Raw genomic sequence first — 57,671 nt, 5'->3', positions numbered from 1 at the left:
ATTTCAGCCATTTTGGTCAGGTTTGCAGGTTCTCCAACAGGTGTGAAATCAAATTTAAAATCTCCGGTGTGAACAATGTTCCCAGGAGGGGTTTTGACTACAATACCGTAAGAATCCGGAATGCTGTGGGTTGTTCTAAAGAAAGATACAGATGTTTTTCTGAATTTAATAATGTCATCTTCCTGAATTTCATGTAAAGTCGTTTGGCGAAGAAGGCCGTGTTCTTCCAGTTTATTTTTAATAAGTCCAAGAGCGAGTTTACCCCCGTAAATAGGGATATTTACCTGACGGAGTAAGTAAGGAATACCGCCTATATGGTCTTCATGTCCGTGGGTAATGAAAAGCCCTTTAATTTTATCTTCATTTTTAACTAAATAAGTATAATCAGGAATAACATAATCAATCCCTAATAGCTCGTCTTCCGGGAATTTTATACCGGCATCAATTAAAACGATTTCATCTTGAAATTGAACACCGTAAGTGTTTTTTCCGATTTCGCCAAGACCGCCCAAGGCAAAAACGGCTGTTTGATCATTTTTCACAAATTTCATAGATTATTTAATCTCCATTAATTTGAAATTTTCTTGTTGCATTTCATACTCCAGATATGGCCCTTGCAGCAGTTGAACAAATTCAATGTTAATTTCGCGGTCTTTTAAAGCAAGGCGCACATCCTTCTCTGAATTGGATTCCATGAAAATAGTTTGTGTTTTTTCACGGACTGGTACTTCTGTTTTACCTAATTGGTAATAAACTTTATAAATCATCTTTTTCTCTCCTTACTCCGTTGTCAAATGTAACTTTTTCTATTATATAAAAAGTTAACAACTTTTTCATGTTTTTTCAAAATAAGATTTAGGAATTAAAATAATATTATAGGGGAAGTTTATCGTATACTATAAAAAGTGAATCAATAGCATGTTTTCCCAATAAAGCTTATTTTAATCATTTCTCTGTTAAAAGGCTCTACTACAGATAAGTCTGAAGGAATGAAAAGCAGTTTTGGAGGGCAACAGCTTTATATAAGGCCTTGCGAATTCGAACAAAATACGGGTTCATCCCTTGTGCGAATATACGAAAAGCTGCAATTTAAGTGAAAACTGCATTTTATAAAGAATAATCCCTCAGAAGGAGGGATTTCTTATAGGTAAGAAAGTATAAATTAACCTATGTAGTCTCAGTCTAGCTTCAGCGCCTATCGGCTGGCGGAAGTTTGCGTTGCGTCTCCTCGTCAACATCTGGTTTCCTTTATAGCAGTCAACAACTGCGAAATCCGTACGCGGATAAATAGGCGCCTTTGCACTTTTCTTATTAGGCTATTAGTTTTTTCCTAAGTAACTCTTTCCACTGTTTAACAAGCTTTTTTTTCAGCTTTTTTAACACTGTGGGTCACTTCCTTCTTTTATTTTAATCAAATGTCAGCATTTATACAAGACGGCCAGATAATTCTTGTACATATTATATGTAAAAGCGATTTTATTCTTCGTGGTTTATTCTGGAAAATATACAAATGATTTGACAAGCTATACGGAAAGATATAGGGTATTTTCCGTATAGCAGTATAGAAATACAGCTTAGAATTAAAAATGATAAGAAATTAAGGAGCTTTAGAATGAAAAAAAAGATTGTTTTTTTTGATATAGACGGAACTTTGTTAGACCATGAAAAGAATTTGCCTGATTCAACTCGAAAGGCTGTAAAAACCCTTCAGCAAAATGGTGTTTTTGTTGCAATTGCAACAGGAAGAGCACCATTTATGTTTAAGTACTTAAGAGAGGAACTAGATATTGATTCCTATGTGAGCTTTAATGGACAGTACGTTGTTTTTGAAAATAAGGTGATCTTTCAAAACCCTATGAATACGGAAAAACTTGAAGATTTGTTGGGTATAGCTACAAAAGACGGTTATCCGCTGGTTTATTTAAATGAAGAGACTATGAAAGCAAATATCGAACATCATCCTTTTATTGAGGAGAGTATGGGCAGCCTGAAGTTTATTCATCCTGAAGTGGACGAAGATTTTTACAGAAAAAAAGATATTTTTCAATCGCTGCTTTTCTGTAAAGCTGAGGATGAGGCAAAGTACATAGAGGAATTTAAAGAAGACTTCCACTTTATTAGGTGGCACCCGTATTCTACTGATATTATTCCAAAGGGCGGGTCAAAAGCAGAAGGAATCAAGCAAATGATCTCTAAATTAGGTTTCAAGCTGGAGGATGTCTATGCTTTTGGCGACGGATTAAATGATATTGAAATGCTTAATGCTGTGGGTACTGGGGTAGCTATGGGGAATGCTCCCGATATCGTGAAGCAAAGTGCAGATGTTATTACAGAAGATGTCGGAGAAGACGGTTTATACAAAGGACTTAAGTCTTTAAATCTAATATAGGCTGTTTTTGCATATAGTGTATATTTTTGTCAAATAACAGCAACGTTACGAAAAAGAGCCTTAATAAAAAGCAATATGTAAATTATCTATTTAAAATCCGGGTCAGATACCCGGATTTTTTAAAAGAAAGTATAGAGTTTATTTATTGGCTCAGTTAAAGATCAATGTTGATTTTTAACACAGCCTATTTATTAAATCATTATTTAACAAATGTAGTCTCTGTCTAGCTCCGTACGGTGATGAGCAAGGCGCTTGCGCTTTTCTTACCGTTCAACAACTGCTGCGTGATCCGGCACAGAAAACGGATCCTCTTTATTAATATGGTCATAAAACATTACGCCTTGTAAATGGTCAATTTCATGCTGGAAAACAATGCCGATAAGTCCCTTAAGCTGTAGCTTTATTTCTTTTCCGATTATGTCGTTCCCTAAAACTTTAATTTTAGAATATCGCGGGACGTAACCTGGAATGATTTCAGGTACTGATAGACAGCCTTCACCTGTATTTAAATAGGATATTTCAGAGGAATGCTTGATAATTTTAGGGTTGAACATTGCAAAGCTTTTTAAGCGTCCATTCTCATCCTTTGTTTGAACTGCAATCATTTTCTTAGAAATATTAATTTGAGGAGCGGCAATGCCAACACCGGGGCGTAAATCATATTGCTCAGCTATCTGAGGATTTTGACTGTTTTGGACGTACTCAAGCAAACTTTTAAGAATGCCCTGATCCTGCTCACAAGGAGGCATGGGCACATCTTCAGCAATCTTTCGCAATGTTGGATGGCCGTCCCGTATAATATCTCTCATGGTAATCATAAATATTTCCCCCCATTTAAGCCTTATTAGTGTATAGAATATCAAAAAAGGGTTGTTTGAAAAAGGCTGTTTTCTCATAGATTGCTGCTTTACGTACAAAAAATCATTCCGTATGGGGTCTGTCTTCATTGCATCTTTTCGTGTGCTATTCCCAAGTTTAATACTGAAAAATATATATTAAATGATATTACTGTGTCCTATAGCAACAAAGTTAAGAAAGCGCCAAGGGGCAAATTTGATTAGCATTTTCATTTCAGATAAAAGTTCTAAAACAACAGAGTCCATTAACAAAGGCTCTTGTTTTAAATGGGAAAAATAAAAATAATTTCGAATAAATGGTCATATATTTTTTGAAAATGCATAGTATTCTCCTAAGAAGCTTTAAGCACTTAAAATTTGGACAAGATGCAGGAACTGAGCTAATTTAGAATTTGAATTTATACTCGTATATGAAGTCAGTTTCGAAAAGAGGGTATATCGTGGTCATTATTCGGATTAGTATTCTTTGCTTTTTTGCAGCAATCATTTTAGCGGGATGCCAGAATGTTACCCCGGAGGAAAAGGTTTATCGTATTCTGGAGGAATCAATGCAGAAGGAAAAAACCTTCGAACAGCAGCAAGAGCCACTAAAAGAAATGGAATCGCAAGAAAGTGTTCTGTTTAAAGAAATTATGGATGCAGGAATGAAAAATGAAAAAAGGGTAAGTGCATTGTCAAGGGCTGCCTTAAGCAATCTTCAGAAGCGCAAAGTGCTAATGAGTAAAGAGCAGGTTTCTATCCTTGCTTCAAAAAGAGAATTTGACAAAATAAAAGACCCGCTTTCCAAAATTAACAACATTAAAAGAAAAAAAGAAGTTACAGAACTCTATCAAACAATGGAAGAACGGTATAAAATTCATAATCACCTCTTTGATTCCTACAAAAAAGGTCTTTATCTTGATGAAAATGTATATAAAATGCTTTTAAATAAGTCCTTAAATATTGATTTGTTTGAAAAGCAGATTGATAAAACAAATGTAGCATTCGCAGTAGTGATGAAATCGAATGAGGATTTTAATGCAAAAACACAATTGTTTAATAATGAAAAACAAAGTTTTTATAAAAATGCTGGATTAAACATGAGTCAGGGAGAATAGAAAATTCATTTTTCCAACCCCAGAAAAGAAATCGTTTTCTTTTCTGGGGCGTTTTATTTTGTAACTGTTTTCATGAATATATAACAGTTGAGATTTTACACTAGTACAGATAGTAATACAGAGGAGAGATTTTTAGCGAAAAAGTAAAGAAAAAGGAGTCTTTATGAATTGACGGACCCAAAATATTCAGGTACTCTAATTATGTTGTGAATATTATTGTATTAGTTTAATAGGTGATTTGATTGATACAGTTTAATCGATAAAAGATTTGAAAATTTTTCGTTTGCTTTTTATATAATAGTGGAAAAATGTAGTGGTAAATGCATGAATCATTTCGATTAACGGGATTTGCCGTGGTAGCCGCAATGTAATTTGGGCATCCTATTTTTTGTATGTAATCAATCATCAATATATTTATGAGGGAAAGGATCGGTGGCTTCAATGGCTTCTAAAACGAAGAAGGCACAATTCGATGCGAAAAAAACGCTCGAAACGATTGAAGAACAATTTGAGATGTTCCAAATCTTAAATGAAGAAGGCGAAATTGTAAATGAATCTGAAATGCCAAATCTTTCAGATGAACAGCTTCAAGAATTAATGCGCCGGATGGTTTATACAAGAATTCTAGATCAGCGTTCAATCTCCTTAAACCGCCAAGGGCGTTTAGGTTTCTATGCTCCAACAGCTGGACAAGAGGCATCTCAGCTGGCTTCACACTTTGCATTGGAAAGTGATGATTTTATTTTACCTGGCTACCGGGATGTTCCACAGTTAATCTGGCACGGCCTTCCATTATACCAGGCCTTTTTATGGTCCAGAGGACATTATCAAGGAATGCAGCTTCCTGAGGGTTTAAACATTCTGCCGCCGCAAATTATTATTGGTGCGCAATATGTTCAAACTGCTGGTGTAGCCTTAGGTATTAAAAAACGCGGCAAAAATACAGTTGCCATTACATATACAGGAGACGGCGGATCTTCTCAAGGGGACTTCTACGAAGGTATTAACTTTGCCGGCGCATATAAAGCACCTGCTATTTTTATCGTTCAAAATAACCAGTTTGCTATTTCAACTCCTCGTGAAAAACAAACAGCAGCACGAACAATTGCTCAAAAAGCAGTTGCTGCAGGAATCCCAGGTGTGTTAGTTGACGGAATGGATGCGCTGGCAGTGTATGCAGCAGTGCGTGATGCTCGTGATCGTGCTGTAAATGGAGAGGGACCTACCCTTATTGAAACTGTATGCTACCGTTACGGCCCTCACACCATGTCAGGAGATGATCCTACCCGTTATCGTACTGCAGATGTAGATAATGAGTGGGAGAAAAAAGATCCTTTGGTTCGTTTCCGTAAATTCCTCGAGGCAAAAGGCCTATGGAATGAAGAGAAAGAAAACGAAGTAATTGAACAGGCAAAAGAAGATATTAAAGAAGCGATTAAAAAAGCTGACCAGGCACCAAAACAAAAGGTATCTGACCTTATTTCAATTATGGCGGAAGAGCTTCCGTATAATTTAAAAGAGCAGCTTGAAATATACAAAGCAAAGGAGTCGAAATAAGCCATGGCGCAATTAACAATGATTCAAGCAATTACTGACGCGTTACGTACAGAATTAAAAAATGATGAAAACGTGTTAGTATTCGGTGAAGATGTTGGCGTTAACGGCGGCGTATTCCGTGCGACAGAAGGTCTTCACAAAGAATTCGGTGAAGAGCGTGTATTCGACACGCCTCTTGCAGAATCAGGTATCGGCGGTCTTGCAATCGGTCTTGCTCTCGAAGGCTACCGTCCCGTTCCTGAAATTCAATTCTTTGGTTTTGTATATGAAGTTATGGATTCCATTGCTGCCCAAATGGCGCGTTACCGTTTCCGTACAGGCGGACATTATGAAATGCCGATTACAATTCGTGCACCATTTGGAGGAGGAGTACATACTCCAGAGCTTCACGCCGACAGTTTAGAAGGGCTTATGGCACAAACTCCAGGGTTGAAGGTGGTTATTCCATCCACACCTTACGAGGCAAAGGGTTTGTTAATTTCAGCAATTCGTGATCAAAGTCCGGTTGTTTTCCTTGAGCATATGAAATTATACCGTTCCTTCCGCCAAGAGGTGCCGGAAGAAGAATATACGATTCCTCTTGGAAAAGCGGATGTAAAGCGTGAAGGTAAAGATATTTCTATCATTGCCTATGGCGCAATGGTTCACGAGTCATTAAAAGCAGCAGAAGAGCTTGAAAAAGAAGGGTACTCTGCTGAAGTGATCGACTTAAGAACAGTAAGCCCTCTTGATATTGATACGATTGTCGCTTCTGTGGAAAAAACAAATCGTGCAATCGTTGTGCAGGAAGCACAAAAACAGGCTGGAATTGCTGCGAATGTGGTAGCTGAAATCAATGAAAGGGCTATTTTAAGCCTTGAGGCACCTGTACTTCGTGTTGCTGCTGCAGATACTGTTTATCCTTTCTCACAAGCTGAAACAGTTTGGCTTCCTAACTATAAAGATATTCTTGAAACAGCTAAAAAAGTTCTTACTTTTTAATTAAATACAATTGACTAAAAACGAGGGACCTGTTCAGATGAGCTTAGGCCTGACTGATTGATTCCTTTCAGGCAAGTCTCACTATATGGCTGGTTTATAAAGTAATAAGCAGGGTATGTAAAGTACTTGGCTTATGGAAGATTAAACTGAAGTCCCTCGTTCTTCTTTTTCAGTTTGGCTCTGCTAAGGCACAATGTTGATTTTGACTCAAAGGTGAGTGAAAATCAGCAGGCAAAATGAACGGAGCTTTCGTTAAATAATTTTAATGTTATAGGAGGGCGAAAACCTTGTCATTCGAATTTAGATTGCCAGATATCGGTGAAGGTATCCATGAGGGTGAAATTGTTAAATGGTTTGTAAAACCAGGCGATAAAGTGGATGAAGATGATGTACTATGTGAAGTACAAAATGATAAATCCGTTGTGGAGATTCCATCACCTGTTGCAGGTACGGTTGAAGATGTACTTGTGGCTGAGGGAACGGTTGCAGTTGTAGGTGACGTACTGGTTAAATTTGATGCACCAGGATATGAAAACCTTCAATTTAAAGGTGACCATGGTTCTGACGAGAGGGAAGAGCCAAAACAAGAAGAAAAAGCACCAGCTGAAGCAGCTAAAGAAGCGGTACAGCCTGAAGCAACATCTCAGGAATCAGTAAAGCCTGCTGAAGAAGCAGATCCAAACCGCAGAGTTATTGCCATGCCTTCAGTTAGAAAATATGCGCGTGAAAAAGGTGTGGACATTCGTTTGGTTGCAGGTTCCGGAGATAATGGGCGTGTAACAAAAGAAGACATCAATGCCTTTGTAAATGGTGGAGGAAAAGAACAAGCTCCAGCTGAAAATGCTGCAGCAGCAGCTCAAAAAACAGCACCTGAGACGGCGGCAGCTCCGACTCCAGCACCAATCCCAGAAGGCGAATTCCCTGAAACACGTGAGAAAATGAGCGGTATTAGAAAAGCCATTGCCAAAGCTATGGTAAATTCTAAACATACAGCTCCTCATGTTACATTAATGGATGAAGTGGATGTTACAAAACTCGTTGCACATCGTAAGAAATTTAAAGAAGTTGCTGCAGCTAAAGGCATTAAGCTTACTTTCTTACCTTATGTTGTAAAAGCATTGGTAAGTGCACTGCGTGAATATCCAGCTTTAAATACTTCCATCGATGATGCAAACGATGAAATTATTCATAAGCATTATTACAATATTGGAATTGCAGCTGATACAGATCGCGGCTTGCTGGTTCCTGTTGTGAAAAATGCCGATAGAAAATCCGTTTTCTCTGTTTCCAGTGAGATTAATGAACTAGCAGGCAAAGCACGAGATGGCAAATTGTCTGCCAATGAAATGAAGGGTGCATCTTGTACCATTTCCAATATCGGTTCTGCAGGAGGCCAATGGTTTACACCTGTCATCAACCATCCGGAAGTGGCTATATTGGGAATTGGTCGAATTGCTGAAAAACCTGTAGTAAAAAATGGTGAAATTGTGGTAGCACCTGTGTTAGCATTATCATTGAGCTTTGATCATCGAATGATTGATGGAGCAACTGCACAAAATGCACTAAACCACATCAAGCGTTTGCTGAACGATCCTGAATTATTACTTATGGAGGCGTAAACAAATGGTAGTAGGAGATTTTCCAATTGAAACAGATACTATAGTAATTGGAGCGGGACCAGGGGGATATGTTGCGGCGATCCGTGCTGCACAATTAGGACAAAAGGTAACAATTGTCGAAAAAGAAAATGTCGGCGGTGTTTGCTTAAATGTAGGATGTATTCCTTCAAAAGCATTAATATCAGCTGCTCATAAATACGAAACAGCAAAGCATTCCGACGATATCGGGATTACGGCTGAAAATGTAAAAGTTGACTTTTCAAAGGTACAAGAGTGGAAGGCAAGTGTCGTAAATAAATTAACAAGCGGTGTTGATGGTCTTTTGAAAGGAAATAAAGTCAACATTGTAAAAGGAGAAGCATATTTCGTTGATGCAAATACTCTCCGTGTTATGGACGATAAGTCAGCTCAAACCTATACATTCAAAAATGCTATCATTGCAACAGGATCACGACCAATCGAGCTTCCTACATTTAAATATACAAAGCGTGTAATTAATTCAACTGGGGCTCTTGCGCTTGAAGAAATTCCTGAGAAGCTTGTAGTCATTGGCGGCGGCTATATTGGCGTAGAACTTGGAACTGCCTATGCAAACTTTGGCACTCAAGTAACAATTCTTGAAGGCGGCAAAGAAATTTTGGGAACGGCTTACGAAAAGCAAATGACTTCACTTGTTTCCCGTAACCTTAAGAAAAAAGGCGTGGATATTGTAACAAATGCCTTAGCTAAAGGCGTAGAGGAAAGCGATAATGGAGTAGTTGTAAAATACGAAGTAAAAGGCGAAGAAAAAACAGTTGAAGCAGATTACGTTCTTGTCACAGTAGGACGCCGACCAAATACGGATGAACTCGGCCTTGAACAAGCTGGTGTTGAATTAACAGAACGTGGTCTTGTGAAAATTGATAAGCAGTGCCGTACGAATGTCTCCAGCATTTTTGCTATCGGTGATATTGTAGAAGGACCTGCATTAGCTCATAAAGCATCCTATGAAGGAAAAATTGCAGCTGAAGCTATTTCTGGCCATCCATCTGAAATTGATTATCTAGGAATTCCTGCTGTGGTCTTTTCTGAACCTGAACTGGCATCAGTTGGTTATACAGAAGCACAAGCAAAAGAAGAAGGAATTGAAGTAGTTACTGCTAAATTCCCATTCGGCGCAAATGGACGTGCCTTAGCTCTTAACAGTACAGACGGATTCCTTAAACTTGTTACAAGAAAAGAAGATGGTCTGGTTATTGGGGGGCAAATTGCTGGAGCAAACGCATCTGATATGATTGCAGAATTAGGCCTTGCTGTTGAAGCGGGTATGACCGCAGAGGATATTGCCATGACAATCCATGCTCATCCAACATTAGGCGAGATTACAATGGAAGCTGCTGAGGTAGCTCTAGGTTCACCTATTCACATTTTGAAATAAGCTTATACTATTAATGAAAAAGGCATTTTTGTTCTATTGAACAAGGATGCCTTTTTATTTTTATGCTGATTTTTAACTCGTTTGCTTGATTTTTCGAGTGGGTGAATTTGATACTTTTGGAGGTAATCCCTTTGTAAAAGTTCTTTGTCTAGTGGATGAAGTCAACTTTGGAGGAAGTAACCAGTGGGTAGAGTACTCCAAGGGGAGGATGAAGGCCCTTAGGGGAAGGTAGCAAATAGTTAGAGTCCTTTACAGTTGGGATGAATCCCATTTTGTGTTTCGACACCCTAAAGGACGGTCTTCATGACTTTTTTGTAATGAGCATAATAAACATTTTAACTATCAGTCGAGGCTTTCAATCTGCGCTTTGTTAAACAATTGTATTCCGCGTAGATTTGTCCAGTTTAATGCCTCCAGAGGTCTAGCCAAGCCGTTCATAAGAAGTAAGGACGCCTCATATGCCTGACTCGATGATCAAGCCTTCTCAGCTCTTTAATCTTCAGTTTATGCGCTTTCGTCTTAAGAGCCATAAGATAAGCAGTCAGAGAGCTTAAAGAGCAAACCTCTCTGACTGCGCGTCATTTGCTAGCAACCTATAATCAGACGCCATCCGTTTTTGTAAAAAAAATACAGGTTTTAAAAACTTCTTGCTAGTGCATATATTAATAAGAAAATGAAGTCATTCATTAAATGATGGTGAGAAGATGAAAAAATATGTCGCCTTTATATTTCAATTGATGATTTGGAGCGGGTTTAAATTAGCGGAATGGTTATCACATAGGGATCATACAGTTTACAAAGTGCTGATGTTTGCAGCTTTTTTCTACTTAGCCTTTTTATTAGCCAGAAGTATTTTGAAGTCCAATCGTCAGACACTTGTTATTACCGGTGCAAGCTTAGCCACATATGGATTGCTTCAATTATTTCTTCAGCAAGTATTGCCTCTGCCTATTTCATCATGATTGAAGTCTTTTTAAAAACGGGCTGTTATCAGCATAGATATCTTGCAGAGACTTATCATAATTGAAAATAGACACTAATTAATTTAATGTGACATACAATTTAGGCTTGAAATATTTAATGTGTTATATTATTATTAAAGAAACAAAATAAAACGCTTTCAAACGGGAGGGGAGTATACTGATGGGGATTATTGTCTGCCAATCATGTAATACTACAATTGACCATTTTGAAGATGAGAAAGTAACCATACTATATTCTAACTGCTGTACTTGTACGGATACGAAAGAAGAGGAATAGGGGACTTTTTAGGGAGAAGCGCCTTTTAAGGTGCTTCTGTTTTTTGAGGATTTGTAGATATGCTGGTTATATAATCTAATTCCTATTACACTAAAAAGCGGATGACAAAATCATCCGCTTTTTTAAAAATGCTAAACCTGTGAATATTGTTTCTTGTCTAGCTTCAGCGCCCCAATCGGCTATAGGATTTTTATGTCCCCTCAATAAGATAAGTCAACATCAGCTCGTGAACGGCCTCGCTGTGTTTCCTTTATCTCGATGGATGACTACGAAATCTGTACGCAGATGAGCAAGCTGCATGAACTTTAATTATTGAATTGCTTTATGTTCCTTAATGACCCGAAGTGTCTTTAATTCATAATCCTCAGGCCCCTGGACAGGAAGTCCTGCTTCTAAATTCTTTTGAATATAAATAAGATTATCTTCCGTGATAATCTCACCAGGAATAAAGATTGGGATGCCAGGAGGATAAACCATGACAAACTCCGCAATAATTCTTCCAACCGATTTCTCAATAGGAACTACTTCTGTTTCTGCATAGAATGCATCTCGCGGGGTTAATGCAAGCGAAGGGATGTCAGGCAGCAGAACTTCAATGTCAACCGTTCCTGCATAGTTGGAAAATTGCTTAGCCAGCTCTTCTAATGCTTGAACAAGAATATCAGCTTCTCTTTCGGTATCTCCAGGTGTAACTATGCACAACAGGTTATACAGGTCTGAAAGCTCTACTTCAATATTATAAGCTTCCCGAAGCCATTTTTCAGCATCATATCCTGTTATTCCAAGATCTTTAACCGATATAATCAATTTGGTTGGATCATAATCATAAGTTGATTTTGTTCCTAATATTTCTTCACCGACACAGTATAGGCGGTCAATTTTATTAATTCTTTTGCGGATAGACTGAGCCAGTTGAATAGTATCTTCTATCAATTTATGTCCTTCTGTAGCAAGCCGTTTTCTGGCTGCGTCTAATGATGCGAGAAGGATATAGGAGGTGGAAGTAGTCGTTAGCATGCTCAAAATGGTTTGGACATGTTTTGGCGATACAAGACCCTCGCGAACATTTAATATTGAGCTTTGTGTTAAGGAACCACCCAGCTTATGAACACTAGTAGCTGCCATATCTGCACCTGCTTGCATAGCTGAAACAGGAAGCTCCTCGTGAAAATGAATATGCACGCCGTGTGCTTCATCTACGAGTACAGGAACATGATAAGAATGAGCAATTTCAACAATCTGTTTTAAGTCTGCAGAGATACCAAAATAGGTTGGATTAATAACAAGTACTCCTTTGGCATCAGGGTTTTGTTCCAAGGCTTTAGAAACGGATTCTGTGGTAATTCCGTGTGATATTCCAAGCTTCGGATCAACCTCAGGATGTATAAACACAGGAATGGCTCCTGAAAAGACAATTGCCGACATGACAGATTTATGAACATTTCGAGGAACTATAATTTTATCTCCTGGTCCGCATACTGACATAACCATAGCGATAATAGCTCCACTTGTACCTTGAACAGAGAAAAAAGTATAATCAGCCCCAAATGCTTTAGCAGCCAATGCCTGTGCCTGCATAATCATTCCTTTTGGCTGATGAAGATCATCCAATGGTGCAATATTAATTAAATCAATTGATAGGGCATTCTCTCCAATAAATTCTCTGAACTCAGGATCCATTCCTGAGCCTTTTTTATGACCGGGTATATGAAACTGAACAGGGTTCTTTTTAGCGTGCTTTTTAAGTCCTGTAAACAGGGGAGTTTCAAATTGTGACAATAATTCTGCACCTCTTTTTCTGAGTAAAAGTTCTAATTCCATGAACATTATTATATAAGAATAATAATAAAGGATTATTCATAAATATGTTGATGGAAAATAATTGTAATAACTTATTTTGATGGCCGATGAACTGTTAAATATGATTGATGTGTCTGTGTTTTTTTAGATTTTTTAAAAAAAGGATCTGTAAATCGGCATACACCTGATTATTGTATAAAAACAGTATATTAATTCAAAGACATTTAAAAAAAGAAAACAAATGAATTATAGCATCTTACAATTCCCTTGCAAATAGTTTTTTCACCTAAAGAGGAATTAATTATGATAACATAGAAGTTACTTTTTAACAGGCTCTGTTCACTGCGATCTGATTTTAGCTAAGCCGTATGTTTTTTAGCGGGCAGTTAGGGAGACGACTCAGCGTTATTCTTGAGGGATTTCTAATATCGTCTCTAATCACCTCAGGGCTAATTTCTCTAAAAAATAGGGACCTTAAAAAAGGAGTGAGAAAGATGAAATGGAAAACACGTGTAACAGATTGTTTAAATATTAAATATCCCATAATTCAAGGCGGATTGGCCTATCTTGCGTATTCTGAACTTGCTGCCGCCGTTTCCAATGCTGGGGGACTTGGCCAAATTACTGCGATGTCGCTTGAATCACCGGAAGCTCTGCGACAAGAGATAAGGAAGGTGAAACGACTGACGGATAAGCCGTTTGGAGTTAACTATGCCATTGGTCAGCATGGGAGGCCTTTTGAAGACCTTCTAAATGTGGCAATTGAAGAAAAGGTGCCTGTAGTCTCTGTTACAGGTGGCAACCCTGCACCTTTTTTTAAACAAATGGAGGGAAGCAATGCAAAAAAATTGGTCCTTGTTGCCGCAAAACGGCAGGCTGTAAAAGCTGAAGAATTAGGGGCAGATGCTGTCATGGTTGTTGGACATGAAGGGGGAGGGCACCTTGGGAAAAATGACACGGGCACAATGGTTCTGATTCCTCAGGTTGCAGATGCAGTAAGGATTCCAGTGATTGCATCAGGAGGCATAGGAGACGGGAGAGGGTTCATGGCTGCACTTAGTTTGGGTGCGGAAGGTATTGAAATGGGGACACGTTTTATAGCGACGAAGGAATGTATTCATGCTGGAAATGCTTATAAGCAGGCTTTGCTGAATGGATCGGAAAATGATACGATTATTATTAAGCGTTCACTTGGAGCCCCTGCACGAGCCCTTCATAATAGTTGGACGGAGAAGATTGTGGACATCGAAAATCGCCAGGGTGGGTATGAAGAATTAAAAGATTACATAAGCGGGAAAGCTAATAAAAATTATATATATGATGATAATGTGGAGGGGGGATTTGCGTGGGCAGGCCAGGTGATGGGACTTATCCGTGATATCCCTTCCGTTGATGAATTAATTACCAGAATGATCATGCAGGCGGAACAGATTAGGGAGAAGTGGTCTGAATGATGGATGTTTCCCCCTTGATTATTGACAATAGGAAAGTGGTGAAAATATGGAATACCAATATCCATTTTCTATGGATTGGACTACGGAAGAAGTAGTGGATGTTATTCAATTTTATGAGGCAGTAGAGAAAGCGTATGAAAAAGGCATTGAAAGGGAAGAATTTTCAACAAAATACCGCCGCTTTAAAGAAATTGTCCCTGGCAAGGCGGAAGAAAAGAAATATGGCAATGAATTTGAAAAGGCAAGCGGATATTCCGCTTACCAGGTGGTAAAAAGAATGAAAGAAACTGACTCAGGCTCTGCAATAAAAAAGATAAAAATGTAAATGAGACCTCCCGTTTTTTGGGGGGTCTTTTACGTTTATGACAATTTATAAAGGGGTACTAAATTTACAAACGCACTATTAATTGTATCAACAAGTTCACTGCCATCTAAGCGTACTGCCTGCTCTCTGGGAATCTGGATGCCGCAAAGGATTTCTGCTTTTTTAACGGTCTGCAAACGACGGAAAAGCGACAATAAATCATCATGAGTCATTTCGCTCATCCTTATGGCATCAGGTTTCATATGATCACCTGACCACATATAATGATTTGGGATGGAATCCAGTATTTTACTAATATTATTTTCCAGCTTTTTTCCGAATTCTTCCTTGGAAGGTGCTTCATAAATAACGGCGAACCAAACAAACAGGTGAGTTTCCCAGAGTCCAATTTGAAAATGGGGAAGCATCTTGTAGCCGCGTTTGCTGCTGGCAAATGCTACCCAAGTATCATTGGGCGGGTTAATCGTACGCCGGGCGTGTCTAGCAACGTGGTGGAACATTTCAATACCGGTTAAAGAGCTCAAAGCAGGTGCAAATGTATCCCCTAAAAATTCTAATTTAGGACGAATGGTTTGTTTTATCTGTTCCATGCGTTCCTCAAGCCCATTCAATGTGAAAACATCAAAATCTTCATTTGTTAAACCATTAAAGCTCATTACAATACCTCCAAAAACATCCTGTAGCTAAAGGTGTTCGTTACTTACTAGATATTTTATCATAATTGCTTTAAAGGTTCATAAACAAACGCATGAAGAAATTATCATGGGTGTATACACATTTTTGTTACATCAAATTTAGGTTACGCATATTATAAAAGTAATAATATCAGAATATTATGTGATTTAAATCTTGAAGGGATGTGAAGTTCATGAAACAAGTAATGAATGCCTCTAAAAAGAAAAAATTTGATCAACAACGCATTGCGGTATTGAGATTGGAAATGGACTATGAGCTAGCTGTCCTTTTTGAAGCCATGGAGGAACAAAACGAAGATAAGAAAAAAAAATCTACATTAAAACTAGAAAAAATCCGTGAAGAATTATTGAAAATGAAAGCAATGTAAAAGGATTCCAGTAATTATATATGGATTTGTGACGGACTCCCTGTTCCTTCTAAGCAGATGGGGTTCGTTTTTATGGCCATGGAAAAAACCATATACTTGAATTAGGGGCAACTTTCCTTTAATCTAATGGTTACAATACATATATGGATGTAGGTAAATGGAGGTCTATTTAAAATGAATTGGAATGAAATCGATACATACGTTAAGCATTGGTTAGAAGAGGCCGGAAACCGAATTACTGCATCATTTCAGAATGAATTGAATATAGAGACGAAATCAGATCGTAATGATTTAGTGACGAATATTGATAAAGAAACAGAACAATATTTCATAAAAAATATTCAATCTAAATTTCCGGATCATCATATACTTGGAGAAGAAGGATATGGTGAGAAATTAGAGAGTATGGATGGGATTGTCTGGATTATTGATCCTATTGATGGAACGGTTAATTTTGTGCACCAGCAACGCAATTTTGTTATTTCTATTGGAATTTATCAAAATGGGGTTGGAAGGCTCGGCTACATTTATGATGTCGTTCAAAAAGAGTTATACTCTGTTGAAGCAGGCAAAGGTGCTTTTTTTAATGGAACAAGGCTTGCTCCACTAGAGGAACCGCCTCTCAGTGACGCCATTATTGGAATGAATGCAACCTGGCTGTTATCAAATAAATTGGTCCCAGTGGAGAACCTGCATGCTCTTGTGAGAGATATAAGGGCAACGAGATCCTATGGTTCAGCCGCATTGGAATGTATTTATGTGGCCACGGGAAGAACAGACGCCTATTTAACAATGCGACTTTGCCCATGGGATTTTGCGGCGGGTAAAATTTTTATTGAAGAGTTAGGCGGGGTGGTTACCGATGTTTTTGGTAATTCATTGAATATGCTGGAAAAAAGCTCTGTTTTTGCATGTAAGCCCGGACTTCATAAAGAAATTTTGGATAATTATCTCCTGAGGGGTATTTCAAAATAAAGCCAGGAAAGTAGACTATTCTTTATTGAAAACTGCTCGTTATTTAGCTCATTCGTGCGAAACTACCGTTTCACACGCCTTTCAGCTCCGCTGAAAGGTTACAGTAAAGAAAGGAAACACAAGCAAACTTGTTTGCTTGTGTTTCCTTTCTTTACTGTAAAATGAGCTAAAAAACAACAGAGTCCATTATCTCAGTCGAAGACTATGAAATTCGTACACCGGTGAGCAAGGCGCTTGCGCTTTTCTGTCTAGCTCCAGCGCCTATCGGCTAGCGAATTTCTACGTCTCCTCCCTGCGATAAGTCAACATCAGCTCGTGAAGTGCCTCGCTGTGTTTCCTTTATCTCAGTTGAAGACTATGAAATTCGTACGCCGATGAGCAAGGCGCTTGCGCTTTTCTTACAGCCTTCCTTCTTCCCTGTATTTTTTCTTTGTTTTGAAACCGAATCCCATAATTAAAATTATAAGTACGATACTGCCTAAAATGCCTACAATGCTTTCTTCAGCTATTGCGATACCAATTCCTATAATATCAGCTGCTGCTGCTACGGAAAAAAGAACGAAAATCCACTTAATTTCTTTCATGTGAGCGCCTCCTTTACTCTTATTTTACATAAATTGTTTCTGATTTTCTAGTAGGTGTGTTACAATATATAGGTTGTGGATATACTAATTAAATGATTTTGCTTTTTAGGCAGGAGGAAACATTTTGAATAGAAGAGAAGACTTAAGAAATATTGCCATTATTGCTCACGTTGACCATGGGAAAACAACACTGGTTGACCAATTGCTTAAACAATCAGGTACTTTTCGTTCCAATGAACACGTAGCTGAAAGAGCAATGGACTCAAATGACCTGGAACGTGAAAGAGGAATTACGATTCTTGCAAAAAATACGGCAATTCAATATAAAGATACACGTATTAATATAATGGATACACCGGGACACGCAGACTTTGGCGGTGAAGTAGAACGTATCCTTAAAATGGTTGATGGGGTACTTCTAGTGGTTGATGCATATGAGGGTTGTATGCCTCAAACTCGATTTGTATTGAAAAAGGCTCTAGAACAAAATTTAACGCCAATTGTCGTTGTCAATAAGATTGACCGTGATTTCGCTCGTCCTGAAGAGGTTGTAGATGAAGTACTTGAGCTCTTTATTGAGCTTGATGCAAATGAAGATCAATTGGAATTTCCAGTAATTTATGCATCTGCCGTTAATGGAACAGCAAGTGCTAATTCCGATCAGCAGGATGAAAATATGCAGGTACTATTTGAAACAATTGTTGAACACATCCCAGCTCCTGTAGATACAAGAGAAGAACCGCTTCAATTCCAGGTAGCATTGCTTGATTATAATGACTATGTTGGGAGAATTGGTATTGGCCGTGTGTTCCGTGGAACAATGAAGGTTGGGCAGCAGGTTGCGCTTATGAAGCTTGATGGCACAGTCAAACAATTCCGTGTTACCAAAATGTTTGGTTTCTTCGGTTTAAGGCGCCAGGAAATTGAAGAAGCTTACTCAGGTGATCTTGTTGCCGTTTCTGGAATGGAAGACATTAATGTAGGGGAAACTGTTACACCTATTGATCATCAGGAACCTCTTCAACCACTGCGAATCGATGAACCTACTTTACAAATGACATTCGTAGTAAATAACAGTCCTTTTGCAGGCAGGGAAGGTAAATTTATTACTTCCCGTAAAATTGAAGAAAGATTGCGTTCACAATTGCAAACGGATGTAAGTTTAAGAGTCGACAACACTGATTCTCCAGATGAATGGATTGTTTCAGGACGCGGAGAACTTCACTTATCGATTCTTATTGAAAATATGAGAAGAGAAGGCTTTGAACTTCAGGTATCTAAACCGACAGTTATCATTAAAAACATTAATGGTGTAAAATCTGAGCCGGTTGAACGTGTGCAAATTGATATTCCTGAAGAGTATACAGGCGGCGTCATTGAATCCTTAGGATCACGTAAAGGTGAAATGCTTGACATGATCAATAACGGAAATGGTCAAGTCCGTCTTGTATTTAATGTTCCAGCACGTGGATTAATTGGATACACTACTGAGTTCCTGACTTTAACAAGAGGTTACGGGATTCTGAACCATACATTTGACAGCTACCAGCCAATGCAACCAGGCCGGGTTGGCGGAAGACACAATGGAGTACTTGTTTCCATGGAAACAGGTAAGACTACTATGTATGGAATTATGCAAGTAGAAGACAGAGGAACAATTTTTGTTGAACCGGGTACAGATATCTATGAAGGTATGATTGTTGGTGAAAACACACGTGATAACGATATTACCGTTAACATCGTTAAGGTTAAACATGCAACCAACGTGCGTTCAGCAACAAAAGATCAAACCTCTGTGATTAAAAAGCCTAGGATTATGTCACTCGAAGAAGCTCTTGAGTATTTAAATGAAGATGAGTATTGTGAAGTAACACCTGAGTCTATTCGTCTTCGCAAGAAAATCTTGAATAAGAACGAAAGGGAAAAAGCAGCTAAAAAACTAAAATCAGCAGAAGTGAATTAAGTTTTTTAAAAAATTGTTTCTTGATATGTTAAACTAAGGAAAATAAGGAATCATGTTAGGGGAGTTGGATATTGCCAAACCAAACTGTTCACGATTCGCTTTCCTTTTTTGCAGCTTTATATCAAGTGGATCAGCACCCAAAACTGGGGATGTGGCTTTTCTATTTAACAATTGTTGCTTTATCCATCTTAGTTTACAAGCTTGGATTTGCCAAAAAACTGCCCATCTTTAAGTCTCTCGTGGTCTATGCGTTCTTATTATTGGGATGCACGCTATTGACTTTTTTAGGAATTTTCCTTCCAATCGGGGAAGGCTTGGTTATAGCCGCTCTTATACTGATCATTTATAAAATTCGGCTCCATAACCAAAAAAAATCAGAAGCACAAAACAGCTAATGAAAAACCCCTCTGCTATCATTGCAGAGGGGTTTTTATGTTGAAATAAAAAGATATTTGTGACTGCTAATTAAGTATTCTTTATTACCATTCTTCTGATGTGGAGTCATCTCCGTTTTTCCGTTTTGCCAATCGTTCCTGGGCTTTTTCTGTTACACGATTGGTACATTCCTCACACATATACGTATGAATCGGTCTATTCCGCAAACGTTTCGCTATAATAGAATCTTGATTTATCACTTCAATTTTATCGCATAAAATGCACTGTACTTTCATTGGGTACACCTCTAGGAGCAATTATTTCTATTACACAAGTATATCATGATAGAAAAGAAAAATAGAATGGCTAACTGGATAAAAATTTAAGAAAAAGGTTTTCAGTTATAAAGCTAACATTGCAATGCTTTTTTCTTTGATAACTTTTGAAAGGCGTGATATGTTGTTTTTAAGGAAAGTAATATTTGCTGTTAAAATTGTGCAAGGGGGAGCTGAAGAGTAAAGGAGCCATATCTCTGCTTAGATTAGTGAGTAATCTTCTTCTATCTTTAAGGATTTGGACATATATTTTACAAATGTCCGTCCACAACAATGAACCGGATGATGATTAAAATCATATGATAAAGTAATCTAATAAGGGGCAGGAGGCATCAATTTGAAAAAAATATATGTATTAGATACAAATGTCTTGCTACAGGATCCATACTCCATCTTTTCCTTTGAAGATAACGAAGTGGTTATCCCGGCGGTTGTGCTGGAGGAAGTAGATTCGAAAAAGCGTTATATGGATGAGATTGGCCGTAACGCAAGGCATGTATCCAAATTGATTGATGGATTTAGGCAATCAGGCAAGCTCCATGAAAAAATTCCGTTGGAAAACGGAGGATTCCTGCGCATTGAACTAAATCACCGCTCTTTTCATCAGCTTCAAGAAATATTTGTAGAAAAAACAAATGATAATAGGATTTTGGCAGTGGCAAAAAACCTATCCTTGGAAGAGGAAACAAAAGAGAATGGAAGTCCCGTCATTTTAGTCAGCAAGGATGCGTTAGTCAGAGTAAAGGCTGATGCGCTGGGTCTCCAGGCAGAGGACTTTCTGAATGACCGGGTGGTTGAATTAGACCATATTTATACAGGACTTGCTGAACTTTATATAGATAGTGAAAAAGTAAATGAATTTTATGAAAAAGGCCAGCTGCGGTTATCCGATATAACAACCCACTTTTTCTATCCCAATCAGTTTATCATCATGAAGAATTCGCTTGGCGGTTCATCCTCGGCAATCGGCATAGTGGAGAAAACAGGATGTTTTGTGAAAAAACTGGTGTACAACCAAGAATCAATATGGGGTGTTAAGCCAAGAAATGTTCAGCAGACGATGGCGATGGAACTGCTGCTGCGCGATGATATCCAACTGGTAACCATGATTGGAAAAGCGGGAACCGGAAAGACACTTCTTGCTCTTGCTGCCGGTCTGATGCAGGCAGAGGATTTATTGAACTATAAAAAGCTGTTGGTTGCCCGTCCGATAGTTCCGGTAGGAAAGGATCTCGGCTATCTTCCAGGTGAAAAACAAGAAAAGCTGAGGCCCTGGGTACAGCCTATTTATGATAACCTGGAATATCTTTTTAATACAAAGAAGCCTGGAGAAATTGATGCCATTTTGGCCGGTATGGCTTCCATAGAAGTGGAAGCATTGACATATATCCGCGGACGAAGCATTCCGGAACAATTTATTATTATTGACGAGGCTCAAAACCTTACCAAGCACGAAGTGAAAACCATTTTAACAAGGGTTGGGGAAAAAAGTAAAATTATCTTAATGGGTGACCCTGAACAAATTGATCATCCTTACCTGGATGAATATAATAATGGACTTACCTATGTAACGGAGAAATTTAAAGAGCAGGCGGTTGCCGGACATATAAAATTATTAAAGGGAGAGCGCTCTTCATTGGCTCAATTGGCAGCCGATCTTTTATAGAACCAATATACAGTATATAAAAAGCATCGGGATGTTGTGACACATCCCGATGTTTTTTATAAGGATAAGACTGTTTAGGTAAGTTGTTTCCTTACTCGACCCTAAAGCCTTGTACATGCTTGATTGGATTTTCTTTATTGGATCCATCTTCAAAATAAGCATGAATAGGGCCGTCTTCTTTCAGTGGTTTTCCTTGCTTGGAAAACGCAAGAATCAAATTATAAGCCTTTTTAAGAGGTATTTTTATTTCTCCATCAGACAATATCAGGATAAATGATTGGGCATCGTGCAAGGGCTCTGCGTTTTTCAAAAACGGTTCAAGCTTAATGCCGAAAGATCCTGTCAGGAGTCTTTCTTTAAGGTATTTTCTTTCTGTATTTAATGTAGGAGGAGAAATAGCGCCTTCTTTAATTTCTCGATCGAAGAATCTGCCGGTAGCACGGGTGTATTCTTCATCCTCGTCCACTTCTTTTCTATCACTTGTGAAATAAGTGTCCATATCAATTCGTCTGTCATCAAATATCCAGGTGCCTGGATCAAGAGTGATTGAATAAGTGACTTTTCCGGTAATGGTCACGATCATAAATGCTGCCCCCTTTAGTGATAATGAATGTCATGGTGTAAAGGCTAAACAAAGATGGAAAGCATGAAGCCGCTTTCCCTTCATAGCTGAAACGACGACTATCCAATTAGTAATGAATAAAAGAAAGCCTAGAAAAAGTTTTTCAATTTTCGTGATGTTTAGTTGAAAAACTTTAAAACGCAATGGTGAATATCTCTTATAGATTATACCTATAAAACTTTTACTTGTCACTTGAGCCTTTATTTTGAGCAGTAATCAATATTGAATTTAACACACAGCCTATTCTGAAACAAAAAAATGCATTATAGTGAAATGGCAGCCAATCCTTTAACTGGAACCCCTTTTTTTCTTGCAATTTAGCTGGATTCCATGTAATATTTTTAGATAAGATGCTTTATTTGCTTGGAAAATGGGGGGATCAATGTGGCGTCTGAAACAAAGGTTGATCACCGGGAAAAAGCCTATTCTTTATTGAAGGCGGACGCAGACAAGATTTTGCGCTTAATTAAGGTTCAAATGGATAACCTTACAATGCCTCAATGCCCTTTGTATGAGGAAGTATTGGATACGCAGATGTTTGGTTTATCACGTGAAATAGATTTTGCTGTCAGGCTCGGTTTGGTAGATGAGAATCACGGGAAAGAACTGCTTGGATCTTTAGAGAGAGAGCTTTCCATGCTTCATGAAGCTTATACAAAAAAATAATATAAAGAAAAAACTCAAACAATACCATATAAAATGTTTGAGTTTTTTTGTACAATGAATGAGAAGCCTGTTTCATCAAAAAAATGAAACAGTATAGGCATTATTTTCGCTGAATGAAAATACATAGAGATCATTACTGAGGAAAAAAAGGGGTTCGATTTTCATATAGAATATTTGTAGATTGGAAGGTAAATATGTTTAAAAAAATCATAAGGTCATTCGATTATAGCATCATCGTTGTGTACATACTTCTTTGTTTATTTGGCTTAGTGATGATTTATAGCGCCAGCATGGTAACTGCTGTTGAGCGGTATGGCTACAGCAGTACACACTTTTACTACCGGCAGCTCATTTTTATTGGCATATCTTTCATCTTTTTTCTAGGCGCTGCATTCTTCCCTTATAAAGCTTATAAAGGAAACAAAGTGTTGGGATTTATTATGGTCGCTTCTCTTTTTGGGTTATTTGCTCTTTTCATCTTTGGACATATTTCAGGAGGGGCAAACAGCTGGCTGCATATTGGGCCGCTCTCAATAGAACCTGGTGAATTTGTTAAACTGAGTGTTATCATTTATATGGCGGCTGTTTACTCAAAAAAGATTGGTTATATTGATAATATTAATTCAGGAGTAGCCCCGCCGCTTATTTATCTTATTGCTGTATTTTTCCTGATACTCATTCAGCCGGATATGGGAACGGCGCTTATCGTCCTTGCTATTGGCAGTGTCATTATCTTGTGCTCTGGAATGAAGCTTAAAACGATTCTTAAGCTGGCAAGCCTTGTTCTCATTTTGGTATTACTCTTTGTGCCTGTTCTTCTCATTGCAAAGCACAATGTTTTATCCGGATATCAAATGGCAAGATTCACTGGATTCCTTCATCCTTTTAGTACAGAAGGAAAAGAGGGGTATCAGCTGGTTAACTCGTTTTTGGCAATTGGATCCGGAGGGATTAAAGGGCAGGGCCTTGGGCAGAGTATTCAAAAACTTGGGTATCTCCCTGAACCGCAAACTGATTTTATTTTAGCGGTTATTGCTGAGGAATTAGGGGTATTTGGTGTTGGTTTTGTTATTTTTGGTATTGCCTATCTCGTGTTAAGGGGTATTTACATTGGCATCAAATGCAGGGATCCTTTTGGCACTCTTCTGGCTATAGGGGTTTCTTCATGGCTTGCCATCCAAACCTTTATCAATATCGGCGGCTTAACAGGGATGATGCCGATTACTGGGGTGCCGCTGCCTTTTATCAGCTATGGGGGTTCATCTTTAATGGTGCTTTCTATTGCTCTTGGAATACTGGTGAATATATCAATGTTTACTAAATACGAGGAGAGATATAAAAATAAACAGGACCTGCCCGATTCCGTTACAGAGAGAAGAAACTATAAAAATTTTAATTTACATTAAGAGTTTTTAAATGACTTATCCTTATAGAATATGCTAGGATTTATCATAACTATCCAAGATCTTTTCAAAGGGGGATATTTTGTTGGAAAGAATTAAAAAGGTTTTAGTAGCTAATAGAGGAGAAATCGCTATACGAGTTTTTCGTGCATGTACAGAACTAAATATAAGAACGGTAGCGATCTATTCAAAAGAAGATACCGGCTCATACCATCGCTATAAAGCGGACGAAGCGTATATCGTAGGGGAAGGGAAAAAACCGATTGATGCCTATTTGGATATAGAGGGTATTATTGAAATTGCTAAAAATGCTGATGTGGATGCAATCCATCCCGGCTATGGCTTCCTTTCCGAGAATTTGCAGTTTGCAAAACGATGTGAAGAAGAAGGAATTACCTTTATTGGCCCAAAACCCAGACATTTGGATATGTTCGGAGACAAAGTTAAGGCAAAACAACAGGCTGAACTTGCAGGGATTCCAATAATCCCTGGAAGTGGTGGGCCTGTTGGCAGCCTTGAGGAAGTCAAGGACTTTGCTTTAAGCCATGGGCTCCCTGTTATGATAAAAGCGGCTCTTGGAGGCGGAGGCCGCGGAATGAGAATCGTTCAGACTCTGGAAGAGGTATCTGATGCTTATCATAGAGCGAAGTCGGAAGCCAAAGCAGCGTTCGGAAGCGATGAAGTTTATGTTGAAAAGTTTGTAAAAAATCCAAAGCATATTGAAGTTCAAATAATTGGAGATGCATCAGGAAATATCATTCATTTGTTTGAAAGAGACTGTTCTGTACAAAGACGGCACCAAAAAGTAGTAGAGGTTGCCCCATGTGTTTCTTTAACAAATGATTTGAGAGAGAGAATTTGCGATGCAGCTGTTCAATTAATGCAGAATGTAAATTATTTGAATGCAGGGACAGTGGAGTTTCTGGTTTCAGGAAACGATTTTTACTTTATTGAAGTAAATCCGAGGGTGCAGGTTGAGCATACCATTACAGAAATGATCACAGGGGTAGACATTGTGCGGACTCAGATTTTAGTTGCAGAAGGAGAAACTCTTCATTCTGAAAAGGTAGGAATTCCGGTACAGGATGACCTGAAAATTAACGGTTTTGCTATTCAATCGCGCGTCACAACAGAGGATCCATTAAATAACTTTATGCCGGATACAGGGAAGATCATGGCTTACCGTTCAGGAGGCGGTTTTGGTGTCCGATTGGATGCTGGAAATGGATTTCAAGGGGCTGTTATTACACCATATTATGATTCTTTACTCGTCAAGCTTTCCACGTGGGCGCTGACTTTTGAGCAAGCTGCAGCGAAAATGATCCGAAATTTGCGAGAATTCCGAATCAGAGGGATTAAAACAAATATCCCGTTCCTTGAAAATGTTGTAAGGCATCAACAGTTTATTACCGGTGAGTATGACACATCCTTTATCGATACAACGCCTGAGCTGTTTGATTTTCCAGTCAGCAAAGATAGAGGAACAAAGATGCTTTCCTATATTAGTAATGTAACAATAAACGGTTTTCCGGGCATTGAGAAAAAGGAAAAGCCTGACTTTAGGAATCCAAGAATTCCGCGATTGTCGTATCAGGATACTGCTGTTCCAAAAAAAGGAACAAAGCAAATGTTAGATGAAAAAGGCCCTGAAGGGCTTACCGGCTGGATTAAGGCTCAAACGGAAATTCTTCTGACGGATACTACGTTTAGAGATGCCCATCAATCCTTGCTGGCAACCAGGGTAAGAACACATGATATGAATAAAATTGCTGTTCCAACCTCGAGACTGCTTCCAGAGCTTTTTTCACTGGAAATGTGGGGCGGAGCAACATTTGATGTAGCTTACCGTTTTCTGAAAGAAGATCCATGGGAACGATTGATTTCATTGCGTAATAAGATACCAAATGTATTATTTCAAATGCTTTTGAGATCTTCGAATGCAGTAGGCTATAAAAACTATCCTGATAATGTAATAAGAGAATTTGTCCAGAAATCAGCTGAAACCGGAATCGATGTCTTTAGAATTTTTGACAGTTTAAACTGGGTGAAGGGAATGGAAGTGGCCATAGAGTCTGTAAGGGACAGCGGAAAAATTGCAGAAGCATCCATATGCTATACCGGTGATATAGAGGATGTATCAAGGACCAAATACAGCCTGCAATATTATAAAGATATGGCCAAAGAATTAGAGAATCAGGGTGCGCACATTCTAGGAATAAAGGATATGGCGGGCCTATTAAAACCTCAGGCAGCCTACAAGTTAATCTCTGAATTAAAGGAAACTGTTAATATACCTATACACCTGCATACACATGATACAAGCGGGAATGGAATTTTTACTTATGCAAGGGCCGTTGAGGCAGGTGTCGATATTGTTGATGTAGCATTAAGCTCGATGTCGGGCCTGACTTCTCAGCCAAGCTTAAACTCCCTTTACTATGCGCTTGAAGGAACAAAAAGAAAGCCGAATATCAACATTGGCGCAGCAGAGAGTCTTTCCCATTATTGGGAGGATATCCGTAAATACTATGCTGACTTTGAAAGCGGGATGAATGCACCGCACTCCGAAATCTATCAGCATGAAATGCCTGGAGGACAATATAGCAATCTTCAGCAACAGGCAAAAGCGGTCGGGCTTGGAAACAGATGGGATGAAGTAAAACAAATGTACCAGACAGTGAATCATATGTTTGGGGATATTGTTAAAGTGACTCCTTCATCAAAAATAGTCGGAGATATGGCTTTATTTATGGTGCAAAATGACCTTGATGAAAAGGATGTACTGGAGCAGGGGATGAAGCTTGATTTTCCAGATTCTGTAGTGGAATTTTTCCAAGGAGATATCGGCCAGCCGTACGGCGGATTTCCTAAAGATCTTCAGAAAGTCATATTAAAAGACAGGAAACCAATTACTGTAAGGCCTGGAGAATTGATGGAAGATGTGGATTTCCATAAAACCCAAGAAACCCTGACAAATGAATTAGGCAAAGAAACAACTGATTTTGATACCCTTGGGTATGTGTTATATCCAAAGGTATTCATGGATTATGCTAAGGTTGTAGAACAATTTGGAGATGTTTCTGTCCTTGATACACCTACATTCTTTTATGGAATGAGACTTGGTGAAGAGATTGAGGTAGAGATTGAAACAGGGAAAACATTGTTTGTTCAGCTTGTTTCCATTGGACAGCCCCGCAATGATGGAAAAAGAGTGATTTATTTTGAGCTGAATGGCCAGCCAAGGGAAGTTATCATTCGTGATGAAAATATTAAATCAGCAGTGGCTGATAAAGTAAAAGCTGATCCTAAAAATGAACAGCATATCGGGGCAACGATGCCAGGTACTGTCATAAAAGTTCTTTGTAAAAAAGGAAGCCAAGTAAAAGCGGGAGAACACATTATGATTACGGAAGCGATGAAAATGGAGACTACTGTACAAAGTCCTTTTTCAGGAATCATCAAAGAAATACATGTCGAAAACGGTGATGCAATTCAGCCTGGAGATTTGTTGTTAGAAGTCGAAAAGCAATCATAAAAGTGTCAGTAAATAAAGGCTTTGTTAAAGATCAATGTTGATTTTAAGCGTAGTTGTGGGGCGCAAAAGGTAGAGACTCCTGTTTAGTGGCCTACAGCAGAAATCAACAGGCAAGATTTAACAGAGTCAAATAAAAAAGAAAGGCTTTCGAGCCTTTCTTTTTTATTTGACTAAATACTATATCTGAGTATGAACCCAGATCGGCTGCCATTTAAAATTTGTTAAGCTCGTGATGTTGCACTTCTGCTTACAAGAAGTGTTAAATAGCTCAGCAGGCCAAACAAGCAAGTGATAAATAATACATGCAGCAAGGCAGCGAAGATACTTAAATGAGTATAAATGATTAGTACTCCCGCCAAGGCTTGCAGACATACCAGTATAAAAGCGATAATCCATCCCCAATAAATTACTCGGCTGTCTTTGTATTTCTTGATCGCCCGCAGAGCTAAATACCCAATCCATAAGAAAATTAATAAGGCTGCAGTCCGGTGACCCATCTGAATCCATTGGTTTGTGTTGCTGATAAGACCGGGCGCATCATTTAGGCACATCGGAAAGTCCCTGCAGACTAAACTTGAGTTCGTATGGCGGACGAGTGCTCCTGAATAGACAACGATGTAACTGTAAATTGTAACGCAGACTGTATGCCATTTAAGCCGCTTGTCCAACACAAGTGTATAGGCATCAAACTTCTGATCAACTTCAAAAATTAATAAAGTAAGCAGCAATACGGCGGCAAAGGAAATTAAAGATATTCCGAAATGAAGCGCCAGTACAAAACTTGATTGCTGCCAGATAACTGCTGCAGCTCCAATTAAACTTTGAATAACTAAAAATAGAAAAGACAATATTGACAAAAATTTTGTTTCTCTTTTATGCCCTATTGCTTTCCATGAAAAGATGGATAAAAGAAGAACTAAAATTCCCGTTACACCTGAGATCATACGATGGGATAATTCAATCAGTGTATGGATGGAGAAAAAATCCGGAACTAATTTCCCGTTGCAAAGCGGCCAGGAGCGTCCGCAGCCCATAGCTGAATTTGAGTTAGTCACAAGAGATCCATCAATTAAAACCAATAACATTGCAATCGTTGACAGGACAGCAAGCCATTTTAAACCTCGATGCAATTGATTCACCTTCTTAAATTGATATTTCATTATTCATATACCTGCATATTGCTTCTAAAACAAATATATAAAAATAATATAATGAGTAAGTTCCTACTTGATAGTACATAAACCCCACTGAAAAAACAAACGAATAAATTGTGACAAGTAATACCTTCTTACCTTGAAAGAAATCGGAAAGTTTGTTTAGATAGAGATAAGACTAATTCAACTTTCCTCTATGCTGGACATTACAACCAGTACCAGCCTTTCACCAAGCGGCCGTCATCCAATCCAAAAGCAGTATTTTACTAATTCAATGAAAATATAATATATACTGCTATTTCTTCATTGATGTACATCATATCTCAAATAAAGGCACTTTTCAAAGATTACGGCGTATGACACGGGATTGACAAAAAAAGTATGCAAAACCGTCACATTCAAAGACCAAAATATGATTTAATATTGAATTGATGGAGTTTATTTCAACTTAGCAGTAGTTAATTGTGGTAAAATTAGGGTGTACAGACAGGTCCAGCAGTTTCTGTGAGAGTGCCAGGGGTCGGCATGGTAATGGTGATTAATTTGATTTATAGTAGTACAATAAAGGTATTATTTATACTTACTGAGCACTCTGTTGCTTTATAAATTTTTAGAGGAGATGCAAAGATGATAGTTTATATACATGACTTAATCGTAGAAAAAGAGGAGGGTGGTCTGAATGCCTGACAACCATACAGCAGTTGGAGTAAAAGAAACTGAGGTTGTAGAAACGACTGCTTTCAAAGATTTCCTGTCACTTATTAAAATAGGAATTGTAAATTCAAACTTAATTACAGCCTTTACAGGTGTATGGCTTGCATTAGTATTTACTCACCAGCATTTCCTTGACTCATTGGATATTGTATTCCTTTCCCTTCTTGGAACAGCATTAATTATCGGAGGGTCTTGTGCACTGAATAATTACATCGACCGTGATATTGACCAAATTATGAAAAGCAAAACTTCAAGACCTACCGTCACAGGGAAAATGAGCGGGGCCAAAGTACTGACAATAGGTTTTGGCTTTATTGTGTTAGGGCTGATTTGTCTCTTTCTTACCTCTGTCACTGCAGGGATCTTTGGAATCATTGGTGTTGTAAGCTATGTTGTTCTATATTCTATGTGGTCAAAAAGATTATTTGTGAGCAACACTATTGTAGGGAGTATTTCGGGAGCTGTTCCTCCGCTGATCGGCTGGGCAGCAGTGGATCCGAACTTAGATACTACAGCATGGATGTTATTTTTATTAATGTTTATTTGGCAGCCTCCGCATTTTTATGCTTTGGCGATGAAACGTTGTGAAGAATATAGGGCGGCAGGTATTCCTATGCTTCCGGTTGTACGTGGGTTTGAAGTTACAAAGCGCCATATGGTTATTTGGGTAGCGTGTCTTCTGCCGATTCCATTCTTTCTTTTGCCATTAGGAATTCCATTTGTTGTTTTAGCTACATTATTTAACATTGGTTGGCTGGTATTGGGGATTGCCGGTTATAAGATGAAGGATGATCTGAAATGGGCTAAATTAATGTTTGTGTATTCTTTAAATTACCTGACTATATTATTTGTAGCCATGGTCATTGCAACACTATTCAAATAAGGGATTCTTTCTTTCGGGGATTGCCTTTTTATTCTTGCTGAAAGTTGGTTTATTCGTATGGAAGCTAATCCATGCGAATATTCCATTTCATCAGGATTACTGTTTAGTGCAAGCCCTATAAAAGAATTCAAATATATGTTTGTGTCCTTGTAACAAAACTACATAAACACGAAAGAGGGGTTTGATGAAGCTATGAAACGTTGGTTTCGTACATGGCGTATGTTCTCAATTTTCGCAATATTGGGACTTGTGCTTGCAGGGTGTGGGAAACCCTATTTGTCCACTTTAAGGCCAGCGGGAGAAGTCGCTCAAATGCAATTCAATTTAATGGAATTGAGTTTGGGCATTATGGTATTCGTAATAGCTGTTGTCGTCATCGTTTATGTAATTGCTATCGTGCGCTTTCGGCGGCGTAAAAATCAGGAAAATTTCATTCCGAAACAAGTGGAAGGGAATCACGTCCTTGAAATTTTATGGACGGTTATTCCGACACTTTTACTGATTATACTGGCAGTGCCGGTAGTTGCCGATACCTTTAAGCTCGGAGACACCTCAGCCATGGACCAAAAAGACAATAACGGGAATCATAAATCACTTGTTATTAATGTCCGCTCAAGCCTCTATTGGTGGGAGTTTGAGTATCCAGATGCTAAGGTGATTACAAGTGAAACACTTGTGGTGCCAACAGATGAAAAGGTTTACTTTACTTTAAAGGCTTCTGATGTAAAACATTCATTTTGGATCCCTGCTATAGGCGGGAAAATGGATACGAATGTAGACAATGTCAATAAGTTTTGGCTCGAATTCGACAGCAAAAAGGCCCAGGAAGCTGGGAACCTGTTTTATGGAAAATGTGCCGAGCTTTGCGGCCCATCACATTCTCTGATGGACTTTAAGGTGAAAACCATGTCACAAGATGAATTTGCTCAATGGCTCGATCAAATGAAAAATGCTAAAAAGCCTCAGCCAACGACTGCGCTGGCACAAGAAGGTCAGCAAGTATTTAATAAAACCTGTATAAGCTGCCATGCGGTCACACCTCAGGATCCAAGACCGGCACAAGCTCGTCTTGCTCCGAATCTCGCTACCTTTGGAGAACGTGAAAGGATTGGCGGTATATTGGCTCATAATAAAGAAAATTTGAAAAAGTGGATTCAAGATCCATCACAGTTTAAACCTGGAGTTAAAATGCCAGCCTTTAAAGATAAGCTATCCAACCAAGATCTCGATGCCCTGGCAGAATACTTGATGGGTTTAAAAGTGCATAATCAATAGGGGAATTGGCATGAAAGGGAGGTTTCACTGTGAGTAGTAAAGCTCAGAAAAAAGGATTTGGTGCTGCCGTTTGGGATTACTTGACTACTGTTGACCATAAAAAAATAGCTATCTTGTATTTAGCTGCCGGCGGTTTTTTCTTCCTGGTAGGTGGAATTGAAGCGTTAATAATCCGTATTCAGCTGGCAGTTCCGAATAATAACTTTGTGAGTGCGGGTACCTATAATCAGGTTTTAACAATGCATGGAACCACCATGATCTTTCTGGCAGCCATGCCGCTGATTTTTGCATTTATGAACGCAGTAGTCCCGCTTCAAATAGGAGCTCGTGATGTAGCATTTCCATTTGTTAATTCGCTGGGATTTTGGCTGTTCTTTTTTGGAGGGGTATTTTTAAATTTATCGTGGGTTCTTGGAGGGGCACCTGATGCTGGATGGACTAACTATGCATCATTAGCTTCTGAATCCCCGGGGCATGGAATTGATTTTTATTCTTTGGGCTTACAGCTTTCGGGATTTGGATCGCTTATGGCGGGAATTAATTTTCTGGTGACCATCATCAATATGAGGGCGCCTGGTATGACATATATGCGTATGCCAATGTTTACGTGGACGACTTTTGTCACATCAGCCTTAATTCTCTTTGCTTTTCCGCCTCTTACAGTTGCTTTGTTTTTAATGACATTTGACAGAATGTTTGGCGCTAACTTCTTTAATGTGGCTGCTGGAGGCAATACGATTATGTGGGAGCATCTTTTCTGGATTTTCGGACATCCAGAAGTGTATATTTTAATTTTGCCTGCCTTCGGAATCTTTTCTGAAATTTTCGCTACATTTTCCAGAAAACGTTTATTCGGATATTCATCAATGGTGTTTGCAACTGTATTAATTGGTTTTCTAGGTTTTATGGTATGGGCACATCATATGTTTACAGATGGCCTGGGAGACGTGGCAAATGCTATCTTTGCCGTTGCGACAATGGCCATAGCGGTTCCAACCGGAATTAAAATCTTTAACTGGATTTTTACCATGTGGGGTGGAAGTATAGAGTTTACAACCCCGATGCTGTACGCAGCAGCGTTTATTCCTTCATTTGTAATGGGAGGAGTCACAGGGATAATGCTTGCCGCTGCACCTGCAGACTATCAGTACCAAGACACATATTTTGTAGTCGCGCATTTCCACTATGTTATTGTAGGCGGGGTTATTCTTGCGCTGCTTGCCGCTACACACTTTTACTGGCCAAAAATCTTTGGAACCATGCTAAATGAAACACTTGGGAAAATATCGTTTTGGCTGTTTTTGATTGGGTTTCATCTAACCTTCTTTGTACAGCATTTCCTTGGCTTAATGGGAATGCCGAGACGTGTATGGAAGTTCCTGCCGGGACAGGGATTTGAGACGGCCAACCTGATTAGTTCCATAGGGGCAGGGTTTATGGCGGTGGGAGTTATGATCATTGTCATAAACATAATTTCAACTTCTGTTATGAATAAAAAGGTAGGAAACGATCCATGGGGCGATGGACGTACGCTGGAATGGGCAATATCTTCTCCTCCTCCATATTATAATTTTAAGCAGCTCCCGCTTGTAAGGGGAATTGATACATGGTGGCTTGAAAAAATGGAAGGCAAAACAGAGTTTACTCCTGCTGAACCTTTGGGTGATATTCACATGCCGAATAGTTCGATTCTTCCTGTTTTAATGGGATTGGGATTGTTTATTGCAGCATTTGGAGCTATGTATCATACTGACTATAAAATACCCGGATATACAGCATTAATACTGGGCGTAGGCTTCACCCTTTTCTGTATGCTTATTCGTTCCGTGAAGGATGACCATGGCTATCATATCCACAGGGAAGAGTTAGTAGATCATAAGGAAAAGGGGGTTGAGGCATAATGCATGCTGAAGAAGCGTTTACGGCAAAGACTTGGCCGGAATCACCAGAGAAAGCGACCCTAGAAGGAAAAAATAAGTTTATAGGGTTTTGGCTGTTCCTGGGAGGTGAAACAACCCTTTTTGCATCACTTTTTGCTACCTATCTGGCATTAAAAGATAAAGTGCCAAGCGGTCATCCGCTTGCTAAGGATTTGTTTGAGCTTCCTTTATCTTTTGCTGCTACCATGCTTCTCTTAACAAGCTCAATAACTAGTGTTTATGCCATATACCATATGAAAAATTACAGCTTTAAGAAAATGCAGGCATGGTTTCTCATAACGGTTCTCCTTGGGGCAGGGTTTTTGGGTCTGGAAATCTACGAATTCCATAAATATGTTACGGAATTTCATCATACCTTTACAAGCAGTGCATTTGGATCTGCCTTCTATACCCTTGTTGGTTTTCACGGTGCCCATGTGACCTTTGGATTATTGTGGATATTATCCCTTATGCTGCGGAATGCTAAAAGGGGATTGAATTTGTATAATGCCCCTAAGTTCTACGTAGCCAGCCTCTACTGGCACTTTATTGATGTGGTATGGGTCTTCATTTTCACTGTTGTATATTTAATGGGAATGGTGGGATAAAAGATGTCTGGAGAGCAAGCTAATTCAAACAATTCTAGAGTTGATTTTGAATATCGCCGCAGAAAAAACGCAGAGGATATGAAGTTCCAGGTAGTTTCTTTTGTACTGATGATTTTCTTAACTGTTATTGCGTTTGCAGCTGTTTATGCTGATTTTTCTAAGTGGTTTACTATTCCATTTATCTTCTTGCTTGCTGTCGTACAGGTAGCATTTCAGATTTATTACTTTATGCATATGAGCCATAAAGGACATGAAGGTCCTCAATTGTTTATTTATACAGGTGTCTTTATTGCATTTACGATCATTTTGACCTTTATTACGATTATTTGGTGGTAGAAAAATGAAAACCAGTCGTACATTTTTGACGGCTGGTTTTTATTAACTTGATTTTCATTGAAGTATATTTAACCTTTCAGTTTTTAATAGGGTATATATTCATTTTCTTAAATCATCCTATATAAACCAGGATAAGAAAAGTGAATTACAAATGTTCTATTCTGTCAAAAACTTGTCATTTGCTGAGATTGAACATGCAGTTATTAATCAGTATAATTAAACGAAAGGGGCAGAGCATCTTATGTCCATATGGATTTTTGGTTTTAGAGCTTTGTGGAGTCCATACTTCTTATCCTGTGTTGTTGGTTTGACCATTCTCTTTTTCTTATTAACGATTACCTGGAGAAAAAAAATTTCCAACAGCGAGAAGCTTAAGCCCATTGAGGCAATCTGTTTTGTTACTGCCATGCTCATCATATACGCTGTACTGGGTTCTCCTTTGGATTTGCTTGGCCATATCATGTTTTCAATTCACATGACTCAAATGGCACTTCTTTATATGGTGGTAAGCCCATTGATTATAATTGGAATACCAAACTGGGTATGGGCAAATTTTATTCAGCTGCCAATCGTACGAAAGGTGTTTCTTTTTTTTACAAAGCCCATTCTTTCTGTGCTTCTTTTTAGTATTTTGTTTTCCCTATACCACATTCCAACCGTCTTTGATGCAATTAAGCTGAATGAATTTTTACATAGTACTTATACACTCATTTTATTTGTATTTTCGTTATTTTTATGGTGGCCTCTTTTAAATTCATTGCCGGGGCAATATCAGATTAGCGGACTAAAGAAAATAAGCTATCTCATAGCAAGTGCCGTACTGTTAACACCCGCTTGTGGAATGATCATTTTTTCCAATTCGCCACTCTATACAACCTACTCAAATGGCGCAATGTGGTTGAAATCGATGTCACTTTGTGTGCCAGGCGATACACTGAATAATCTTGGTTTAAGCGGCCCAGAACTCTTTTCACATATGCCCGTGGTTCAGGATCAGCAGCTGGGCGGTGTAATTATGAAAATTATTCAGGAAATTGTAGATACGACTATACTGTTTAAAGTATTTTTTGAATGGTACCGTAAAGACCAAGAGGAAGCAGAGAAACAAAACGGATCTTTAATGTTAAAGAATTCTGCCCCTATCGACTAAGAAAAGGTCCTGCCTTTTCTTACAAATACTTTAGAAGCTGTGAGGTTAAAAACATGACCGTTCCTATTTTACCTACTATTAGTACATCCTGTATTGTAATCAGTGCTATTTTTGTAGCAATTGGATGGTGGCTGATTAAACAAAGAAAAATTGACCAGCACAAAAAAGTTATGCTGACAGCAGCCATTTTTGCATTAGTTTTCTTTATTATCTACGCGACCAGAACAATATTTATTGGCAATACATCTTTTGGCGGACCTGAAAAGTTAAAAATATTTTATACTGTCTTTCTGGTTTTTCACATTACATTGGCTACTGTTGGGGCTGTCTTTGGTATCCTGCAAATATGGTCCGGATACAAGAATAACTTAAAATATCATAGGAAATTTGGGCCGATTGCAAGTATTATTTGGTTTTTTACTGGAATAACAGGAATTGTTGTTTATTTGCTTTTGTATATTTTTTATCATGGTGGAGAAACGACCTCAATGATAAAAGCCATTTTAGGAACATAAAAAGCAGCGTAGAATTTTTTTCTACGCTGCTTTTTTAAAGGCAGTCTCTGTCTAGCTTCACCTCTATCAGCTCACGAATTTCTACGTCTCCTCCCTTCGATAAGTCAAGATCGAGATTCCTTTGTCTCAGTCGAAAACTAAGAAATCACTAAGCCGATGAGCAAGGCGTTTGCGCTGAATGGCAGAGTTATTCTGCAAACCCTTCAATTTCATTTTTTATGTTTAAAAGGAGTTTTTCACACTGCTTTACGAGTTGGCCCGGATAATACTCATCATCACCATATTCAACACCATGAGGATAATAATACTTGCCTAAAATAGGAGGCAGCAATTGAACGAGCGCATCAGAAGAGTCTATATCCCCTTCAATCGCATAGCCCTGGATACGTAAATAATAGGTTCCCTCAGTAACTTGAAATTTTCTATCGTAGGATACCCGTTCATAATCCCATTGACCTGCCCTGACCATTCCGTGTTTTTGCAGACAATCGTCCAATCTTGATAAGTCGGCTTTAAAACGTTCCAATTGTGTATCATCGAATTGCATGATTCGTCCCTCCTAAGACACCCATCGCCAAGTATTTATTGAATTATCACACCTTTAATAATAATCTAAATTCTCTAATGGTGCAATGAGGACAAAAATGCAAGCATTTATTTCATATGGACTGAATGCTCAAAAGAGGGATTTAGAAGTAGAAAAATGGAAATAAGTGTTTTTTTAATCGGCTGAAAAATGAAGAAAACAACTTTTTATTAGGCTAGCCTGAAAATAATTCTGCTACGAGTTTGAAAAATCATGTCAAACAGACTCTGGTAGTAATCATTACCATGGAGGTATAGGCGAAAGAAAACATTTTCATGCGCTATGCTGCGGATTTGATTACCATGGTGGTCTTTGTTAAAGAAAAACGTTGATTTTAAAACTATTTTAATTGGAGCTGATATACGAGACTCCAGTTTAAAAAAGCGTGTACCCTGCCGCCTGCGAGAAACGAGTGACTGCAACAGAGATCAACAGACAAGATTAACAGAGCCTTTTATTAAAAGTTCAACATGGAAATTGAGTGTTTGCCATCAACATAATGACCACTAAATCTTTTTGACTACCCTTCAAAAAAATCAGGCTTAAAATAGGAAAAGAGAATTATTCGTTATCATACTAAATCATAGATTTTGAAAGAATACATGATTTTTGATTATATTAGGATAAAGTAGGAAATAAATAAGAAGCTGTTATCTTGCTGTTTTTTGTGCTAAAAGATGATAAAAAAGCATTTATCCTTCATATATACAACTGCAAAAGGAGTAATTTCTTTTTTTATACCTAACAATTAAATGCTATAATATTATTTAGTAAAAGCTTGAATGTAAGAGGAGTGGTGGTACTGAAGATTCTTTTTAAAATACTGGTTGCACTCATTGTTGCATTTATCTCCAGTTTATACTTCTTCTTTAAACCAGAAGAACCCGATGTTAATTTAAATGAAGATAAATCAATTAATCATACATTAAATCACTCTATCCACACTCAGAATACAGGTAAGCAGAATCAGTCCCATCGCCCGGTTAAGGGCATTTCTACTTTAATTGGCAAAAAAACATCTCAATTGATAAAAGATTATGGAAAGCCCGCAAGAATTGATCCATCTGCCTATGATTATGATTGGTGGATCTATAAAAAGGATAATAAAACATATTTCCAGGCAGGAGTCGAGGATGGCAGGGTTGTTACCATATTTGCAATTGGTCAGAAAGTATCTGTGTACCCATTTAGTATCGGTGAGAAGATTGAAGATATCTTTGCATCTATACTCTTAAATACAGAAATTACAGTAAAATATAATGGCGGGACCTACCAATTTGAATTGTCCGAAGAGGATTTGAATATTCATCCCCTGGTTCAATTAGGTGATATCTATGCTGAACTTTCGTTAGACAAATTTACTGAGAAGCTTTCAAGTATTCGCTTTATGGATAAAAAGACCTTAATTAAACAAAGACCCTACGAAATGAAATATGTGGGTCCATTAGTTGTTCCTAAAACACCAACTGCTTTAGAATGGAAGGAAATTGAAAAGGGAAGCGAAATGCAAATATTTGATTTATCGAACATTATTCGTAGACGCTTTAATCTTGAACTTCTTAAATGGGACGATACACTTTCCCAAATTGCTTATCTACATAGTGAGGATATGGATTTGAATAAGTACTTTTCACACGATTCACCTAAGTACGGTAATCTCTCAGAAAGATTAAAAACAGCAGATGTTTTCTATCAAGTAGCAGGAGAAAATATTGCAGCAAAATATGTGGATGGTCCGGCAGCGATGGAAGGCTGGTTAAATTCTGAAGAACATAGAGCCGCATTATTGGAAAGCAAGTATAATTATCTTGGGGTTGGTGTTTACAGAAACTATTTTACTCAGGACTTTATTGAAAATAATTAAGATCATTCAGCAACTAATTGTGTTAATGAGAAGAAGCAGCCATTTGGAAGGCTGCTTCTTTTTAAAAGGATAAGTTTTTTATTAAGGCATGATCCTTTGTATGTAAAGCAACAATCTATGCGAAAACAGCCTTTATTAAATAAATCATTTAACCAATGTGGTCTATCTCCAGCTCCAATGCCTATCGGGCAGCCGATGAGCATGGGTTTGGGCTTTTATCAATTACAAACACAGTTTGCATTATGGCTTTTATTGCATGAATGGCTGTCGCTAGAGAAGGAGTCAGTATCCTGATAAAGTGTCATTGTAGCAAAGTTTTAGACTAAATTTTCCGTCCGTCATTCGGAGGGACAATAAAAAATGTGCCTGTTCCATGGGCAATTTGTTTTCCGTCATCCCTAAAGACGGATCCTTCCATTACAAGGGTATTTGAGCCTTTATGAATTAATTTTGCAGATGCCTTTACTTTTTCTCCAATACCTGGAGCAATGTAATGGATGTTCATATTCGAAGTGACCGCACTATACCCCTCAGGAAGAAGTTGATTTGCAAGAATCCCCATTGCTGTATCCATTACAGTTGCTGTTATTCCGCCGTGAACAATTCGAAAAGAATTATCTGTTATAGAGTTTATAGGAGTTGTAATATAACTGGTTTCAGCATCAACTGTTTTCTCCATATTAAGGAGATGGCTGATCAATGGTCTTTCAGAATTCTTTTTGCTGTTTAAAAATCCTTTAAGCAGCTGCTCGAGTACCTTTACATCCTCTGTATCTGCGTTTTCAAGGCTTTGGTTAAATAATTCCCGGATGGTTTCCTTCATATAATTCCCCTCACTCTTCTATGTCACTTCCTTTATCGTACCAGATAAGGAGTTTGCTGAAAACTTTTCACCATTTCATGAGAACTTCATATTTTATTATAGGCAAAAGGCAAGATTAAGAGGTGAGTATCATGGCAAATAAAAAGCTCCACCCGTCCATTGAAGAATTTAAAGCCTTTGCTAAGGCACGTCCCAGGCTATTGGAGGATGTACGGCGTGGAGATCATACATTACAGGAATTGTATGAAGACTGGTACTTATTGGGTGAAGAAGATCCTCGGTGGGATGCATACAAGGATGAGTCGACTTCAGTAGAAACGAAAGAAGATACAAATAATAGTACAAGTGGAAAATGGATGTCGCAAATAGGATCTCTTATCCAAAGGCTCGATGCAAATCAGGTTCAGCATCATGTGAATAGCTTAAGTGAGGCAATCGGAGCAATACAGGGAGTGATTTCGCAATTTCAAGGGGCGCAATCGAAAGGAGGGGCTTCTTCAGCACCTGAAGTAAAAAATCCATTTTCATTCCGAAAAGATTAAAAGAGAGGAGGAATGATCCTGAGAGCTGAAGTTCTGGAATATATCTATTCCAAAAATGAATTAAAACAATTTATCCGGGAACAGCCTGCCTGGTATAGAAGGCTTAGCCGGCATCCGGAAGACCTGGAACAATTCGAAATTGCATCTTTAAATTACTATGAGAGGACCATTCCTCACAGAGTAGATAAATTTTATAATAATCTCCAGATGGCCTCCATGATGATGAGCATGCTTCAAAATATTAATTTTTAGGCTCTGTTAAATTCCTATATTGATAACTGTTCGTTTTTTTAGCGAGTGAAACCGCCTTTTCACACGAATGAGCTATTAAACAACAGCGTCCTTTAACAGAGCTAATTTTTAAAGGTCTCATGGATTATTGGTAGAACCGTATTTCTTAGAATTTCGTAACCTCATTTCCTGTGTCATTTTGAAGCCTCAACACAAATAATTCTTTACTACCATTTTGATGAATTTAACAACGAAAAGTTAATAATCTATTTTTCATGATGAAGACACATTTGAAAAATGTGTTCTTTTTTTGAGTAAATTTACTAAATTTGCAAAAGCTATATATGTTGAATTTAAGTTTTTACTCTGATGATTGGAGCGGAAGGTACGAGGCTTCTGCGGGACAAGCAGGCAAAGGCAGGCGCTACAAGAGCAATCCCTGTCTGTTCCACGGAAAGCGAGTGCCTGCAGCGGAAATTAACAGCCATGTTATAAGTAAAAACTAATTGCAATTTATATAGTACTAAGGAGTGATAAATTTGAAAAAGTGGATTATATATACTTTAAGTGCTGTTCTTGTAAGCGGTGGTATTCTAAGCAGCTTTCCCGGAATTTTTCATGCAGACGCATCCCATAATGTTTCGCTTAAAACAGCAAAGGAACAAACAATCATCCGCCATATTGTCCAGGAAAACGATGTTTTTGTAGAATGCATGGTACCTGGTGTTTCGTTTACTGGTGCAACAAAAGGGGCAAGAAGAGGCAAGATTGTTGTTTTTATTGATGGATTTAGAAAAGCGGAATATCACACGGCAGCTTTTATTATGAAAGATGTTCCAAGAGGGTCTCACCTGGTTAAGGTTGAAATATATAACCAAAAAAATAAAAGTTTCGGGATCAGCCGGAACTTTTATGTAACCATATCCTAAAAATGAGGGAGAAGCGAAAGATTAAATTAGTATAAATCCCTTATGATTAAGAGGAGAATATTCGCTATCAAATCTAAAACGTGATAAAATATGGTTGGAGGTGAGCACTGTGCTTGCAACTATTGAAAGGCTGGAAATTCTGGATGAAACAAAAGAGCTGGCTAATATGGTTTTACAATCTGAAGAAGCAGAAGAGTATCGCAGATTTTATTATAAATTAAAGAATAATACACAGTCCCAAATAAGGATTAGTAAATTTGTTAAATTAAAAGAACAGTATGAGGATGTTCAAAGATTTGGCAGATATCATCCTGATTATTCGCTCATTAATAAAGAAGTGAGGGAAGCTAAGAGAGAAATGGATCTTGACGAAAATGTGGCAGGTTTTCGAAGGGCGGAAACAGCCTTGCAATCCATGCTTGATGAGATTAGCAGAATTGTGGGCCAAGCTGTTTCGGAACAAATCAAGGTTCCTTCAGGGAATCCTTTCTTTGAAACAGGCTCCAGCTGCAGCGGGGGCTGCGGTTCTGGTGGGGGCTGCAGCTGTTCAGCATAAAGGAGGAATACATGTGTATTCCTTTTTTTGAGGATAAGTATAAGTCAATTATTCAACCCATTATATTCTCTGTCCAGCTCCAGCGCCCTATAGCTTCGCGGATTACTATGTCTCTTTCTGTATGATATGTCAACATCAGCTCGTGAACGACCTCGCTGTGTTTCCCATTATCTCAGTCGAAGACTACGAAATCCTTACGCCGATGAACAAGATGCTTGCGCTTTTGCTATGGATTTCTATTCTTTTTTACTTGGTAACATCTTGCTATTGTGGAAAAGAGCGGAGATATGATAAGATAAGAATCATTTATGTACAGGATACTCTTTCTGCATTGTTGTCCTTGGGTAATGCATTCGTGTTGTAGTATAAAAAAATCATGATCTAGGTAAAAAGCCATTAAGCAAAAATAAGGGGAAGAATGTATGTTTGTTGAGAGACAAGGGCTCATTGTCTGGTTATACAATTTAAAGCATGCTAAAACACTTAGGCGTTTTGGGAATGTACACTATGTATCAAAAAAAATGAAATATGTCGTATTATACTGCAATCAAGATGAGATAGAAGCATTACAGGAAAAATTTTCATCGATGTCTTTTGTTAAAAGGGTTGAGCCATCTTTGAAACCATTCTTAAAAACGGAATATGAAAATTCTAAACCTGATAAGGCAAAAGAATATGATTATAAGATAGGGATTTAAGTAAACATATCCAGCAAATCAACCATTATTTGAGGCAGTACGCCCTCGGAAAAATGAGTGCCTGCATCAGAATTCAACAGGTAAGATTAACAGAGAGCCTTTACATAAAAAATGAAAATAGACCGGGTATTCATATACCTGGTCTTTCATTATGTTCTGAAGGCGTTAATCGTTCATAAAGTGCCCCTTTTAATCTGAGTCATTGTTAAAAGCTTATTGCAGTGGAGCTATAAAATGATTAAGGCGCAAAATTCCAATTAAATACTGGTAAAATAGTTCTTTTTCCGCAAAGTGGACAGATGGCTTTACATCTAATTCTACAATCGCTTTCCCCAGCTCTCTGCCAAGATTTTCAAAAATCTCAAAGCGTTTCGTAGGCATAGTATGAGGGTTAGGGATGCCTTCACGGCATATGTATAGCGGCTGAAAATCTCCTGTGCCTGCAGGTTTCAAAATGACACATAAAGATGTTTGTGACTTTTCTTTAATAGAAGAGTGAAATGCAAGCAAGGATGACACCCTATGCTGATTGCTTCTGGCTAATTCAATTAATTCATATATGTCTGAATAGCCCTCTCCTAATTCAATAAATCGTTGAAGCATACTCGATCCTCTTTTCTAAAATTTTTACATAATTTGATGGTGCCTATATGACTATAATATAATGTATCATTAACCTTACTATGTGAGAAGCTTATAATGCTTTAAATATTGAAATTTGTTTACGGTGGAATCTTTGTGGTTATTGCTCTGTTGATTGGAACTATAATCAAGAACCCTGCATGTTGACTAAAAATAAAAAACCCTGCAGATAAAAACTGCAGGGTCCTTCTATATCCCTATGTAAAGGAAAGAAGGCAAAGGGAGAGGAGAAACCGGAGGAAGAACTTATGGGGAAACGTAAGTCTTCTCCGCGGTTGGCAACAACATCCAAAATGGTGTTGCTAACCTCAGTATGGCCATTAGGGTTAATAATATACATTTAGAAAGCAAATAGAGCGAAATTAAGAAAATATTTTCTATCCTGAGTAAAGTGTGGTAGGATAAGTAGGAAAATCTAATTATTGTGGTGAAGCGAATGAGAGTTATTTCTGGAAGCCGTAAAGGAATTTATTTGAAGGCTGTTCCCGGGAACCAAACAAGGCCTACAACCGACAAAGTTAAAGAAGCTATTTTTAATATTGTTGGCCCATACTTTACTGGAGGGATTGGTCTGGATTTATTTGCTGGGAGCGGAGGGCTTGGGATAGAAGCCATCAGCAGGGGGCTGGATAAAGTCATTTTTGTTGATCGTGACTTTAAAGCCATTCAAACCATTAAATCCAATATCCAAACTTGTGGGTTTGAAGAATATAGTGAAGTGTATCGAAATGAATCTGATAGGGCGTTAAAAGCAATCATAAAGCGCGATATTACGTTTGATGCCATATTTCTTGACCCGCCCTATAAAAAACAAAGGCTGGTTGAATTATTACAAGTCATGAATGATGAGAAACTGTTAAATGATAACGGTTTCATCCTCTGTGAACATGATTCAGGGCTGCAATTGCCTGAAAGGGTAGGGAGTTTCTTTAAAAAAAGAAGTGAGAACTACGGCATTATTGGTTTATCAATTTATATTCTTGGGGATGAGAAAGGGGAAATATAGGTATGGGAAGTATTGCGGTTTGCCCCGGAAGCTTCGACCCTATTACATACGGTCATATCGACATATTAAAGAGAGCGGCAAAGGTATTTGATCAGGTATACGTAGCAGTTCTAAATAATTCCTCTAAAAAACCGTTATTTAATGTAGAAGAACGCAAGCAGCTTATTGAAGAGGTGACCAAAACCATTCCAAATGTAAAAGTGGATACCTTTCAAGGATTGTTGGTGGATTACGCTGAAAGTAAAAATGCGAATGCTATTATCCGAGGGCTGCGGGCGGTGTCGGATTTTGAATATGAAATGCAGCTAACATCTATGAACAGAGTATTGAATGAAAGAATTGAGACTTTCTTCATCATGACGAATAGCCAGTATTCGTTTTTAAGCTCGAGCATTGTGAAGGAGGTTGCCAAATATAATGGCGAAATTTCTGAATTGGTCCCTCCTCAGGTGGAAGAAGCATTGAAACTAAAGTACTCAGCGATTCATTTGGGGAAAAAATAATTCTTTACTTGTTTTCAGTCGTGTTTACTTTATTCCAATGGATATGATAGGTGGACTTCTGCAGGTTAAGTGTGTTACACAGCAAAAATGACGATATCCCGGCGATATCGTCATTTTTATTTGGAACTATGAGAGGGGAGCTGTCTTAATAGAATAAAAACATAGAATGCGAGAGCCCATATGGTTATAAGAGGACCATAATGTATGGAGCTTGCCGTATAAAGTTCCCACCAATTTTTCGTATGTCTTCCCATGGAAAATGCAGGGGCTGAGAAATGCCCATGCTGCAGCCAGTTAATATAAACGGGTTTCCATATCAGAAGTGTTATAATTGAAGCGAAGATTCCATGCATGATCCTGGCAAAGAAGAATGGCTTAAAGCGAATGTCAGTTTGTGCGAGTATGCTTGCAACCTGTGCTTGGACGCTAAAACCACCAAATGCTAATATAAAGCCGGTAACGATTGATTGTTGAAGCAATGTTGACTCCTGAACCTGGCTGACCAGCTTAGAGCCTAATGTAATTTCAAATAAGCCTGATATAAAAGGAATAGTAAGCAGTGACGGTAAATGGAGAATAACAAAGACCTTTCCAATAATCGATGCAAGGAATGAAGTAATATTCAAGACGAATAATAGCTTGTTTATAACCGAAAACAAGATAATAAATCCGCCAATCATCAAAAGTGTTTGTATGGAGGAGGTTACTGCATCACCCAAGAGTTTTCCAATCGGTCGTTTATCCTGGATCCTTGTTTTATGTAAAGCTCGCAAGGCTGCCATGATTGGAATTTTCTTTCTCCCTTGCTTAAAGGTCTCTTTTGGTGAATAGCCATAAAAGCGCATCATTATTCCTACTAATACATTGCCAAGATAGTGGGAGATAGCCAAGACAATTCCGAGATTTGCATTATGAAAAAATCCAACAGCAACAGCTCCAAATATAAACAAAGGACTGGATGAATTCGTAAAGGCAACAAGCCTTTCTGCTTCAATTAAAGTAATTTGCTTTTCCTGGCGAAGTCTTGAAGTAAGCTTCGCCCCGGCTGGATTCCCTGAAGCCAGTCCCATCGCCCAGGCAAAACCTCCAACTCCCGGAACCCGAAATAAGGGTCTCATAAGCGGCTCCAGCATTACTCCAATAAACTTTACTACCCCAAAGCCAATAAGCATCTCTGAAATTACAAAGAACGGAAAGAGAGAAGGGAAAACGATTTCCCACCACATATTTAATCCCCTGATGGAAGCCTCAAAGGATTCTTCAGGCAGAACGATCATTGAGAGGGCCATCATGGTTACACAGACGGCTAAAAAAAGAGTTTTAAATTTAGATCGAATCAATGTCTGTTCCTCCCTAAAAAAGTAAACTGGCTTTTTGACAGAGATTTGGTGAATTACCACTTGGAATGCAATGGAGCATTGAGCAAGGTGCTTGCGCTGTTCTTAAAAGCAGAGGTGCTTATTTACAAAAGCCTTGTCCCCATAAATCAATATACTCATAGAAATTGATTTTAGACCATAAAATATACCGTCCATCTTAATGACAGGAAGATATTATAAGAGAATAGGAGGACTCAGCTTGGTTAATCCCAAAGTAGGAATAGCCCTGGGATCAGGAGGAGCCAGGGGATTTGCACATTTGGGTGTTTTAAAGGCCCTTGAGGCTCATAGCATCCCCGTTGATTATATAGCTGGCAGCAGTATGGGTGCATTGGTGGGTGCGATATATTGTACAGGCCAGGACATTGAAAGACTTGTTAAAGTTGCGGCCGCGTTTAAACGAAAATATTTCTTGGATTTTACTGTTCCAAAAATGGGTTTTATATCGGGTAAAAGAGTCAAGGAGTTTGTCAGGGTTTTTACCCATAATAAAAGAATAGAAGAATTAAAAGTACCGATTGCGATAGTGGCAACAGATTTAAAAACAGGTGAAAAAGTAGTGTTTAGAGAGGGCCCCATTGCCGAAGCAGTAAGAGCAAGCATTTCTATTCCCGGTATATTTATTCCTGAAAAAGTTGGCGGAAGGCTGCTGGTAGATGGAGGGGTGATCGAACGGGTTCCTGTTACAGTGGCAAAGGAGCTTGGGGCAGACATTGTTATTGGTGTGGATGTGTCTGGTGTTAAACGGGATGCTGAAATCTCGAACATTTATGATGTTATTATGCAGAGTATAGATATCCTTCAATGGGAAATGGAAGCGAGCCGTGAAAAAAACCATGATATAATGATTCAGCCTGATCTCGAAAAGTTTAGTTCAATAGCTTTTACAAATACTGAAGAAATCATTAAGATAGGAGAAGAGGAAGCGGAAAAACGCTTACCTGATATTATGCGTGTAATTGAGGAATGGAAGGTGCAAAATTCAAAATGAAAAAAAAGAAGATATGGCTGCGTATTACGTTCATTGTTGTCATTATTTTATTTGCTGCGTCTTTTTACCATTTGCCTTATTATGTGGAATCTCCGGGCAGCGCTGAAAAGCTGGCACCAATTGTAAAGGTGGAAAACGGATATAAAGAAAAAGGGAACTTTATGCTTACGACCGTGAGGCTGGGGCCAGCCAATATTTATTCCTATGTTTTGGCTAAGATGAGCAAACACGAGGATGTACTTCCGCTGGATCAGATAATGCCTAAAGACCAAACGGAAGAAGAATATAATGTTTACCAGCTTTATTTAATGGATAACTCAAAGCATACTGCTATTCAGGTTGCGTACAGTAAAGCCCATAAACCCTATCATTTCAACTATAAAGGTGTTTATGTGTTAAGTGTTGATCCAAGCATGCCAGCAGCAAAAGCATTGAATGCGGGAGACCAAATTACTGAGGTAGATGGACATCGTTTTGAGTCATCTGCACAGTTTATAAAGTATGTCGGAGGGAAAAAAGTCGGTCAGTCCATACGTATATCGTATATTCGCGACGGAAAAGAAAATAGTGCGGATATCAAACTGGCAGAGTTTAAGAAGCCAAAAGGAAAAGTGGGAATAGGAATTGGCCTGGTTGACGACCGTGATCTGATTACTTCGCCTCCTGTAACGGTGAAGACGGATAATATAGGCGGGCCTTCTGCAGGACTTATGTTTTCGCTTGAAATTTACAATCAGTTAACCAAACAGGATTTAACAAAAGGGTATCAAATAGCAGGTACCGGGGAAATTGCTCCTGATGGCGAAGTGGGGAGAATTGGTGGCATCGATAAGAAAGTAGTGGCTGCAGATAAAGAGGGAGCAGAAATCTTTTTTGCTCCTAATGATGAAATCACGCCTGATATGAAAAAAGAAGAACCTGGAATCCAATCCAACTACCAGGAAGCTTTAAAAGCAGCGAGAGAAATTGGTACGAAAATGAAAATTGTCCCTGTAAAAACTTTTGATGATGCATTAAATTATCTGAATGGATTAAAAGCTAAATAAATAACAGGAGGCCGCGAAAAATTTTTTGCGGCCTCCTGTTTATAGAGAGTTTTTTTTATAGAAGAGTTCTGTTTAAACTCTATATTGAAAACTGCTAGGTTTTCAGCTCATTCGTGTTAAACGATCGTTTCACACGAATGAGCTGAAAAACAACAGAGTACTTTTACAAAGCCCATAGTCTGTGTCTAGCTCCAGCGTCTATAGGATAGCGGATTTCTACATCCTCTCCCTTTGATAAGTCAACATCAGCTCGTGAAGGGCCTCGCTGTGTTTCCTTCATATCAGTCTAAGACTATGAAATCCGTACGCCGAAGAGCAAGGAGCATGCACGTTCAAACAGATTACCGGAAGAGAGGCGGCTGTGCGTATTCCATTTTTAAAAGCCTTTGTCTTGCCGGTTCAGATAAAACATGTGCATACACTAAAGATGACTTTACATCGAGCCGCGTAAGTTCCGGTGATATTGCCGCGAGCCTTGAAACAAGAGGTAAGGATAATTCTTTCTTTACTTTATTTAAATACTCCCGCCCTTTTTGATTCATTCCAAGCAGGCGGATATATTCTGGAGCCCTGCTGCGTTCAACTACTTCTTTCTTTTTTGAATGAGTAAGAATATGTACGCACATTCGCTGAATACGTGTCCAGGTATATCGTTTCGTTTTCACTTTATTCATAAAAGCCTCGAAGCTTTCCGATTCCTCCGCAGCCCGTTTGAGGCGAAACTCAATTCCTTCCTCGAGTTCATAAATGGAATTAAGTTCATTTGGCTCGAGAGTTAGTAATTGGTATTGCAGGTATGACCAGTACTTTTCCCAGCTATGAAGCAGCCCAAAGCTTTTTTCATACTCTATTAACCCTGTTGTGGAGAAAGAAGGTAGATAGGCCTTTGTTTTGGCAAAATCCAATGTTCCCTCAAATAAAGCCTTTCTTATTGCTGTTGCACTTGCAATTGACTCAGATGACAGGCTTTTATCATGGTAGTTTGCATTTTTTCTCGAAATAGTTAGGGGTGCCATAGGGTGAAGAAGATTATGGTTTGCTTGCAGGTATTGAAATCCGAGTATATTATTTGGCTTTGATAAATCAACATATGTACCTCGAGGATCAAGATTACTGAAGCTTTCAGCCATAGCCTGTGGATAGCTCATTCCTGTTTTTAAAAGAGTCTGTACCTGCATATTATAGGCTGCTTTGTGCATTTTAACTAAATTTAAGGATGCTTCAAAGTCTTTTATTTCCCCTGATTCACTTCCAAAACAAAAGCTTTGACACCGAAGCTCCCCCAGAATTCCAATGGCTCCCCTGGCAAAGATATCAGCATGTTGTACAGCAAATGCATAGGGAAGTTCTACAACCAGATCCACGCCTGCATTTAGGGCCATCTCAGCTCTCGCCCATTTAGACACAATAGCAGGCTCCCCTCGCTGAAGAAAATTACCGCTCATTACAGCAATAACTACATCAGCACCGGATAGCTTTCGAGCCTGGCGAAAGTGATAATCATGTCCATTATGAAAGGGGTTATATTCCACTACAACTCCTGTACTGTCCACCTGCATCACCTCTTTTTACAAAATTTTACAATGATGTACGTGCTATCTGTTTTTTGTTAGGTCGTAAATAATGATCAGAAAAAAAGCAAAGGAAATAATAGCACTATTCATGCAAGCCAGCTCTTATTTCCTCATCTTCGTTCCTTCATTATACCTACTAGAACAATATTTATCGATATTTTCGAAATGAAGAGCTAGAATAGTTGATATCCATGGATATTTTGGACATAATGGATATTGAAACTGTAAAGAAAAAATATTGACAAAAGGTATAAATAAAACTATAATTACCTTTGTTGTCTTGAGGTGATTTCACTTGAAATGGTCTATCATTCAACTGCAAAAATTTCGCGGCAAGAGTTTAGAATTAAATGAAAGTGTTGATTTAACGGGAGAACTTAAAAAGCAGGACCCGCAAATCAGGGATGCAACACCTTTCCTTGTAACTGGAACAGCCAGTATTACATCGGAAAAGGTTACCTTCCAGCTTCATTTAACAGGAAAACTGGTTTTGCCGTGTGCCAGAACACTTGTCGATGTGGATTTCCCCATTGATGTCGATACAACAGAAATCTTTTATCTGAAACCGCAGGAACATGCAGAAGAGATGGAAGATGATGAGTTTCATTTACCTGTTGGAGATGTGGTAGATCTGGACCCGATCATCAAAGAAATTGTCCTATTGGAAATACCAATGCAGGTATTTAGTAAGCAAGCGGACGATGACCATATGCCTTCCGGAAAGGACTGGGAAGTCTTAACAGAAGACCAGGTCAAGAGGGAAGAAGCAGAGGGTGAAAAAAAAATTGATCCAAGGCTTGCCGAGCTTGCAAAATTCTTTGATGAAAAAAAATGAAAAATGCTTTATGCTAAGATCACCGGCTCTTTAAAACTAGTAACAAAATATTAGTTTGATCAAAGCCGATATTAAAGACCAGCATGCTGGATCTTATAACACTTAAAGTGATCTCTTTAAGGAGGTGGGAAGAATGGCTGTACCTTTTAGAAGAACATCCAAAACAGCGAAAAGAAAACGCCGTACACATTTCAAATTACACGTTCCTGGCATGGTAGAATGCCCTAACTGTGGTGAAATGAAACTTGCACACCGCGTATGTAAAGCGTGTGGAACATATAAAGGCAAGGACGTTGTAAATAACTAATAGCAAAGGCGATTCAGAGCCTTTACTACCGCGAAAAAGTGTGAAGAGACCATGGCTCTTCACGCTTTTTTTATATAACTTTACATATTACGAAAAGATGCCGCGAAGACAGACAACACTACGGAATGATCCTTTGACGTAAAGCAACAATCTATGCGAAAACAACCTTTTAAGAACAAATTGCAACAAAGCTTAAGGAACAAACGGGATGGAGGATGCAGGATGAGTGAATACGAGATTACCCTTAAGAGATCGGGTGTACTGCAATTTAAAATAAATCGTCCGAACAAAAGAAATGCCGTAAACTACAACATAATGAAAGGTTTTGAAGAGGTGTTGGAGCAAGCTGAAAAAGACGACAGCGTAAAGGTATTGGCATTTACCGGATCAGGTGAGGAAGCGTTTTGTTCAGGCGGAGATTTAGATGAGTTTCATGCATTAATTACGGCAGAGCAAGCCTATGGTATGCTTGCAACAATGAGTAAAGTCCTTTATAGGATTGCCTCACTTAACAAACCAACAATAGCGGTATTAAACGGCACTGCAGTTGGAGGCGGTTGTGAAATTGCTGCTGCCTGCGACTTCCGCATCGCCAAAAAAGGAATACGGCTGGGCTTTATCCAGGGGTCCCTTGCCATTACTACAGGCTGGGGAGGGGCTTCCTTACTATTTGAAAGGATTCTTAGTTCCCATGCTTTGAAAATTCTATCAGAGGCAAGAATGTACGATGTTCGAACCTTAAAAGAAATAGATTTTATACAGGAAATCTATGAGGACTGGACAGGTGAGATGGAGGAGGCTTTTCTAGACAGTATTTTAAAAACAGACATCTACGTGTTAAAGGCATATAAAAAGCAATTGGTCTCCAAATGGAAGCAGACAAAGCTTGAAGAAAGAATGTTGGAAGAAAGCAGACAATGCGCCGTTTTATGGGAAAAGCCTGTTCATCATGAAGCAGTTTCGAGATTCAGAACAGGTAAATAAAGGATAAAATAATTGGTGATACGGGGTATTCATTTCTAAATCTATGGCTTTGTTAAAGGAATCTGTTGTCTTTTAGCTCATTCGTGTGAAGGAGCCTAGAAATTTAACAGAGCTAAATCTATAAATAGTCTATCTTTTCTACCACCAGCATATGTATGAAATAAAAAGCTGGGAGGGATAGAAATGTCATCTACTCGACAAGACGCTTGGACACATGATGAAGATTTGCTGCTGGCAGAAATTGTACTTAGGCACATAAGAGAAGGCGGAACACAGCTTCAAGCATTTGAAGAAGTTGGAAAGCAAATGAATCGAACAGCTGCTGCATGCGGGTTCCGTTGGAATTCATATGTTAGAAAACAGTATAAATCCGGGATTGAACTCGCAAAAAAACAAAGAAAAGAAAGAAAATTCAAAGCAGTGGAAAAGTTAGAAGAAGTGCCATTGCCTAAAGTGTCTGAAACTGTTCAGGAAATCAGCGAAACCAAAGGAAATGATGAATTGACCCTTAGTCAGGTCGTAAGTTATTTGCAAAATTTACTAACAGCTGAAAAGGAAGCTTCTGTGCTGGAGGAGCATAATGCAAATCTTCAACAGGAAAAAGAAAAATGGGAAAAGTCATATAAAGATCTAAAGCTCCACTTTGAAATTCAAAAAGAGGAATATGAAAATTTGAAAAAGGAATATAACTCTTTGCTTTCCTTTTTCGAAAAAGCAAGGCAACTTGCGGGTAAATAGCAACGGTTGCCAAAGTGTATCTTGCATAGAGAAAGGGTTTCATACAAGAGATTTTTGAAAAAGGTGGCGAATGGTCCAATGATAAAAATGAATGATATTATTTTTACTATCGGACCATTAGCCGATTTAAAAACGATTAATTACAAGTTTCATTAAAGATCAGTGACAATTAAAACAGGGTCAAAAGGAAAGATGATTAGATTAGTGTCGAAAATGGAGTCTTAATGAATTACTGCTATGTTAAACCCCCAATCATTAAATAACTAACCCCTCCCAGCCCCTTTAGTTATCTATCGCTTCCAAATAATCGGGACAGATGGTTAAAGGATTTAAAAAACAGCGGTTGGAATGCTGTATACCCGTTAATGCATAGTATCCTCCTTTAGTTTTCAATAGGTCCAAAATACTGCAATTCTGCAAGGGCGAGAGAGCATTCGTGTATTCAATATTAAGAATATGGGTTGGCTTCTATAAAATAATTTGTATCAGAGTCGCTTGCCTGATCCTCCGCAGGCTTGCTCCAATTTTCACGTAAAGATAGATTCCTCTGTGATGAAGGAAAAGGGAAATGAATCCTAAATGGCTAATTGTGATCTTTCGCATGCTTTATAAATATGAGTCAAAACGTTGAAGCCTTTTTACAGAGATGTCCTTTAAGTCAAATTCAGCCATTAAATGGACGTAGGATCAGACACTGAAAGCCTTTAAATTGAAGTAAGAAATGCAGTTGCGAATCTCCATTATTCGGAGGAAAGAAGAATGTTGTAAGTTGGTGTTGTTAATTCATCATCTACTATGCGAAATAAATGAACACCTTTTGGTAAGGGAACCTTTCTCTTATCCTTTTTGCATCCGTAATAGTAATGGCAGGTCAAATCATTTAATAGTGCAAAATTTTACCCTAAATGATTTCCTCGTTGCTATGAAGCAGTAATTTCGCAAAACTGATATATCTCTTTCTTTGTTAGTTAAGTGATCCATGGCCAAACTCCTCCTTTATCTTTGGTGAATAAGAAACTATGTTCTTACAGGTGTTACGTGTACTTGGAAATATCCCGAATGCCCATCGGATTTTTTTGGGAAGCGGTTTCAAAAAAGGAGGATTATACGTTTTTTTGTAGAAAGAGATAAGTTGAAGGATATTTTTAAAATTTTGGTTTCAAAAATGGGGGATGGCTTTGAAGAAAATTTTAATTGCTAATCGGGGAGAAATTGCACTGAGAATTATAAAAACCTGCAGACAGAAAGGAATTAAAACCGTAGCAATCTTTTCGGATGCGGACGCAGCCCTGCCTTTTGTACAGGAAGCCGATCAAGCCTTCCGTATCGGAGAGCCTCCTGTAAACCGTTCTTATTTAAACATGGACGAAATTATTGACATTGCCTTAAAGGAAAATGTGGATGGCATTCATCCTGGCTATGGCCTTTTATCTGAGAACAGCCTCTTTGCAAGAAAGGTTACGGAGAATGGAATGAAATTCATTGGTCCTTCTTATAAAACCATTGAAAAAATGGGAGATAAAATAGAGGCTCGAAAAACGATGCAAGCTGCGGGAGTACCTGTTGTACCCGGTAATGAGGAAGGGTTGAAGTCACTGGAAGAAGCCATTTCCTTTGCAGAGAAAATCGGGTACCCTGTTATGCTGAAGGCAAGCGGAGGAGGCGGAGGGATTGGCATGGTTCGCTGTGAAAATGAACAAGCGCTCAATCAACATTATGCTTCCACAAAAAATCGTGCTAAAGCGTATTTTGGATCTGAGGAGTTATTTTTAGAAAAGTGTATTGACCATGCAAGACACATAGAGGTTCAAATATTTGGAGATCAGCAGGGAAATATCGTTCATTTATTTGAAAGAAATTGTTCTGTTCAAAGAAGAAACCAAAAAGTTATAGAAGAATCAAGGTCACCGAATCTTTCGCTGGAGACACAAGCGAAAATGTATGAAACCGCTATCAAAGCGGGTGAGGCCGTCAACTATATTAACGCAGGAACAGTTGAATTCATTGTGGATGAACAGGAAAATTTTTATTTTCTTGAAATGAACACCCGTCTTCAAGTAGAACATCCTGTTACAGAGGAAATTACAGGGCTTGACCTTGTAGATTGGCAGATACAAATAGCTGATGGGCAAAAACTTCCGTTAACTCAGGAGCAAATCCTTTCTAAAGGGCATGCGATTGAATTCCGCATTTATGCAGAGGATCCTAAAACATTTTTTCCATCACCAGGTACGATTCAGGAATTGAATTGGGGAAGCGGAAAGAATGTTCGAATCGACAGCGGTTATGTGTCAGGCTCTCAGGTTACGCCTTTTTACGATCCTATGATTGCAAAGTGTACGGTATATGCTGATAGCCGGACAGACTGCATTCGACAGGCATCCGCCTTTTTGGAGGGAACAGTCATAGGAGGGATAAAAACGAATCTTCCGTACCTTTTGGGAATATTGCGAAATGATCAATTTTTGTCAGGTCACTATACAACCGGAATCATGTCAACAATCAAATAAAACAGTAATTGGAGGACTGAACATGAATCAAATAACAGCATCAATGGCAGGGACGGTATTAAATGTTTTAGTAAACGCAGGAGAAGAAGTCAGCGCGGGTCAAACCGTTGTAATGCTTGAATCCATGAAAATGGAAATTCCGATTGAAGCAGCTTTTCCCGGAAAAGTTTCTGAGATAAGAGTAAACATTGGTGATTTTGTAAATGAAGACGATGTTTTGATCGTATTCGAATAAGTTAAGAAAGGGGAGAGAATCATGTCTGTTTCACAATCAGTTAATCAAAGTCTAGATGAACGCAGAGAGAAAATAAAAAAAGGCGGACCAGAAAAATACCATGAAAAATTAAAAAGTCAGAATAAGCTTTTTGTCCGCGATCGGCTTAAGCTTCTATTTGATAATGGCCAATATGAGGAGGATGGCCTATTTGCCAATGCACTCGCCGAAAATTTGCCGGCAGACGGTGTTGTGACGGCAATAGGGAAAGTTCATGACCAAACTGTTTGTGTAATGGCAAATGATTCTACTATAAAAGCAGGCTCATGGGGTGCCAGAACAGTTGAAAAAATTATCCGTATCCAGGAAACGGCTGAGAAGTTAAAGGTTCCTCTTTTTTATTTAGTAGATTCTGCAGGAGCAAGGATTACCGATCAATTAGAAATGTTTCCTAACCGAAGAGGCGCAGGAAGAATATTTTATAATCAGGTAAAGCTTTCAGGCATGCTTCCGCAAATCTGTTTGTTATTTGGTCCTTCTGCAGCAGGCGGGGCCTATATTCCGGCATTTTGTGATATTGTTATCATGGTTGATAAGAATGCCTCTATGTATCTGGGATCCCCACGCATGGCTGAGAAAGTAATTGGAGAAAAAGTAACCCTTGAAGAAATGGGCGGAGCCAGAATGCATTGCACAGTCAGCGGATGCGGGGATGTACTGGCTCAATCGGAGGAAGAAGCCATTGCGCTTTCCCGTGACTATCTTGCTTATTTTCCAGCTAATTTCACTGGGAAAACGGACATCGTTTCTTCTGTAGCGCCTAAGCAGGGAAGAAGCATAGAAGAAATTGTACCAAAGCACCAAAACGCACCATTTAATATGTATGAATGCATCGATGCATTAATCGATGAAGGATCTTTCTTTGAAATGAAAAAGCTGTTTGCTCCGGAGCTGATTACTGGTTTTGCGCGAATAGACGGGCGCGCAATAGGGATTATTGCCAATCAGCCTAAAACAAAAGGCGGAGTGCTCTTTGTAGATTCGGCAGACAAAGCAGCGAAGTTTATTCAGCTTTGCGATGCTTACCACATTCCTTTATTATTTCTGGCTGATGTACCAGGCTTCATGGTCGGTACCAAGGTGGAAAGAGCAGGGATTATTCGCCATGGTGCAAAATTTATTGCTGCTATGGCTTCAGCAACTGTGCCTAAAATATCTGTAATTGTGCGAAAAGCATACGGGGCCGGACTGTATGCTATGGCAGGACCGGCTTTTGAACCCGACTGCTGTATTGCTTTGCCAACAGCTCAAATTGCCGTAATGGGGCCGGAAGCAGCGGTTAATGCTGTCTATTCAAATAAAATAGAGGCGATTGAAGATCCTAAAGAAAAAATTGCTTATGTTCAAGAAAAGCAAAGAGAATATCAGGAATCAATTGATATTTACAGGCTGGCTTCAGAGTTAATTATTGATGAAATTGTAGCTCCAAACGATCTTAGGAAGGTGCTTTCTAATCGTTTTGAGATGTATCAGTCAAAGGACCTTCATTTTAGCACCAGAAAACACCCGGTATATCCTGTGTAAAAACAACGAAAGCGGCAACCTTAAAGGTGCTGCTTTCGTTGTTTTTACTTATAAGTGAGAAAAAATTTTATGGATTTATTCATTTTTGCTAAAATATGAAAGAGGCAGCTCCTTTAAGGAGCCGAAGTCATTGAAAGAGGTACGCTCATATTAAAATCCAAGCTTTGTTATTGTGCTCTGTTGCTTTTGCATATAATGATAATCAGCCTAAACAATATGGACGAACTGGCATATATCAAAGTTGATAAATAGAGGGATCATATGAAAATTGGTGTAATAGGTGGAGGATCAATCGGCCTGTTATTTGGTGCTTACTTAAGCAGGAAAAACAAGGTTACTTTGTTTACGAGGACTGAAGGACAAGCGATTGATTTAAAAGAGAAAGGGGTTAGCGTGTTAGTGGATGGTAAGCCTTCTTTTAAAGGTCATATAGAGGCTTCTCATGATTTTAAAGACCTTGATAGGCAGGATCTGATTATCATTACGGTGAAACACTACCACCTGCAAGATATAGAGGTGAACCTTAAGGGATTACCAGAAGATATTCCTTTACTATTTTTGCAAAATGGTATGGGGCATTTGAAATTTATTGATGGATTGCCGCAGAAAAATATATTTGTAGGAACAGTTGA

Annotated in this window: 57 protein-coding genes (2 of these 57 only partly in view); 43 read left to right on the top strand and 14 right to left on the bottom strand. The window is 38.6% G+C overall.

Features of this window, described 5'->3' with window-relative positions:
* Positions 1–551, bottom strand: partial view of a ribonuclease J1 gene (rnjA, locus tag A5N88_RS08790; RefSeq protein WP_066264916.1) — the 5' end (the start) only. It extends 1,117 nt beyond the left edge of the window; only the first 551 of its 1,668 coding nucleotides appear in the window; its start codon is at positions 549–551; the stop codon falls past the left edge of the window.
* A 3-nt stretch (positions 552–554) separates the two neighbouring features.
* Positions 555–767, bottom strand: a complete 213-nt coding sequence (locus tag A5N88_RS08785; protein WP_066264914.1) for a DNA-dependent RNA polymerase subunit epsilon — start codon at positions 765–767, stop codon at positions 555–557.
* Between the two features lie 845 nt (positions 768–1,612).
* Here A5N88_RS08785 and A5N88_RS08780 point away from each other — a divergent pair.
* Complete coding sequence (locus A5N88_RS08780; protein ID WP_066264912.1) at positions 1,613–2,389, top strand: Cof-type HAD-IIB family hydrolase; 777 nt, start codon at positions 1,613–1,615, stop codon at positions 2,387–2,389.
* 263 nt (positions 2,390–2,652) lie between these two features.
* On the opposite strand, the gene def is transcribed toward A5N88_RS08780, so the two are convergent.
* Positions 2,653–3,207 (bottom strand): peptide deformylase, encoded by a 555-nt coding sequence (def, locus tag A5N88_RS08775; RefSeq protein ID WP_066264911.1) that lies wholly within the window; start codon positions 3,205–3,207, stop codon positions 2,653–2,655.
* Positions 3,208–3,686: 479 nt separating this feature from the next.
* Between def and A5N88_RS08770 the strand changes: the two genes are divergently transcribed.
* The 7 genes from A5N88_RS08770 to A5N88_RS24260 all read left to right on the top strand — a co-directional run bounded on the left by A5N88_RS08770 (position 3,687) and on the right by A5N88_RS24260 (position 11,177).
* On the top strand, positions 3,687–4,343 hold the full coding sequence (locus A5N88_RS08770) for a YkyA family protein (protein WP_066264910.1): 657 nt from the start codon (positions 3,687–3,689) through the stop codon (positions 4,341–4,343).
* A gap of 441 nt (positions 4,344–4,784) precedes the next feature.
* A complete protein-coding gene (pdhA, locus tag A5N88_RS08765; protein ID WP_066264907.1) occupies positions 4,785–5,900 on the top strand; it encodes a pyruvate dehydrogenase (acetyl-transferring) E1 component subunit alpha in 1,116 nt (371 codons plus the stop codon).
* 3 nt (positions 5,901–5,903) lie between these two features.
* Entirely contained in the window at positions 5,904–6,881 is a 978-nt protein-coding gene (locus tag A5N88_RS08760; protein WP_066264905.1) for an alpha-ketoacid dehydrogenase subunit beta, read from the top strand.
* Between the two features lie 287 nt (positions 6,882–7,168).
* The gene (locus tag A5N88_RS08755) at positions 7,169–8,500 is read left to right on the top strand and encodes a dihydrolipoamide acetyltransferase family protein (protein WP_066264903.1); all 1,332 of its coding nucleotides are present in this window, start codon (positions 7,169–7,171) and stop codon (positions 8,498–8,500) included.
* A gap of 4 nt (positions 8,501–8,504) precedes the next feature.
* Positions 8,505–9,917: a dihydrolipoyl dehydrogenase gene (lpdA, locus tag A5N88_RS08750; protein WP_066264902.1), complete on the top strand. Its 1,413-nt coding sequence runs from the start codon at positions 8,505–8,507 to the stop codon at positions 9,915–9,917.
* 704 nt (positions 9,918–10,621) lie between these two features.
* Complete coding sequence (locus A5N88_RS08745; protein ID WP_066264900.1) at positions 10,622–10,879, top strand: hypothetical protein; 258 nt, start codon at positions 10,622–10,624, stop codon at positions 10,877–10,879.
* 181 nt (positions 10,880–11,060) lie between these two features.
* Positions 11,061–11,177, top strand: a complete 117-nt coding sequence (locus A5N88_RS24260) for a GapA-binding peptide SR1P (protein ID WP_083953087.1) — start codon at positions 11,061–11,063, stop codon at positions 11,175–11,177.
* Positions 11,178–11,486: 309 nt separating this feature from the next.
* Here A5N88_RS24260 and A5N88_RS08740 read toward each other — a convergent pair whose 3' ends face one another.
* Positions 11,487–12,956, bottom strand: a complete 1,470-nt coding sequence (locus tag A5N88_RS08740; RefSeq protein ID WP_066264899.1) for an aminotransferase class I/II-fold pyridoxal phosphate-dependent enzyme — start codon at positions 12,954–12,956, stop codon at positions 11,487–11,489.
* Between the two features lie 515 nt (positions 12,957–13,471).
* Between A5N88_RS08740 and A5N88_RS08735 the strand changes: the two genes are divergently transcribed.
* Together A5N88_RS08735 and A5N88_RS08730 are read left to right on the top strand one after the other, a co-directional pair.
* Entirely contained in the window at positions 13,472–14,431 is a 960-nt protein-coding gene (locus A5N88_RS08735) for an NAD(P)H-dependent flavin oxidoreductase (RefSeq protein WP_066264898.1), read from the top strand.
* A 46-nt stretch (positions 14,432–14,477) separates the two neighbouring features.
* A complete protein-coding gene (locus A5N88_RS08730) occupies positions 14,478–14,756 on the top strand; it encodes a UPF0223 family protein (protein ID WP_066264897.1) in 279 nt (92 codons plus the stop codon).
* A gap of 35 nt (positions 14,757–14,791) precedes the next feature.
* Here A5N88_RS08730 and A5N88_RS08725 read toward each other — a convergent pair whose 3' ends face one another.
* Positions 14,792–15,412: a YktB family protein gene (locus tag A5N88_RS08725; protein WP_066264895.1), complete on the bottom strand. Its 621-nt coding sequence runs from the start codon at positions 15,410–15,412 to the stop codon at positions 14,792–14,794.
* 212 nt (positions 15,413–15,624) lie between these two features.
* Here A5N88_RS08725 and A5N88_RS08720 point away from each other — a divergent pair, with 212 nt between their 5' ends.
* On the top strand, positions 15,625–15,819 hold the full coding sequence (locus A5N88_RS08720; protein ID WP_066264893.1) for a YkzI domain-containing protein: 195 nt from the start codon (positions 15,625–15,627) through the stop codon (positions 15,817–15,819).
* Positions 15,820–15,993: 174 nt separating this feature from the next.
* Positions 15,994–16,794: an inositol monophosphatase family protein gene (locus tag A5N88_RS08715; protein ID WP_066264891.1), complete on the top strand. Its 801-nt coding sequence runs from the start codon at positions 15,994–15,996 to the stop codon at positions 16,792–16,794.
* Between the two features lie 398 nt (positions 16,795–17,192).
* Here A5N88_RS08715 and A5N88_RS08710 read toward each other — a convergent pair whose 3' ends face one another.
* The gene (locus tag A5N88_RS08710; protein ID WP_066264890.1) at positions 17,193–17,378 is read right to left on the bottom strand and encodes a YlaF family protein; all 186 of its coding nucleotides are present in this window, start codon (positions 17,376–17,378) and stop codon (positions 17,193–17,195) included.
* A 124-nt stretch (positions 17,379–17,502) separates the two neighbouring features.
* On the opposite strand from A5N88_RS08710, the gene typA reads away from it, so the two are divergent.
* Positions 17,503–19,341 (top strand): translational GTPase TypA, encoded by a 1,839-nt coding sequence (typA, locus tag A5N88_RS08705; RefSeq protein ID WP_066264887.1) that lies wholly within the window; start codon positions 17,503–17,505, stop codon positions 19,339–19,341.
* A 71-nt stretch (positions 19,342–19,412) separates the two neighbouring features.
* A complete protein-coding gene (locus A5N88_RS08700) occupies positions 19,413–19,736 on the top strand; it encodes a YlaH-like family protein (RefSeq protein ID WP_066264885.1) in 324 nt (107 codons plus the stop codon).
* A gap of 84 nt (positions 19,737–19,820) precedes the next feature.
* Here A5N88_RS08700 and A5N88_RS08695 read toward each other — a convergent pair whose 3' ends face one another.
* Positions 19,821–20,012 (bottom strand): YlaI family protein, encoded by a 192-nt coding sequence (locus tag A5N88_RS08695; protein WP_066264884.1) that lies wholly within the window; start codon positions 20,010–20,012, stop codon positions 19,821–19,823.
* Positions 20,013–20,388: 376 nt separating this feature from the next.
* Here A5N88_RS08695 and A5N88_RS08690 point away from each other — a divergent pair, with 376 nt between their 5' ends.
* A complete protein-coding gene (locus A5N88_RS08690; protein ID WP_066264883.1) occupies positions 20,389–21,717 on the top strand; it encodes a PhoH family protein in 1,329 nt (442 codons plus the stop codon).
* Positions 21,718–21,808: 91 nt separating this feature from the next.
* On the opposite strand, the gene A5N88_RS08685 is transcribed toward A5N88_RS08690, so the two are convergent.
* Entirely contained in the window at positions 21,809–22,300 is a 492-nt protein-coding gene (locus A5N88_RS08685; RefSeq protein ID WP_066264882.1) for a hypothetical protein, read from the bottom strand.
* 423 nt (positions 22,301–22,723) lie between these two features.
* Between A5N88_RS08685 and A5N88_RS08680 the strand changes: the two genes are divergently transcribed.
* The 3 genes from A5N88_RS08680 (at position 22,724) to pyc (ending at position 27,943) form a co-directional block, all read left to right on the top strand.
* Positions 22,724–23,005 carry an Fpa/YlaN family protein gene (locus A5N88_RS08680; protein ID WP_066264878.1) on the top strand — a complete coding sequence of 94 codons (282 nt, stop codon included), beginning with the start codon at positions 22,724–22,726 and terminating at the stop codon, positions 23,003–23,005.
* A gap of 194 nt (positions 23,006–23,199) precedes the next feature.
* Positions 23,200–24,411, top strand: coding sequence for an FtsW/RodA/SpoVE family cell cycle protein (locus A5N88_RS08675; protein ID WP_066264876.1), 1,212 nt, complete (start codon positions 23,200–23,202; stop codon positions 24,409–24,411).
* 82 nt (positions 24,412–24,493) lie between these two features.
* Positions 24,494–27,943 (top strand): pyruvate carboxylase, encoded by a 3,450-nt coding sequence (pyc, locus tag A5N88_RS08670; protein WP_066264874.1) that lies wholly within the window; start codon positions 24,494–24,496, stop codon positions 27,941–27,943.
* Between the two features lie 221 nt (positions 27,944–28,164).
* Here the strand turns inward: pyc and A5N88_RS08665 are convergent, their stop codons facing one another.
* Positions 28,165–29,073, bottom strand: a complete 909-nt coding sequence (locus A5N88_RS08665) for a COX15/CtaA family protein (RefSeq protein WP_083953287.1) — start codon at positions 29,071–29,073, stop codon at positions 28,165–28,167.
* 703 nt (positions 29,074–29,776) lie between these two features.
* Between A5N88_RS08665 and cyoE the strand changes: the two genes are divergently transcribed.
* From cyoE to A5N88_RS08630, 7 genes are all read left to right on the top strand, one after another.
* Positions 29,777–30,694, top strand: coding sequence for a heme o synthase (gene cyoE, locus A5N88_RS08660; RefSeq protein WP_066264872.1), 918 nt, complete (start codon positions 29,777–29,779; stop codon positions 30,692–30,694).
* Positions 30,695–30,886: 192 nt separating this feature from the next.
* Entirely contained in the window at positions 30,887–31,969 is a 1,083-nt protein-coding gene (coxB, locus tag A5N88_RS08655) for a cytochrome c oxidase subunit II (protein ID WP_066264871.1), read from the top strand.
* A 29-nt stretch (positions 31,970–31,998) separates the two neighbouring features.
* Positions 31,999–33,870 (top strand): cytochrome c oxidase subunit I, encoded by a 1,872-nt coding sequence (gene ctaD, locus A5N88_RS08650; protein ID WP_066264869.1) that lies wholly within the window; start codon positions 31,999–32,001, stop codon positions 33,868–33,870.
* Positions 33,870–34,496, top strand: a complete 627-nt coding sequence (locus tag A5N88_RS08645; RefSeq protein WP_066264868.1) for a cytochrome (ubi)quinol oxidase subunit III — start codon at positions 33,870–33,872, stop codon at positions 34,494–34,496. The genes ctaD and A5N88_RS08645 overlap by 1 nt, the downstream gene beginning before the upstream one ends.
* A gap of 3 nt (positions 34,497–34,499) precedes the next feature.
* Positions 34,500–34,832, top strand: coding sequence for a cytochrome c oxidase subunit IVB (ctaF, locus tag A5N88_RS08640; RefSeq protein ID WP_066264867.1), 333 nt, complete (start codon positions 34,500–34,502; stop codon positions 34,830–34,832).
* A gap of 241 nt (positions 34,833–35,073) precedes the next feature.
* Positions 35,074–35,982 carry a cytochrome c oxidase assembly factor CtaG gene (gene ctaG / locus A5N88_RS08635; protein ID WP_066264866.1) on the top strand — a complete coding sequence of 303 codons (909 nt, stop codon included), beginning with the start codon at positions 35,074–35,076 and terminating at the stop codon, positions 35,980–35,982.
* A gap of 53 nt (positions 35,983–36,035) precedes the next feature.
* On the top strand, positions 36,036–36,497 hold the full coding sequence (locus A5N88_RS08630; RefSeq protein ID WP_066264865.1) for a DUF420 domain-containing protein: 462 nt from the start codon (positions 36,036–36,038) through the stop codon (positions 36,495–36,497).
* 187 nt (positions 36,498–36,684) lie between these two features.
* Here A5N88_RS08630 and A5N88_RS08625 read toward each other — a convergent pair whose 3' ends face one another.
* Entirely contained in the window at positions 36,685–37,044 is a 360-nt protein-coding gene (locus A5N88_RS08625; RefSeq protein ID WP_066264863.1) for a YugN family protein, read from the bottom strand.
* 832 nt (positions 37,045–37,876) lie between these two features.
* On the opposite strand from A5N88_RS08625, the gene A5N88_RS08620 reads away from it, so the two are divergent.
* Positions 37,877–38,947 (top strand): CAP domain-containing protein, encoded by a 1,071-nt coding sequence (locus tag A5N88_RS08620; protein ID WP_232317550.1) that lies wholly within the window; start codon positions 37,877–37,879, stop codon positions 38,945–38,947.
* A gap of 322 nt (positions 38,948–39,269) precedes the next feature.
* Here the strand turns inward: A5N88_RS08620 and A5N88_RS08615 are convergent, their stop codons facing one another.
* A complete protein-coding gene (locus A5N88_RS08615; protein WP_066264862.1) occupies positions 39,270–39,770 on the bottom strand; it encodes a PaaI family thioesterase in 501 nt (166 codons plus the stop codon).
* A 131-nt stretch (positions 39,771–39,901) separates the two neighbouring features.
* Here A5N88_RS08615 and A5N88_RS08610 point away from each other — a divergent pair, with 131 nt between their 5' ends.
* The 5 genes from A5N88_RS08610 (at position 39,902) to A5N88_RS08590 (ending at position 42,726) form a co-directional block, all read left to right on the top strand.
* Entirely contained in the window at positions 39,902–40,312 is a 411-nt protein-coding gene (locus A5N88_RS08610; RefSeq protein ID WP_066264861.1) for a YlbD family protein, read from the top strand.
* Between the two features lie 18 nt (positions 40,313–40,330).
* Positions 40,331–40,564, top strand: coding sequence for a YlbE-like family protein (locus A5N88_RS08605; RefSeq protein WP_066270375.1), 234 nt, complete (start codon positions 40,331–40,333; stop codon positions 40,562–40,564).
* A gap of 518 nt (positions 40,565–41,082) precedes the next feature.
* Positions 41,083–41,472: a hypothetical protein gene (locus A5N88_RS08600; RefSeq protein ID WP_066264859.1), complete on the top strand. Its 390-nt coding sequence runs from the start codon at positions 41,083–41,085 to the stop codon at positions 41,470–41,472.
* Positions 41,473–41,581: 109 nt separating this feature from the next.
* Entirely contained in the window at positions 41,582–42,028 is a 447-nt protein-coding gene (locus A5N88_RS08595) for a YlbF/YmcA family competence regulator (protein ID WP_066264857.1), read from the top strand.
* A 422-nt stretch (positions 42,029–42,450) separates the two neighbouring features.
* Positions 42,451–42,726, top strand: coding sequence for a YlbG family protein (locus A5N88_RS08590; protein WP_066264856.1), 276 nt, complete (start codon positions 42,451–42,453; stop codon positions 42,724–42,726).
* 213 nt (positions 42,727–42,939) lie between these two features.
* Here the strand turns inward: A5N88_RS08590 and A5N88_RS08585 are convergent, their stop codons facing one another.
* Positions 42,940–43,329: a DUF7147 family protein gene (locus A5N88_RS08585; protein ID WP_066264855.1), complete on the bottom strand. Its 390-nt coding sequence runs from the start codon at positions 43,327–43,329 to the stop codon at positions 42,940–42,942.
* A gap of 475 nt (positions 43,330–43,804) precedes the next feature.
* Between A5N88_RS08585 and rsmD the strand changes: the two genes are divergently transcribed.
* Together rsmD and coaD are read left to right on the top strand one after the other, a co-directional pair.
* Positions 43,805–44,374, top strand: coding sequence for a 16S rRNA (guanine(966)-N(2))-methyltransferase RsmD (rsmD, locus tag A5N88_RS08580; protein ID WP_066264854.1), 570 nt, complete (start codon positions 43,805–43,807; stop codon positions 44,372–44,374).
* A 2-nt stretch (positions 44,375–44,376) separates the two neighbouring features.
* Positions 44,377–44,877, top strand: coding sequence for a pantetheine-phosphate adenylyltransferase (gene coaD, locus A5N88_RS08575; RefSeq protein WP_066264852.1), 501 nt, complete (start codon positions 44,377–44,379; stop codon positions 44,875–44,877).
* Positions 44,878–44,993: 116 nt separating this feature from the next.
* On the opposite strand, the gene ylbJ is transcribed toward coaD, so the two are convergent.
* Positions 44,994–46,217, bottom strand: coding sequence for a sporulation integral membrane protein YlbJ (ylbJ, locus tag A5N88_RS08570; RefSeq protein WP_066264851.1), 1,224 nt, complete (start codon positions 46,215–46,217; stop codon positions 44,994–44,996).
* A 238-nt stretch (positions 46,218–46,455) separates the two neighbouring features.
* On the opposite strand from ylbJ, the gene A5N88_RS08565 reads away from it, so the two are divergent.
* On the top strand, positions 46,456–47,247 hold the full coding sequence (locus A5N88_RS08565) for a patatin-like phospholipase family protein (RefSeq protein ID WP_157090627.1): 792 nt from the start codon (positions 46,456–46,458) through the stop codon (positions 47,245–47,247).
* Positions 47,244–48,293 (top strand): SepM family pheromone-processing serine protease, encoded by a 1,050-nt coding sequence (locus tag A5N88_RS08560; protein ID WP_066264849.1) that lies wholly within the window; start codon positions 47,244–47,246, stop codon positions 48,291–48,293. Before A5N88_RS08565 ends, A5N88_RS08560 begins: the two co-directional genes overlap by 4 nt.
* A gap of 341 nt (positions 48,294–48,634) precedes the next feature.
* Here the strand turns inward: A5N88_RS08560 and A5N88_RS08555 are convergent, their stop codons facing one another.
* Positions 48,635–49,846 carry a nucleotidyltransferase gene (locus tag A5N88_RS08555; protein ID WP_066264847.1) on the bottom strand — a complete coding sequence of 404 codons (1,212 nt, stop codon included), beginning with the start codon at positions 49,844–49,846 and terminating at the stop codon, positions 48,635–48,637.
* Between the two features lie 316 nt (positions 49,847–50,162).
* Here A5N88_RS08555 and A5N88_RS08550 point away from each other — a divergent pair, with 316 nt between their 5' ends.
* The 8 genes from A5N88_RS08550 to A5N88_RS08515 form a co-directional block, all read left to right on the top strand.
* A complete protein-coding gene (locus A5N88_RS08550) occupies positions 50,163–50,702 on the top strand; it encodes a YceD family protein (RefSeq protein ID WP_066264845.1) in 540 nt (179 codons plus the stop codon).
* Between the two features lie 133 nt (positions 50,703–50,835).
* Positions 50,836–51,009, top strand: a complete 174-nt coding sequence (gene rpmF, locus A5N88_RS08545; RefSeq protein ID WP_066264844.1) for a 50S ribosomal protein L32 — start codon at positions 50,836–50,838, stop codon at positions 51,007–51,009.
* Between the two features lie 222 nt (positions 51,010–51,231).
* The gene (locus A5N88_RS08540; RefSeq protein ID WP_066264843.1) at positions 51,232–51,993 is read left to right on the top strand and encodes an enoyl-CoA hydratase/isomerase family protein; all 762 of its coding nucleotides are present in this window, start codon (positions 51,232–51,234) and stop codon (positions 51,991–51,993) included.
* A gap of 183 nt (positions 51,994–52,176) precedes the next feature.
* Positions 52,177–52,731, top strand: a complete 555-nt coding sequence (locus A5N88_RS26275; RefSeq protein WP_066264841.1) for an RsfA family transcriptional regulator — start codon at positions 52,177–52,179, stop codon at positions 52,729–52,731.
* Between the two features lie 1,178 nt (positions 52,732–53,909).
* Complete coding sequence (locus A5N88_RS08530; RefSeq protein WP_066264840.1) at positions 53,910–55,241, top strand: acetyl-CoA carboxylase biotin carboxylase subunit; 1,332 nt, start codon at positions 53,910–53,912, stop codon at positions 55,239–55,241.
* 22 nt (positions 55,242–55,263) lie between these two features.
* The gene (locus A5N88_RS08525) at positions 55,264–55,476 is read left to right on the top strand and encodes a biotin/lipoyl-binding carrier protein (RefSeq protein WP_066264838.1); all 213 of its coding nucleotides are present in this window, start codon (positions 55,264–55,266) and stop codon (positions 55,474–55,476) included.
* Positions 55,477–55,497: 21 nt separating this feature from the next.
* The gene (locus A5N88_RS08520; RefSeq protein WP_066264837.1) at positions 55,498–57,039 is read left to right on the top strand and encodes an acyl-CoA carboxylase subunit beta; all 1,542 of its coding nucleotides are present in this window, start codon (positions 55,498–55,500) and stop codon (positions 57,037–57,039) included.
* A 261-nt stretch (positions 57,040–57,300) separates the two neighbouring features.
* Positions 57,301–57,671, top strand: partial view of a 2-dehydropantoate 2-reductase gene (locus A5N88_RS08515; RefSeq protein ID WP_066264836.1) — the start only. 526 nt of this gene lie beyond the right edge of the window; only the first 371 of its 897 coding nucleotides appear in the window; its start codon is at positions 57,301–57,303; the stop codon falls past the right edge of the window.

This window comes from Heyndrickxia acidicola, from assembly GCF_001636425.1.
GTDB classification, from domain to species: Bacteria; Bacillota; Bacilli; order Bacillales; family Bacillaceae_C; genus Bacillus_AE; species Bacillus_AE acidicola.
The sequence above is the reverse complement of the archived record's forward strand: the minus strand, read 5'-3'. Positions and strand labels throughout refer to the sequence as shown.

Bases quoted from the DNA above. Each gene is read 5' to 3' on its own strand.
- A5N88_RS08785 (WP_066264914.1), bottom strand. From the start codon at position 767: ATGATTTATAAAGTTTATTACCAATTAGGTAAAACAGAAGTACCAGTC.
- A5N88_RS08780 (WP_066264912.1), top strand. From the start codon at position 1,613: ATGAAAAAAAAGATTGTTTTTTTTGATATAGACGGAACTTTGTTAGAC.
- def (WP_066264911.1), bottom strand. From the start codon at position 3,207: ATGATTACCATGAGAGATATTATACGGGACGGCCATCCAACATTGCGA.
- pdhA (WP_066264907.1), top strand. From the start codon at position 4,785: ATGGCTTCTAAAACGAAGAAGGCACAATTCGATGCGAAAAAAACGCTC.
- A5N88_RS08760 (WP_066264905.1), top strand. From the start codon at position 5,904: ATGGCGCAATTAACAATGATTCAAGCAATTACTGACGCGTTACGTACA.
- lpdA (WP_066264902.1), top strand. From the start codon at position 8,505: ATGGTAGTAGGAGATTTTCCAATTGAAACAGATACTATAGTAATTGGA.
- A5N88_RS08745 (WP_066264900.1), top strand. From the start codon at position 10,622: ATGAAAAAATATGTCGCCTTTATATTTCAATTGATGATTTGGAGCGGG.
- A5N88_RS24260 (WP_083953087.1), top strand. From the start codon at position 11,061: ATGGGGATTATTGTCTGCCAATCATGTAATACTACAATTGACCATTTT.
- A5N88_RS08735 (WP_066264898.1), top strand. From the start codon at position 13,472: ATGAAATGGAAAACACGTGTAACAGATTGTTTAAATATTAAATATCCC.
- A5N88_RS08730 (WP_066264897.1), top strand. From the start codon at position 14,478: ATGGAATACCAATATCCATTTTCTATGGATTGGACTACGGAAGAAGTA.
- A5N88_RS08725 (WP_066264895.1), bottom strand. From the start codon at position 15,412: ATGAGCTTTAATGGTTTAACAAATGAAGATTTTGATGTTTTCACATTG.
- A5N88_RS08720 (WP_066264893.1), top strand. From the start codon at position 15,625: ATGAAACAAGTAATGAATGCCTCTAAAAAGAAAAAATTTGATCAACAA.
- A5N88_RS08715 (WP_066264891.1), top strand. From the start codon at position 15,994: ATGAATTGGAATGAAATCGATACATACGTTAAGCATTGGTTAGAAGAG.
- A5N88_RS08710 (WP_066264890.1), bottom strand. From the start codon at position 17,378: ATGAAAGAAATTAAGTGGATTTTCGTTCTTTTTTCCGTAGCAGCAGCA.
- A5N88_RS08695 (WP_066264884.1), bottom strand. From the start codon at position 20,012: ATGAAAGTACAGTGCATTTTATGCGATAAAATTGAAGTGATAAATCAA.
- A5N88_RS08685 (WP_066264882.1), bottom strand. From the start codon at position 22,300: ATGATCGTGACCATTACCGGAAAAGTCACTTATTCAATCACTCTTGAT.
- A5N88_RS08675 (WP_066264876.1), top strand. From the start codon at position 23,200: ATGTTTAAAAAAATCATAAGGTCATTCGATTATAGCATCATCGTTGTG.
- cyoE (WP_066264872.1), top strand. From the start codon at position 29,777: ATGCCTGACAACCATACAGCAGTTGGAGTAAAAGAAACTGAGGTTGTA.
- coxB (WP_066264871.1), top strand. From the start codon at position 30,887: ATGAAACGTTGGTTTCGTACATGGCGTATGTTCTCAATTTTCGCAATA.
- A5N88_RS08645 (WP_066264868.1), top strand. From the start codon at position 33,870: ATGCATGCTGAAGAAGCGTTTACGGCAAAGACTTGGCCGGAATCACCA.
- ctaF (WP_066264867.1), top strand. From the start codon at position 34,500: ATGTCTGGAGAGCAAGCTAATTCAAACAATTCTAGAGTTGATTTTGAA.
- ctaG (WP_066264866.1), top strand. From the start codon at position 35,074: ATGTCCATATGGATTTTTGGTTTTAGAGCTTTGTGGAGTCCATACTTC.
- A5N88_RS08630 (WP_066264865.1), top strand. From the start codon at position 36,036: ATGACCGTTCCTATTTTACCTACTATTAGTACATCCTGTATTGTAATC.
- A5N88_RS08625 (WP_066264863.1), bottom strand. From the start codon at position 37,044: ATGCAATTCGATGATACACAATTGGAACGTTTTAAAGCCGACTTATCA.
- A5N88_RS08615 (WP_066264862.1), bottom strand. From the start codon at position 39,770: ATGAAGGAAACCATCCGGGAATTATTTAACCAAAGCCTTGAAAACGCA.
- A5N88_RS08610 (WP_066264861.1), top strand. From the start codon at position 39,902: ATGGCAAATAAAAAGCTCCACCCGTCCATTGAAGAATTTAAAGCCTTT.
- A5N88_RS08590 (WP_066264856.1), top strand. From the start codon at position 42,451: ATGTTTGTTGAGAGACAAGGGCTCATTGTCTGGTTATACAATTTAAAG.
- A5N88_RS08585 (WP_066264855.1), bottom strand. From the start codon at position 43,329: ATGCTTCAACGATTTATTGAATTAGGAGAGGGCTATTCAGACATATAT.
- rsmD (WP_066264854.1), top strand. From the start codon at position 43,805: ATGAGAGTTATTTCTGGAAGCCGTAAAGGAATTTATTTGAAGGCTGTT.
- coaD (WP_066264852.1), top strand. From the start codon at position 44,377: ATGGGAAGTATTGCGGTTTGCCCCGGAAGCTTCGACCCTATTACATAC.
- A5N88_RS08560 (WP_066264849.1), top strand. From the start codon at position 47,244: ATGAAAAAAAAGAAGATATGGCTGCGTATTACGTTCATTGTTGTCATT.
- rpmF (WP_066264844.1), top strand. From the start codon at position 50,836: ATGGCTGTACCTTTTAGAAGAACATCCAAAACAGCGAAAAGAAAACGC.
- A5N88_RS08540 (WP_066264843.1), top strand. From the start codon at position 51,232: ATGAGTGAATACGAGATTACCCTTAAGAGATCGGGTGTACTGCAATTT.
- A5N88_RS26275 (WP_066264841.1), top strand. From the start codon at position 52,177: ATGTCATCTACTCGACAAGACGCTTGGACACATGATGAAGATTTGCTG.
- A5N88_RS08525 (WP_066264838.1), top strand. From the start codon at position 55,264: ATGAATCAAATAACAGCATCAATGGCAGGGACGGTATTAAATGTTTTA.
- A5N88_RS08520 (WP_066264837.1), top strand. From the start codon at position 55,498: ATGTCTGTTTCACAATCAGTTAATCAAAGTCTAGATGAACGCAGAGAG.